This window comes from Anaerococcus lactolyticus S7-1-13, from assembly GCF_000758765.1.
Lineage (GTDB): Bacteria > Bacillota > Clostridia > Tissierellales > Peptoniphilaceae > Anaerococcus > Anaerococcus lactolyticus.
The window spans coordinates 1-53685 of the sequence record NZ_JRMW01000029.1 but is presented as its reverse complement, the minus strand read 5'-3'; the positions used below and the strand labels follow the sequence as shown (position 1 = coordinate 53685).

The 53685-nt window shown below is 37.0% G+C and carries 52 protein-coding genes; 4 read left to right on the top strand and 48 right to left on the bottom strand.

All coding sequences use genetic code 11. The features are described 5' to 3' along the window. The 3 genes from HMPREF1630_RS03780 to HMPREF1630_RS03770 form a co-directional block, all read right to left on the bottom strand. A partial coding sequence (locus HMPREF1630_RS03780) for an InlB B-repeat-containing protein (RefSeq protein ID WP_052039357.1) occupies nt 1–5422 on the bottom strand: 5422 nt, incomplete at its 3' end. Between the two features lie 365 nt (nt 5423–5787). Continuing rightward, nucleotides 5788–11799: an InlB B-repeat-containing protein gene (locus HMPREF1630_RS03775; protein ID WP_037327181.1), complete on the bottom strand. Its 6012-nt coding sequence runs from the start codon at nt 11797–11799 to the stop codon at nt 5788–5790. A gap of 53 nt (nt 11800–11852) precedes the next feature. Next, a complete protein-coding gene (locus HMPREF1630_RS03770; protein WP_037327178.1) occupies nt 11853–17381 on the bottom strand; it encodes a hypothetical protein in 5529 nt (1842 codons plus the stop codon). Between the two features lie 304 nt (nt 17382–17685). Between HMPREF1630_RS03770 and HMPREF1630_RS03765 the strand changes: the two genes are divergently transcribed. Further along, nucleotides 17686–18168 carry a hypothetical protein gene (locus HMPREF1630_RS03765; RefSeq protein ID WP_004826855.1) on the top strand — a complete coding sequence of 161 codons (483 nt, stop codon included), beginning with the start codon at nt 17686–17688 and terminating at the stop codon, nt 18166–18168. A gap of 35 nt (nt 18169–18203) precedes the next feature. Here HMPREF1630_RS03765 and thrB read toward each other — a convergent pair whose 3' ends face one another. The 8 genes from thrB to HMPREF1630_RS03725 all read right to left on the bottom strand — a co-directional run bounded on the left by thrB (nt 18204) and on the right by HMPREF1630_RS03725 (nt 27299). Beyond that, complete coding sequence (thrB, locus tag HMPREF1630_RS03760) at nt 18204–20498, bottom strand: homoserine kinase (RefSeq protein ID WP_037327175.1); 2295 nt, start codon at nt 20496–20498, stop codon at nt 18204–18206. Next, entirely contained in the window at nt 20495–21676 is a 1182-nt protein-coding gene (locus HMPREF1630_RS03755; protein WP_037327172.1) for a homoserine dehydrogenase, read from the bottom strand. The genes thrB and HMPREF1630_RS03755 overlap by 4 nt, the downstream gene beginning before the upstream one ends. Before the next feature lies 1 nt (nt 21677). After that, a complete protein-coding gene (locus tag HMPREF1630_RS03750; protein ID WP_037327170.1) occupies nt 21678–22655 on the bottom strand; it encodes an aspartate-semialdehyde dehydrogenase in 978 nt (325 codons plus the stop codon). A gap of 1 nt (nt 22656) precedes the next feature. Continuing rightward, nucleotides 22657–23964, bottom strand: a complete 1308-nt coding sequence (locus HMPREF1630_RS03745; protein ID WP_037327167.1) for an aspartate kinase — start codon at nt 23962–23964, stop codon at nt 22657–22659. Nucleotides 23965–24301: 337 nt separating this feature from the next. Further along, nucleotides 24302–25501, bottom strand: coding sequence for an ABC transporter permease (locus HMPREF1630_RS03740; RefSeq protein WP_037327164.1), 1200 nt, complete (start codon nt 25499–25501; stop codon nt 24302–24304). Continuing rightward, nucleotides 25494–26378 (bottom strand): ABC transporter ATP-binding protein, encoded by an 885-nt coding sequence (locus HMPREF1630_RS03735; RefSeq protein ID WP_037327163.1) that lies wholly within the window; start codon nt 26376–26378, stop codon nt 25494–25496. The genes HMPREF1630_RS03740 and HMPREF1630_RS03735 overlap by 8 nt, the downstream gene beginning before the upstream one ends. Continuing rightward, the gene (locus tag HMPREF1630_RS03730; protein WP_037327160.1) at nt 26375–27097 is read right to left on the bottom strand and encodes a DUF3169 family protein; all 723 of its coding nucleotides are present in this window, start codon (nt 27095–27097) and stop codon (nt 26375–26377) included. Before HMPREF1630_RS03730 ends, HMPREF1630_RS03735 begins: the two co-directional genes overlap by 4 nt. Further along, a complete protein-coding gene (locus HMPREF1630_RS03725; RefSeq protein WP_037327157.1) occupies nt 27087–27299 on the bottom strand; it encodes a helix-turn-helix transcriptional regulator in 213 nt (70 codons plus the stop codon). The genes HMPREF1630_RS03730 and HMPREF1630_RS03725 overlap by 11 nt, the downstream gene beginning before the upstream one ends. A gap of 272 nt (nt 27300–27571) precedes the next feature. Between HMPREF1630_RS03725 and HMPREF1630_RS03720 the strand changes: the two genes are divergently transcribed. Then, nucleotides 27572–28255 (top strand): DUF554 domain-containing protein, encoded by a 684-nt coding sequence (locus tag HMPREF1630_RS03720; RefSeq protein WP_037327155.1) that lies wholly within the window; start codon nt 27572–27574, stop codon nt 28253–28255. 141 nt (nt 28256–28396) lie between these two features. Here HMPREF1630_RS03720 and HMPREF1630_RS03715 read toward each other — a convergent pair whose 3' ends face one another. From HMPREF1630_RS03715 to rpsJ, 37 genes are all read right to left on the bottom strand, one after another. Continuing rightward, nucleotides 28397–29254, bottom strand: a complete 858-nt coding sequence (locus HMPREF1630_RS03715) for a hypothetical protein (RefSeq protein ID WP_037327152.1) — start codon at nt 29252–29254, stop codon at nt 28397–28399. Beyond that, nucleotides 29254–30522, bottom strand: coding sequence for a Glu/Leu/Phe/Val family dehydrogenase (locus HMPREF1630_RS03710; RefSeq protein ID WP_037327149.1), 1269 nt, complete (start codon nt 30520–30522; stop codon nt 29254–29256). Before HMPREF1630_RS03710 ends, HMPREF1630_RS03715 begins: the two co-directional genes overlap by 1 nt. Before the next feature lie 203 nt (nt 30523–30725). Continuing rightward, entirely contained in the window at nt 30726–31310 is a 585-nt protein-coding gene (locus tag HMPREF1630_RS03705) for a ribonuclease H1 domain-containing protein (protein WP_037327147.1), read from the bottom strand. Then, entirely contained in the window at nt 31307–32764 is a 1458-nt protein-coding gene (locus HMPREF1630_RS03700; protein ID WP_037327145.1) for an alpha-amylase, read from the bottom strand. The genes HMPREF1630_RS03705 and HMPREF1630_RS03700 overlap by 4 nt, the downstream gene beginning before the upstream one ends. A 2-nt stretch (nt 32765–32766) precedes the next feature. Further along, a complete protein-coding gene (gene deoC / locus HMPREF1630_RS03695; protein WP_037327143.1) occupies nt 32767–33402 on the bottom strand; it encodes a deoxyribose-phosphate aldolase in 636 nt (211 codons plus the stop codon). After that, nucleotides 33392–34504 (bottom strand): PP2C family protein-serine/threonine phosphatase, encoded by a 1113-nt coding sequence (locus HMPREF1630_RS03690; protein ID WP_004826870.1) that lies wholly within the window; start codon nt 34502–34504, stop codon nt 33392–33394. The genes deoC and HMPREF1630_RS03690 overlap by 11 nt, the downstream gene beginning before the upstream one ends. A gap of 118 nt (nt 34505–34622) precedes the next feature. Then, a complete protein-coding gene (locus HMPREF1630_RS03685; protein ID WP_037327141.1) occupies nt 34623–36704 on the bottom strand; it encodes a hypothetical protein in 2082 nt (693 codons plus the stop codon). 264 nt (nt 36705–36968) lie between these two features. Further along, nucleotides 36969–37310 carry a 50S ribosomal protein L17 gene (gene rplQ / locus HMPREF1630_RS03680; protein ID WP_004826873.1) on the bottom strand — a complete coding sequence of 114 codons (342 nt, stop codon included), beginning with the start codon at nt 37308–37310 and terminating at the stop codon, nt 36969–36971. Between the two features lie 8 nt (nt 37311–37318). Then, entirely contained in the window at nt 37319–38269 is a 951-nt protein-coding gene (locus HMPREF1630_RS03675) for a DNA-directed RNA polymerase subunit alpha (protein ID WP_037327138.1), read from the bottom strand. 32 nt (nt 38270–38301) lie between these two features. Continuing rightward, nucleotides 38302–38895 carry a 30S ribosomal protein S4 gene (rpsD, locus tag HMPREF1630_RS03670; protein WP_037327134.1) on the bottom strand — a complete coding sequence of 198 codons (594 nt, stop codon included), beginning with the start codon at nt 38893–38895 and terminating at the stop codon, nt 38302–38304. Between the two features lie 12 nt (nt 38896–38907). Continuing rightward, complete coding sequence (rpsK, locus tag HMPREF1630_RS03665; protein ID WP_004826876.1) at nt 38908–39306, bottom strand: 30S ribosomal protein S11; 399 nt, start codon at nt 39304–39306, stop codon at nt 38908–38910. Nucleotides 39307–39309: 3 nt separating this feature from the next. Continuing rightward, on the bottom strand, nt 39310–39654 hold the full coding sequence (gene rpsM / locus HMPREF1630_RS03660) for a 30S ribosomal protein S13 (RefSeq protein ID WP_004826877.1): 345 nt from the start codon (nt 39652–39654) through the stop codon (nt 39310–39312). Between the two features lie 9 nt (nt 39655–39663). Continuing rightward, nucleotides 39664–39777: a 50S ribosomal protein L36 gene (rpmJ, locus tag HMPREF1630_RS03655; RefSeq protein WP_004818043.1), complete on the bottom strand. Its 114-nt coding sequence runs from the start codon at nt 39775–39777 to the stop codon at nt 39664–39666. A 78-nt stretch (nt 39778–39855) separates the two neighbouring features. Further along, on the bottom strand, nt 39856–40074 hold the full coding sequence (gene infA, locus HMPREF1630_RS03650; protein WP_004826878.1) for a translation initiation factor IF-1: 219 nt from the start codon (nt 40072–40074) through the stop codon (nt 39856–39858). A gap of 124 nt (nt 40075–40198) precedes the next feature. Then, nucleotides 40199–40849: an adenylate kinase gene (locus tag HMPREF1630_RS03645; RefSeq protein ID WP_004826879.1), complete on the bottom strand. Its 651-nt coding sequence runs from the start codon at nt 40847–40849 to the stop codon at nt 40199–40201. Nucleotides 40850–40852: 3 nt separating this feature from the next. After that, nucleotides 40853–42127, bottom strand: coding sequence for a preprotein translocase subunit SecY (gene secY, locus HMPREF1630_RS03640; RefSeq protein WP_004826880.1), 1275 nt, complete (start codon nt 42125–42127; stop codon nt 40853–40855). A 15-nt stretch (nt 42128–42142) separates the two neighbouring features. After that, a complete protein-coding gene (gene rplO / locus HMPREF1630_RS03635) occupies nt 42143–42622 on the bottom strand; it encodes a 50S ribosomal protein L15 (protein ID WP_004826881.1) in 480 nt (159 codons plus the stop codon). An 8-nt stretch (nt 42623–42630) separates the two neighbouring features. After that, a complete protein-coding gene (rpmD, locus tag HMPREF1630_RS03630) occupies nt 42631–42813 on the bottom strand; it encodes a 50S ribosomal protein L30 (RefSeq protein WP_037327128.1) in 183 nt (60 codons plus the stop codon). A gap of 10 nt (nt 42814–42823) precedes the next feature. Then, nucleotides 42824–43333 carry a 30S ribosomal protein S5 gene (rpsE, locus tag HMPREF1630_RS03625; protein ID WP_004826883.1) on the bottom strand — a complete coding sequence of 170 codons (510 nt, stop codon included), beginning with the start codon at nt 43331–43333 and terminating at the stop codon, nt 42824–42826. A gap of 12 nt (nt 43334–43345) precedes the next feature. Next, nucleotides 43346–43705 carry a 50S ribosomal protein L18 gene (rplR, locus tag HMPREF1630_RS03620; RefSeq protein ID WP_004826884.1) on the bottom strand — a complete coding sequence of 120 codons (360 nt, stop codon included), beginning with the start codon at nt 43703–43705 and terminating at the stop codon, nt 43346–43348. Nucleotides 43706–43714: 9 nt separating this feature from the next. Next, a complete protein-coding gene (gene rplF / locus HMPREF1630_RS03615) occupies nt 43715–44254 on the bottom strand; it encodes a 50S ribosomal protein L6 (RefSeq protein ID WP_037327126.1) in 540 nt (179 codons plus the stop codon). 10 nt (nt 44255–44264) lie between these two features. Next, nucleotides 44265–44660, bottom strand: a complete 396-nt coding sequence (gene rpsH, locus HMPREF1630_RS03610) for a 30S ribosomal protein S8 (protein WP_004826886.1) — start codon at nt 44658–44660, stop codon at nt 44265–44267. A gap of 19 nt (nt 44661–44679) precedes the next feature. After that, nucleotides 44680–44865 (bottom strand): type Z 30S ribosomal protein S14, encoded by a 186-nt coding sequence (locus HMPREF1630_RS03605; RefSeq protein WP_004826887.1) that lies wholly within the window; start codon nt 44863–44865, stop codon nt 44680–44682. A gap of 11 nt (nt 44866–44876) precedes the next feature. After that, nucleotides 44877–45419, bottom strand: a complete 543-nt coding sequence (gene rplE / locus HMPREF1630_RS03600; RefSeq protein ID WP_037327124.1) for a 50S ribosomal protein L5 — start codon at nt 45417–45419, stop codon at nt 44877–44879. Nucleotides 45420–45434: 15 nt separating this feature from the next. After that, on the bottom strand, nt 45435–45743 hold the full coding sequence (gene rplX, locus HMPREF1630_RS03595) for a 50S ribosomal protein L24 (RefSeq protein ID WP_004826889.1): 309 nt from the start codon (nt 45741–45743) through the stop codon (nt 45435–45437). A gap of 9 nt (nt 45744–45752) precedes the next feature. Next, nucleotides 45753–46121 (bottom strand): 50S ribosomal protein L14, encoded by a 369-nt coding sequence (gene rplN / locus HMPREF1630_RS03590; protein WP_004826890.1) that lies wholly within the window; start codon nt 46119–46121, stop codon nt 45753–45755. Nucleotides 46122–46138: 17 nt separating this feature from the next. Beyond that, nucleotides 46139–46399: a 30S ribosomal protein S17 gene (rpsQ, locus tag HMPREF1630_RS03585; protein WP_004826891.1), complete on the bottom strand. Its 261-nt coding sequence runs from the start codon at nt 46397–46399 to the stop codon at nt 46139–46141. 5 nt (nt 46400–46404) lie between these two features. Beyond that, entirely contained in the window at nt 46405–46611 is a 207-nt protein-coding gene (rpmC, locus tag HMPREF1630_RS03580; RefSeq protein WP_004826892.1) for a 50S ribosomal protein L29, read from the bottom strand. A gap of 2 nt (nt 46612–46613) precedes the next feature. Further along, nucleotides 46614–47042 (bottom strand): 50S ribosomal protein L16, encoded by a 429-nt coding sequence (rplP, locus tag HMPREF1630_RS03575; RefSeq protein WP_004826893.1) that lies wholly within the window; start codon nt 47040–47042, stop codon nt 46614–46616. Between the two features lie 27 nt (nt 47043–47069). Further along, a complete protein-coding gene (rpsC, locus tag HMPREF1630_RS03570) occupies nt 47070–47804 on the bottom strand; it encodes a 30S ribosomal protein S3 (protein ID WP_004826894.1) in 735 nt (244 codons plus the stop codon). 7 nt (nt 47805–47811) lie between these two features. Next, nucleotides 47812–48153 (bottom strand): 50S ribosomal protein L22, encoded by a 342-nt coding sequence (gene rplV / locus HMPREF1630_RS03565; protein ID WP_004826895.1) that lies wholly within the window; start codon nt 48151–48153, stop codon nt 47812–47814. Between the two features lie 9 nt (nt 48154–48162). Beyond that, a complete protein-coding gene (rpsS, locus tag HMPREF1630_RS03560; protein WP_004826896.1) occupies nt 48163–48450 on the bottom strand; it encodes a 30S ribosomal protein S19 in 288 nt (95 codons plus the stop codon). 9 nt (nt 48451–48459) lie between these two features. Further along, entirely contained in the window at nt 48460–49293 is an 834-nt protein-coding gene (rplB, locus tag HMPREF1630_RS03555) for a 50S ribosomal protein L2 (protein WP_037327122.1), read from the bottom strand. A gap of 11 nt (nt 49294–49304) precedes the next feature. Beyond that, nucleotides 49305–49598 (bottom strand): 50S ribosomal protein L23, encoded by a 294-nt coding sequence (gene rplW / locus HMPREF1630_RS03550; RefSeq protein ID WP_004826898.1) that lies wholly within the window; start codon nt 49596–49598, stop codon nt 49305–49307. Continuing rightward, nucleotides 49598–50221, bottom strand: a complete 624-nt coding sequence (gene rplD, locus HMPREF1630_RS03545; protein ID WP_004826899.1) for a 50S ribosomal protein L4 — start codon at nt 50219–50221, stop codon at nt 49598–49600. Before rplD ends, rplW begins: the two co-directional genes overlap by 1 nt. A 10-nt stretch (nt 50222–50231) precedes the next feature. After that, complete coding sequence (rplC, locus tag HMPREF1630_RS03540; RefSeq protein ID WP_037327120.1) at nt 50232–50867, bottom strand: 50S ribosomal protein L3; 636 nt, start codon at nt 50865–50867, stop codon at nt 50232–50234. A gap of 79 nt (nt 50868–50946) precedes the next feature. Beyond that, nucleotides 50947–51258 (bottom strand): 30S ribosomal protein S10, encoded by a 312-nt coding sequence (gene rpsJ / locus HMPREF1630_RS03535; RefSeq protein ID WP_004826901.1) that lies wholly within the window; start codon nt 51256–51258, stop codon nt 50947–50949. Nucleotides 51259–51669: 411 nt separating this feature from the next. On the opposite strand from rpsJ, the gene HMPREF1630_RS09705 reads away from it, so the two are divergent. After that, nucleotides 51670–51795, top strand: coding sequence for a hypothetical protein (locus tag HMPREF1630_RS09705; RefSeq protein ID WP_269319692.1), 126 nt, complete (start codon nt 51670–51672; stop codon nt 51793–51795). Between the two features lie 15 nt (nt 51796–51810). Beyond that, nucleotides 51811–53592, top strand: a complete 1782-nt coding sequence (locus HMPREF1630_RS03530) for an FAD-dependent oxidoreductase (protein WP_407919089.1) — start codon at nt 51811–51813, stop codon at nt 53590–53592. The last annotated feature ends 93 nt before the right edge of the window (nt 53593–53685 follow it).

Sequence of the window (53685 nt, the reverse complement as noted above, 5' to 3'; positions counted from 1 at the left end):
CATTTTCTGCTTTGCCTTCTGTTATTGTTGGCTTTGTTTCTGCAGTTTTGTCTAATGCTGCTTCAGCATCTTTCAATGCCTTTAATGCATCATCAATATCTTTTTGTAATGCATTTGGATCTTCTAGAACCTTCTTTGCTTTATCTAAAGCTGTGTCATAGGCATCCTTCTTTGTTTGATCTGCATCCTTGTATTTGTCAGAATTTTTTATTGCATCATTATTATTTTTGTCTACTTCTGCTTTTAAGTCTGTCTTATCAACTGGTGTTGCTTCTCCTGCAGCTGAGTCGTTATTATTAGCATCCTTTGCTTTTGCTGTAACTTTTTCGCCAGCTTTGATCTTGTCTTTTGGAAGTGTTACAACGCCTGTTGCTGGATCTATCGTTATAGAAGTATCTGTTCCTGTTGGTAGTGTCCACGTACCATTGTCACCTTTTGTTGCTGTAAGTGTTTGTGAATTTCCATCTTGGTCTTTGTATTCTATAGTAACACTCTTTGTATCTGCATCTGTTGGTGGTGTTACTTTTACGCTTCCATTGTCTTCAACTTTTACAGCTGGTTTTTCAGGAGCTGTTGTATCATTTGAGTTTGCTGTAGCTTCTGGTGATACTTGTTCTCCAGCTTTTTCTTTTGCTTTTACTTCTTCATTCTTAGATAGCTTGCTAGCAGGAATTGTTACCGTACCAGTTTCTTTGTCTATCTTTATGGATGGATCTGTGTCGCCTGCTAGTGCCCAATTACCATCTGCATCTTTCTTTGCTGTAACTTTTGTTGGATTAGCAGCATCGCCAAATGATATTTCTAGTGTATCAGATTCTTTATTATTTGGTAATACTTTTACACTACCATCAGCTACTGCTTCTACTGTTGGAGCTTTAAGTTTTTCTTCAACTGTATCTTTTTGAGATAGTTGGCCTATCTTTTGGTTTGGCTCTATTCCTAGGGTAACTGTTACAGCTCCGTCATCAGCTACCTCGATTTTTGCATTTTCTGGTAAATTTTGATTTACTTTTTTGACTTCTGCAATAACTTTATCTTTTTCTTCTTTTGTTAGCTTGCTTGCATCAACAACTTCTGTTTTTGCTGGTGCTACTAATTTTATGATTTTATCATCTTTTGTTGCAGCTTCAATTGTTTGACCTGGTTGGAATGTTCCATTTTTAGAATTAGTAATTGGTACTGTTACTGTACCATCATCGTCAACTTGGATTTCTTCATCTGTAAATCCTAGGTCTGGGTTGGCTTTTTTGACTTCATCTCTTACTGCTTGTTTTTCTGCTTCTGTAAGTTTATTAGTGTCACCAACTTTTACTTTGTTTGCTGGAGGATTTAATGTTTTACCATCTCTTGTAAATGGTTTTACTGTGTCTTTACCTTCTAGTTTGCCTGTCTTAGTACCATCTTTAACTGTTACATTACCCTTATCGTCAACTGTAACTTTTGCATCAGCACTTAATTTGCCTTCATTAGCCTTTTTAACTGCTGCAGCTACCTTATCTCTTTCTGCTTGAGTTAAATTAGTTTTATCTTTTACTTCAGTTTTTTCTGGCGCAGTTAAATCAAGAATAGTATCTTTTTGTACAACTGTTTTATCAGCAGGGATAGTACCTACCTTACCACCTTGATTGATTTCAACTGTTCCATCAGGTTTAACAGTGATTTCATTATCTTTGAAGTTTCTATCTGGGTTAGCATCTTTTACTGCTTTCTTAATTGCTGCAATTTCATCAGGCTTTAACTCACCAATCTTATCAACAGGTACTGGTTTTTCAGGTGGGTTGAATTCATTTTTAACTTCTTTTTGTTTAATTGTCTTGTCTGGAGTTAATGTTCCAGTCTTGCCATCTTTTGTGACTGTTACTGTACCGTTTTCAGCTACTGTTACATCAGCTTCTGTTATACCCTTATCTTTGTTTGCTTCAGCTACCGCTTTCTTAACCTTGTCAATTTCATCTGATGTTAATGATTTAGTATCTTTTACTTCAACAGGTGTTGGATCATTTAATTGTAATGGCTCTTTGTCTTTCTTTTCCCAAACTGCATATACAGTCTTAGGTGCAGTTATATTATTTAAAATATTGGCATCTGCTTCTGTAGCATTTTTATCTGCTGCCCAACCCTTGAATATGAATCCATCTCTTGTTGGGTCAGCTGGTTTTGTTACACTTCCACCTTTAACTTTGACATTAGTTGTGTCCTTGCCGTCAGTAAACTTACCTTGGTTTGCATCAAAGGTAACTGTTACATCTTCTGAGTAGATAGCGTAAACTACTAAGTGTTTTGCTATTGGTGTTTCATTAGTAAAGATTTGTTCTTTTGGTAATTTATTAAATTCATCAGCTGTAACAACTGCCTTATTTTCTAGTGCTTGTTTACCTGCCTCAGTAACCCAACCTAAGAAGTTCTTTCCTGCTAGTTTTGGATTTTCTGGGAATTTATCCCCTGTATTGGCCTCAACATTAGCACCCTCAAAACCATTTGCCACATAGCCTTCTTCGCCGTAGAATTTTACGTTATCTGGAACAATTTTTACTGATTTTTTAGTATTATCATCCCACGCACCTTCTGTCGTATCAAACAATACCCTTGTCCTTACTCTTGTTTCGTATAGGTCAGAAGGAAGAGATGATCCGTCAGATGCAGTTGAGACGAATTTCATATCTTTTTTAAGTTCAAGAGTTTTCTCACTCTTATCAACATCTTCATGGTAAAGAAGCATTTTTCTTAAATTTACTGTATATTCATAAGCCCTATATTCTTTGTTATCTCCTTCAAAGTGAGCATCAAAGATATCAGACTTAGGAATAGTAATCATCTTACTTTTATCACCGCCGACTAAATTACCCTTGTCATCGTATTCGTTTTCAGCAGCTTCAACTTTTGCATAAAGTTTTCTATCTTTTCCTTCATAAAGTGTTCTTATCTTACCACCGTCATACTTTGTATAACCAACAAAGCTTGTTGTATCAGTGTTAAACTTAGCATTGTCGGCTGGCAATACTCTTGGATTCTTATAGAAGTCATCTGTTCCATCTGCATAATCGTTTGTAAATATCAATTGGTATGGAGTGTAAAGTGACTTGTTTATAGAAAGTATTGATGACTTATCAGAGGAGTCAGTCCAAGTAAGTTCCTTAACTGTATCTTGAGCTTTTGTTAGAGCTCTATACTTAAACCAAGATTTTCTCTCAACAATTTCTTGTCCATTTTCATCATATGCTTCTACAATAATATCTTTTCCTGGCTCTAATTTTTTTGTATTAATATAGAAATTACCAGCACTTGCTAAAATGGATCTATTTGGTATTCCTGTTAAAACTCCATCAGTATCTTTGTATTGCCAAAAAGTTCCTAGTTTAGGTGTAGTGAAAGTAAGTGACTTTTCTTCTGTTTCACCTTTTAAAGTATATTTTAGCTTAAATGAAGCTCCCCTAGGTTTATCAGTATAAAGGTGCATATTGATATTTCTATCTTTTTGTAAGGTTAGTGTTGCACCACCTTCATTAAGTTTAGTTGCATTATTAATCTCTAAGAAGTTAACTTGGCCTTTATGCTCTTTTGTATAAGGCATGAAAACTCTAAGCTTGTCTCCCGCTTTTACAGTAGCACCTTCTCTTAAATCAAACTTAAATACGCCTTTAGCATATTCTTCGATTTTTTCGATACCTTTGCTACCTGTTATATAGTATGAGTAGTAACCTTGTTGTTTACGAATAATGGCATCATCGTCTCCGAATTGAATCATTATTTGACCACCTTCAGGCATACTTGTTGTATCTATTAAATAAGATTCGCCTTCTTTAGCTACATAGCCACTGTCGTATGTTTTTTCATAGATAGTCCAGCCGTCTGTATTTGGATTAGTCCAACCGGATATCATTGAGTAATTAAGCTTTCTAGTTTTATCGATACCTTGAGTTTTACCTGCAAAGGTATTTTCAAATTCGCCCTTATCTACAACGTAGTCGATAGCTGTGATATAGAAACCTGAAAGCATAACGTGTTGGTCTAGTTTAGGTACGGTAACTACCTTTACACCATCTTTTTTGAATGCTTCTGTGCCGATAACTATATAAGCTAATTTACCATCTTTAGAATAATTTATCTTATCTTTTGGTATACCAACGTTTTTTGTAACTGGAGATAACACTCTTCCATTAGTCAAAACATTAACATAAGCAACATTGCCTTTGCCGTCAGCCTTCATATACTTAACGAGGTTTGCATCAAAAACTTGGGTGAAGGCAATTGGCTGGTCACCAACTGTTTCTCTTACTATGGTATTGGTTTGACCTGTATATTGAGTCCTAATTATACCTAGATTAGACTTATCAGAATATTGCTCTGGATTGGCAATAAATTCAGACATAACAAACTCTTGAGCAGTTGCATTATTGCTATCTGATTGGTAGCCACCTTTAATAAATAGTCTATTTACCTTGTCCTCAAGAGAAACTGATGTTGTCTTGGTATAAGTGGAATAGTCCATGGATGTCTTGCCAGGGGCATAAGCATAGATTCTTTCACCATTAGTATCAGTAAGTCTCATTTGAACGATGTAGTTCTTTTGACCTAATTTTTCAATTGTTACGCCTTCTTTCAAAACTAGGTTGATAGGAAGGTTCTTTCTTTGATTTGTTAAGTCCCCTCTCAATACGCCTAGGTCAACAATTCTCTCCTTGCCGTCATTAAATGGTTCTAGTTTGCCCGTTTTAGCTTCGCTACCTATGGTATTTACTCCAACCATGTAGGACTTGTCGTAGTCGATGTATTGGTCTAGTTCACCGAAATTAAATAGGGCTCTGTACCAAACACCAGTTGCTGCTGAACCTTTTTCCTTGTAAACCATTCTAAGTACGGTTCTACCGTTAGCATCGACAAAGTTACCATCGTAGTCGATGTCGTTCATTTGAACTGGCTCTGATGTAGTAACTCTTACAAGTTTTTGATTATCTTCAACCTTCCAACGAGACTTATCTTTTATTTTATTTTCCCAGTTGGCTTTTTTGTAATAGGTCGCACTACTAGAGGCATCTACAGCGTCTCGGTTTTCGCTACTTGGTGAACCCACCCTATCATTAACAACTGGGTCAGAAATTCCAAGACCAGCATTTTCTTTTTCTGCTATCTTATCCTTAACAAACTTATCAAGGTCGAAATCTTGGCCTAATGTTGCCTTTTCTTCCCTTGCCTTCTTATCAAGTGCAATAATTTCCTCGGCACTATAACCAGCAGACGATAATTTGATTTGTTGGTCAATAGTAAAAATCAAATCAGTGTCAGCAGCTTTCCCACTACTATCTGTTTCACTTACATATCCTGCTTGGCCAGCCTGATCTTCAACTGCGAGTACGCTCTGAGTGCTCAACACAAATGACAAAGACAAAGCTGCCACAAGTATAGTGGATTTTTTGTTATTCATATTACTCTCCTTCGTTTCTGCTCCATTAGTTTTTGATAAATATTATCAGATTTGCAATTTTTTTGCATAATTCATTAATAATACTATATGGTTTTTACAAAATCAATCAAGGTAGTCTTTATAACTAGCACTAAGCAAAAGACGATAAAAAATCCACCCCCAATCTCGGCTAAGGATGCCTTGTCTGTTTGTAATATGTTTATCACGTCAAATATTCTCATCCTTCATAAGCTCCTAGCCTATCGCAAACTCTCTGAAGGAACTCCGATGTTTTAATTAAGAAAAATCGACATTAGCCTTACAAAACCTAAGCCAAAAAACTCCCACAAAAAAAGACCCAAGTTTTCACTTGAGTCTTTAGCCTATTAGAAAAGATTTTCGTCTTTCATTTTTTTGTTAGTAACAAATAGGCCTGTAGCCGCTGTTACGAGTGTTGCAACAACACCACCGAGTGATGAAATATCAGTCTTAGGGTTTCTAGCACCCCTCTTCATCCTAAATGGTCCTGATGCATCTTCCTTGCTCACCTTCCTTGCTAGCTTGTAAATAAGCTTCTTGGCAGGGATAAAGTTTGTAGAGCCGTCAGCATAGATTAAAGTGGCATTGCCCTTATCGTCAACCTTCACATCGACAGCCTTAGGATTAACCTTCTTAATCTTTTCAATTATCTTATCCTTCTCACCATCATCCAAATGATCTGGATCCTTAACACCTGTCTTATCCTTTGGTATAACTGGTGGATTTTCATCAGCTATAGTTGGTTTGCCCTTATCATCATCCCCACTTGGTTCTGGTTGAGGAGTAGGAGTTGGCTCTGGAGTTGGTTCCGGAGTTGGCTCTGGAGTTGGTGTTGGGTCTGGAGTAGGAGTTGGGTCTGGTGTTGGAGTTGGATCTGGTGTAGGAACTGGTGGTGTTGGTGGTTGAGGTTGTTCGCCTGAACCACTATCGTTCTTTGTCCACTTAGCATATAATGTAATATTATCAGTTACTGGTGTTGAAAAATCGTATTTGTTTTCACAAGTAGGCTCTTTATACCATCCACCAAATGTATATCCTTCTGCAGTTGGAGCTGGACTTGGTTCAGTAGCTGTTTGATTTTTTTCTACAGTTTGTGCAGCTGGTGCAGTTCCATGTCCATTCGCATCGAATGTTACTGTGAGAGTTGTTTTTGGTGGTTGTTGAGGATCATTATAGGTATTAGTTACAACTAATCCATTAATACTTGGCTTGTAATTTTGTGGAACGTTTGGTTCTTTTACATAATATTCATATTCTCTACCACTAGGGTCATGTTTTGCAAGATTCTTAAATGTATGAGTTTCCTCATTTCCAGTTAAGTTTGCTGTTGTTGTAAAGGAATCTACTTTTTTATCAATTTCAGTTCCATCTACATTTTTACCCTTTTTCCAAAGTTGAATTTCAGTTGCAGGTTTGCTTCCTCCAACCCATACTTTTTTAACTGTTACTTCTATAATATTTTCATTTTGTGCACCTGGAGTGTTAGGATCAGGAATGATATTTTTATTTGTAACAGTAATAGTTTTCTCTTTACTACTTGCTCCTAATACCACTTTTTGCTCTGAGTATGTTGGAGTATAACCCTTTGCGTCAGTTTCCTCTATCTTATAAGTTCCGTAAGTTAGGCTGTCAAAAGTTTTAGTTTCTCCAGCAGAAAGTTCAAATTCTTGTGAGTAATTGTTTGGTCCTGTTAACTTGAACTTGAATTTTAAAGGTTCAGAGTTAGCGGCACGACTCATTCGTGCAGCTCTTGGAGCTGCTACAGGTTCATTATCAAGAACTTTCTTAATGATTATTTTTCCATCATTAGCTGGTGCTTCCTTCTTTGCTGCCTTGGCTGTAAACTTAGTATCAGCAGTGATTGTTACTGTCCATGGGTTGTCTGTTGCTGTTGTAGCATCATCTTTGTACCATTTTGCATCTTCATATTGGTCGGTTGCTGTATCGTCTAGCTTCTCTGGTGTTACTACAGTTACACCTGCTGCTTGTAATGTTGAGTTTTTGAATACTGCGTGAGTCTTGCCATAGCCTGCATTATCTTTTACATTATCACCCTTTGCTATCTCAACCTTAAATACTAATGGATCACCACCTTCATCTTTTGGTAGTTCAGGGTCGCCTTGATTGATTTCTTGTCCATTTTTAATAAAGTAGCCAGTATATACATCTTTATCAGTTATTGTTGCTGTATCTTCGACTTTTGTTTTCTCAGTTCCCTTGCCCCAATACCAGAATTTGTAACCTGCTTTTTCATCTACTGTAACAGCTTTTTTCACTTTACCAAATGATTTATCTGTTGCAGCTTTCCTTACCATCACAGATACTACTTCTTGATTTGTTTCAGTTCCCTTTGACAAAGTTCCCTTATCAGTTGATTCAGTCTTGAAGGCTACGATGTCATAATCTTTTTTTTCGATTGGATTTCCGTCACTATCAGTAGTTGGCACATTTTTATCACTAGGGTCGGTTGGGTTGGTCTTATCATTTGGGACGTATGGTATTACATCTTTGTCTGATTTCTTTGGATTAACAGTGATTTTCTTTGAAGTATAAGCTGTTAATTCTGTTGGTTGACCGTTATTGTCCTTACCGTTTACCTTTGCTGTGAATGGTTTTTTGTCGTGATCAGTTATTTTTAAAGTTGTATCTTCACTTGGTGTAACAGTTACGCCATAGCCCTTCAACTGATCTTTACCAATCTCAACAGTGTTTCCATTCTTATCTGTAAGCTTAACCTTGATACCGTCATGTTTAGGCTTATCCCCTTCGGTGTAGGTCATCTGTGTTGGGTCTTGGATTATTTCAATACCTGTTATATTATCTTTATCAAAGTTTGCACTTATTGCACTTGCTGTAAAATCTGTATTCTTAGTTATAGTTTGATCCCAAGGATTATTTACATTCCATTTTGGATCTTTGAAGTTATTATTTAATACAGCAGGTGTTGGGAATTTTTCTTTTGCTAATTTGCTATCTTTAAATACTGCATAAGATTTTCCGTAAAGATTATCAGCTGCTATACTATTCTCATCACGAAGGACTTTTACTTCAAAAGTTCCGTCTGGTAATTTTGTACCAGGTGTGATTTCTTGTCCATCTGTGATGAATTGAGCTGTGTAGACCTTGCCATTTTCTACTGTTGCTGTCTTAGCAGGAATTGCAGGGTCATAGCCATTTGCCTTGGTTGTAGTTGCATCATTTACATTTATTGTTGGTGCACTTACCTTTGCCCAAGTACTTCCTTTTTTAACTAGGACTGAGATGACTTGTTCTTTATCTTTATCTCCTAGTGTTAAGCTTCCCTTTGTTTTGTCATCGTCTGCAACCTTGAAGGCTATGATGTCATATTGGGTCTTGTCGATTGTATGTCCGTCACCATCTTTTTTCGGAACATTATCATCATTAGGGTCGGTTGGGTGTTCCTTATCCTTTGGAACGTATGGGATTACATCCTTGTCTGATTTTTTTGGATTAACAGTGATATTTGTTTTTGTTTTGTCTGTTAATGGATTTCCGTCTTTGTCATTTACAGATGCTTTGAATGGTTGACCGTTGTGGTCTTTTATTGTTAAAGGTGTATCTTCACTTGGTGTAACAGTTACGCCGTAAGTTCCTAAATCATCTTTACCAATCTCAACAGTGTTTCCATTCTTGTCTGTAAGCTTAACCTTGATACCGTCATGTTTAGGCTTATCACCTTCGGTGTAGGTCATTGTATCAGGGTCTTTAGTTATTTCAATCTTTGCAATATTTGTTTTATCAAATTTCGCATTTGTTGCAGTCGCAGTGTAGGTTGTTTCTGCTGTGATTTTCTTATTCTCTGGTGACCAATTTACAGGTACCTTATATCCTGTATCTGGTTCAGCTTTTGGATAATCTGTGGCAACATCTAATGTCTCATTCTTCTTAACTAGGATTGTCTTTACTGTTACAGGGTTTGCTTTATCTCCTTTTGTGGTACCGAGTTTTGTACCCTCACCAAGTTTGAAGATAACATTAAAACCTGTTGGATTTCCATCTTCATCTTTTGGAACTGGGAAATCTTTGTTGTCGTCATTGATTTCTTCCTTATTTGCTCTAACAAATAGGTTTTGGTTTTCAACTTCAATTACAGATGGATTTTCTGTTGTATTATCTGCGAATTCCACCTTTAATGTACCTGTTTGTTTGCCTAATTTTGTATTAGACCTTTCTGGTGTGGTAGCGTCTGTTACTGTCGCATTTTTCAATAAATTTTCTAATTCAATCTTTTGGTCTTGTGTGAATGTCTTTGATGTGTCATAATTAATAGCCACACCCTTAGACCATTTGATTGCATCACCACTCCAGATAGAAATGTCTACTGGCTTTAGTCCACCTGCATCTTCAATTAATTGCTTAGCGTTTTTCTTTGTAGCGCTTGCTTTGAAGGTGAAGGTTTTGCTTGTTTTATTGTAAGCTGTTGTATTAGTTGTGTCTACTTTTGCATTTTCTTTTGCTGGTGTCCAGGTTACTGTTTGATAGCCTGTTTCTGGTTTAGCTTTTGGGAATTTCTCACTATCCACTGTGTCGCCATCAGCGTACATTAGTGGTTTGAGGTTTTCGAACTCAGCTTTCTTAATAGATGTTTCATCTCTTGTGAATTCTACAAAGATTGTGCCTTCTGGGACTGGAGTTTCTCCTTCTCCGTTTCCTGGCTTATCTGGTGATTTGTCGCCCTTATCATAGACATGGAGGGTTTGTTTGATGTTTGTATCTACTGGATTCTTTGTATCATCAACAACATAGACCGAACCGTCCTTGAAGGTTACCTTTAGGGTTCCTTTTTTCTCCCCTTTTTCAGTTGTTGTTCTTACTGGGTTTGTTGTATCTTCAACTGTAGCATCTGCTAAGGCTTCATCAATTTTTGCTTTTTTATCAGTATCAGTTGTGTTTGCAGCAACGCCCTTCTTCCAGAAGTCGCCTTCTGTGCTTGTACCTTTCCAAACACCAAAGTCCACACCCTTAAGACCACCAAGTTCTTTGATCAAATCTGCTGTGGTTTTATATTTTGCGTTGTATTCTTTAGTTCCTACACCCTCTGTATCTGCAGGGATTTCTGGATTCCATTTTAAGAATGGTTTTGCATCGTTTTTATTATCTTTATCATCTAGGGAGTATGGTTTTAGTTTGTCTATTTCTGCTTTTAATTTAGCATTACCGTATTTAAGCCCTTGCTTTACGTCGATATATTTTTTCTTTGTTCCTTCGCTGTCAAAACGACCTAAGGTTTGTGTTTTGCCTTCTTCTACTTTTTCGTCTGCAATAAATGTCAAACGAACGTAGCCAGTTGGAACGTCTACAGGCTGAGTTGGATCATCGTCTTTCATTGGTGGGATTGCTACATCTGCTTGGTAGGTAAGACTTACAACAGGTTGGTAATCATGCGCTTGTCCATTTTTTTCATGTTTTACGTGGTGAATCTTATATTTATAGTTTTTAGCTGATGCTCCACCACCAAAAGTGTAATCGCCTGATATCGCATCATTTATTGTAAAGCTTAATTTTTCTACAGCATTTAGGTTATCAGTTGTTAAAGCCTCAGATAAATTATCAGCTGTATCAGAATCTATATCTTCCTCAACCTTATCTAAATCTCTTAAATTTATTACTTTATCAGCCTTTGGAAGGTCAAACTCAACTCCATCACCAAGGTTTAATTTTAGTTTTGGTGCTGTGTCAGTAGCTACTGGTAAATCTTTTGCTAATTTCTTTCCATAGATATCAAGATATTCAACCTTTAAATCTGTGTTTGGAAGTTCATAAACTGTTAGATTAAGTTCAAGTACATTATTATTTGGTTTTGTACTTGGTGATACATATGTCGCCCTAACATCGTAATTTCCATTAAAGTCTGTCTTTAATTGAAATCCTTTTGCATTTGCAGCATACAAAGGCCAATCACTATAATTTGTAATTTTAGTTTGTCCTTCGCTAAAGGTCATCTCTCCAACTTCTACAAATTTGTTACTATTATCGGTATAACCAAGAGTTACCTTAAATTCACTATTATTAAATACTTTCCAATCAAAATTTCCATTATTTAAACCTTTAGTTGTAAGATTGACGATTGTATTTGCATCCTGTGTGCTAGGCGCCCTATCTGAAAATAGCGAACGGCGTGAGCGTCTCAAAGTTTTCTTTGCTTGAGTATTAATGGCAATATTTTCAATTTTTTCTTTGTCTATAGTAAATACTTTTTGGTTTCCCCTTACTTCGCCCTTTAGGTCTTCTGATGATGCTAGGGCAGGTTTTGCTGTTGCTAGCAAAGCACCGAACACTGGGAAGAACATTAGGAAAGCAAGTAGGAATGACAAAAGCCTATTACTTTTTATTTTCATAATTTCTCCTTCATTATTTCGCCAAAGGCTCAAAGAGCCTTGGCATTAAATAATTATTCTACAAATATATCAAAGGTATTTGATGTATATTTTCCTTCAGCTGCAACTTTTTCAGAATTTACTCTGATGATGTCGCCTTTCTTTAGTCTGTAGTTTTTATTTGAATCGGCTTTCTGTTTTAATTCAAGTGGAACATATGCCCCATTTGTTTGAACTATAGCCTCACCTGTTGCTACTTCTTCCATACCCTTGTAAACTACGACTTTGACTGTCACTCCGTCCATATCAGAAGTCACTGACAATTTCCTGCTTCTTACATAGAAGTCTTTTACATAGGCATTGCATACTAGAGTTGGTTTATAGTCAACTTTGTATCTCTTTGTATTGCCAAATTCATCTTCTGCTACGATTGTAATGTCAGGTGTGTCACCCTTACGAACAATTGTGCTTAGGAAGTCTTTTAGTTTTACCTCGTCCTTTACAACATTTACTTCTGGGGTGAATGTTTCTGTTGTGCCGTCAGTGTATTTAACTTCAAGGGTGACATTTCTGCCCTTGGTTACTTCGTCAAGAGTTCCTGTGACGTCAATGTATCTTCTGAATTTTTCATCTTCAGTCTTTACTGTTGGAGCTGGTGCCCTAAGGTCGATTTTTACATAACGTCTGTTTAGGTCAATAGCTTTGTTTGAGAATGAATCGGTGAAATTGCCTGTAATTCCTCCCAAGGTATCCATAGTTTGAGTTGAAGCACTTGTGTGAAGTCCTGCTTGTCTAGAGACAATTCTCACTATGTCCCCGTCTTCAACACCGTTTGGATTAGTGTCAGATTTTGGTTCAAGGACTATGGTCTTGGCGTCTCCAAGCTTATCCTTTCCTTGCATAGTGTACTTAGATGTGTCTGCTATGTTAACCCATTTGTTATTGTTCTTATCCCACTTTTGAGCAATGTATTCTGAACCGTTCCAGTCCTCTGTGTAATCTCCATTTTGAGCATCATTTTTCTTTTCTGTGAATTTTGACTCAATATTAGTCCATTCATCATCAGTCCAGAATCTTTCAGCCCAGTCATATTGTTCTTTTTTAGTACCAACTGCTGGTTTGTTAAGAAGTGGGTTTGGTATAGCAAATTTAATAACAGGTTTAATAGTTTTGTTTTCGCCTGTGCCTTCTTCTACATTGTCAACTTGGCTAATACCATAAACTGGGGCAGCTGTACCTCTCTTGTTGATGTCGATTTCGCCTTCGTCACCGTCTTTTTCAAGAGTGGCTTTCTTTATAGTGTATTTTGCAATTATCTTCTTGCCAGCCTTATCGCTTAGGGTGTTACCATCTTTAAACTCACCTACAATTAGTCTGTCGGCATACTTTCCTTCGCCGACTTTTGCAGTTAAGCCGCCGCCAGTGTATGTTCCATCATCTTGTTTTTCAAGGACTATTTCTGAGCCACCCGCTATCTTTAGTTTTATCTTTTGGATGTTTGCGTTCTTTTCAGCTTCTGCCCATTTAAGTTTGATGGTCTTATCTGTGTTAAATACGTTATCAATAGCTGGTTTTGGTATTTCAATTGGTGTAGATGTGTTCCAAATTGTGTAGCCTACTACTTCTCTTCCAGCTGAGCCCCTTCTTTCAGTTTCTGCATTTCTTGATGTTGCAGAACTGTAGGCATCAACTCCTATATTGAAGGCCTGGCTCTTTGCTACTGGGTCGCCATAAGGGTTGCCTGCATTGCGGTGGAGGTTCTTAGGTGCCTTTTCGTCAACATATACTGAACCGTCAGTATTATTCAATCTAAGGAAGGTCTTTAGACCTAGGGTGCCCCAGTTAGGTACTGAAAAGTGTTCATATTTTTCTTTTAGTTCGTCTGTAACAACTACTGATACATAAGACTTCCTTTGACCCAATTCATCAAAGCCTGGTAGACTCCATTTCAAATCTTGGTCTTGTCCGTTCCATGCCCTTAGTCCACCCTTGAATGGGTAGTAGTTGGCGTTTTGGTGAACTGTTGGCTTGCCGAAAGGTGTAACCGCTGTTCTGGTTAATAGACCAATATTAGCTGGCTTTATCCTTGCTGCTGCTACATCAACCTTGTAATCACCTTCATTTTTATTAGTAACACTATCATCATCAGCTTGTCCAAACTTTGTAAGGTCGATATTTTTGTATGAAGCCTTAACAGTTATATCATAGTATGGTCTGTAGTTTGCGTATAAGTGGACATCTTTACCTTTTTCAAATGCTTCTTGAATTAAAGTTTTTGTATTATCCACATCGTTACCATCTAGGATATCTTCAGGAGCGATTGCAAGGTTATAGCCATTTGGTACATAGTATGATGTTGGTTTAGTCTGAAGATCTTTAATCCACTCTGTTTTTAGTGGAATTCTTTTTGTGCCATTAGCTACTAAGCCGTTTTCTAGCTCGCCTACTCTTTCGTTTGCAGATCCTGCAATAAAGTTATTAGTATCAGGTCTAGTTAAAGATCCATTTTGATATGATCCAAGAGTCCAGCCGATAAAGGTGTATTCCTTATTTGAATCTTGGTCAGTGCCTTTCTTAAAGAATTTCTTTAGCTTGCTATCAGTAATTTTATTTACATCTTCAGCTTCGCTTGTGTAAGGCACTTTTGGTAATTGTTTTATAACTAATTTACCTTTTTTCGCTTTATAGGTTGCTGCTGTTGTTGCATCTAAGATGCTATCTGTCCTATCAAGGTCATCTACTGTTACAGGAACCTTGTATATAACTTCATCCTTAGGGTCAGCTGTGTTGTTTGAGTGAAGGATGATATTAATTCCGTCGCCATAAACTGCATATACAGTTCTATTTTTATCGATTGGTGATTTTTCATCAAAGATATAGGCTTCTTTTTCAGCTTTTTCCCAATCTTTCACATCACGAACAATCTTATCTGCCTTGTCATTTTGGTCTTTAGAATCTAGCAACTTATAATATTGATCCGCTGCTGATACTTTTTCGCCATTTTCTTCTTTGTCTTCAAGCTTAACTGTAGTCCAGCCTAATAACCTCTTTCCTTGTGGTACGTCTATATCATATTTATCAGGCATTTGTCTTAGTTTGAGGGCTGCTAATTCTTTTTTAGCATCAGGATTAGTATCTTCTATATCATAAGTTTTACCATCGTGGTTAAGGACGTTAACAAACTCTCTGTCTACATTTTTGCCGTCAATATTTTCGGTCACCTTAACTATTGGGGTATTTTGATCTTTTTTAACATTGTCATCGTTAAAACCACTTGGTTTGTAGTTTTTATTTTCTGCCCCACTAGCTTGTTCTACAGTCTTTTTGTCAGCCGCTAGCTTGTCAATAACATAATTTGTATATTCTTTACTTAGTGGAGCGATTTTTTCGATTACATCTTTATTTTCTTTTGATTTTACTCCATTAAGGTCAAAGTTTACCTTGGCTTGTACTTGTTCAACTACAGCCGGTCTTGAACTTTCTGCCAATACTTCCACGTTTGTATTTGTAAATAGGATTGGCATGTCCCTCTTTAATTCTGGCATAGTAAATGTTCTTGCTGTTTTGCCATCTTTTTCAAGTCCTGGGAGCTTTGTATCAAATTCATAACCCTTTGTCTTTACCTTATTAACTACAACATCAATTCTTGTATCGCCATTACTGTTGTTTTTTCCTGGTTTGGCTATGATTGTTTGAACAGAATCGCCAGCTTTTATAGCAATTTCTGCATTCTTATAAGCAGTTCTACCACTAATGTTTTTATCCTCCAAGAAGATCTCATCAACATCTGGTTTGTGGAAGGTGGTTGCTACAGCACCTGCAGAAAATGTTGCTTGCCAGTCAAAGGTGATTGGGCTCTTATCTAATGTATAAGAAGCCTTGTATGAGTTAGCTTTATTCTTGTTAAAGTAAATTGTTGCGTCGCCACCATCTGGATAGTTTGTGTAGAGGGTTAGTTTTGTGCCTGCCTTTAGCTTCATATCCATACCATTTTGGACGGTGTATTCATAAAACTTTCCGCTACCATTATGTCTAAAGTTAGAAGCGAGGAATAAATCTGTATCATCACCTTTAACTGTGATACGCATTTCTCTATTTCTTGGTCTGGCTCCGTCTTGTAAGATACCCCCACCATATGGAGTTTTAAAATCTATATAAATTTTATCTCCACTATTCAATGTGACATCGCTATCTAAGGTGTATTCATATTTGTATTGACCTGCCTCATTATCTGAAATTATAGCTGAATAGAATGGGAAGTACTGTAGTCCATCGTCTTCTTTAAATAACTTATCTACTTTTTTAGGGTCTACATAGTAACGAACTGTAGTACCTTGACCGTTATTTAAAAGAGATTCTACACCATCCATCCATGAATCAAGAGGTTGTAATGTTGTTTTATTTGTTTTTATACCTTGTTGATCTTGGAAGGATGTATCAAAACCTGGACCTGCGATTTGTATAAATTTAAGGTTAGTACCAGGAATCTCGTTAACATTCTTTTCAAATACAGGAACAGCACCTGTGATTGTTGGATTGCCATTTGCATCTAATCTTCCCGCAGTTGGTAGTCCATTATTAGATGTTGAAAATACGTGGGCTATGACATCTTCACCATTTATTTTCCTTGGCTTTAATATGTCAAAAAATCTTCCATCAACTGTCTGCCTATAACCTAGGTGTCTACCATATAGGTCGTTAGTTGTGATAGCTACCTTGTTATATCTGTGTCTAACTTCTATGTAGCCCTTTTCTTTATTAAATTCTACTGTTGAACCTGAAGCTCTGAAGGCCCTATCGGTAGTAGCAGAATTACGGATTTCTTTTAATAAATGTTGCTCATAGTCATGTTTGATAGGAATAACATTTGAGAAGGTGTATGAAGAATAGTTTCCCTTTCCTGTTCCAGCGTCTGTATAACAAGCAACTTGGGTCTCGCTCCTATCTAACATCCTTATTTGAACAAGGGGTTCATCACCTATTGATTTAATAGTCTCGTCTTGTTTTAAAACCAAGTTGATTGGTACTTCGTTGGTTGCGGCAGTTGCTCCTGTATTGCCATTATCAGCAATATTTACCATCTTAACGTTGGTTGTACCTACATCAGTAATGCTCTTATCTTGAAATTTTGTTATTGTCTTGTAGTTAAGGTCGTCATTGTACCAACCTGTTGAAGATCCGGCTGATACTCCCTTATAAATACCTGTAGAAGGATCAGACCAATCAACCTTGTTGTTGAAACTATCTTCTAGTTTCATATGCATGACATGCCATACACCAGTACCGACTTTATCAAACTTTCTCATAGCAAGTCTGATTACAGTTCTTCCGTCTGGTCTTACAAAATAACCACCGTAGGATATCATTGGGTTTTTCATTGGCTCGGCTAAAGTAGATACTTCTGTTAACCATTGGGCTCTAGCTAAAGGCCAAAAGTTCTTGTCTTTAAAATTTGGCTCTTTTAATTGCCAATCTGTTGTAAGAATTTCATCTTTACCTGGAGCCTTATAGGTTTCAGCAAGTACATTCCCCGTACTTGGTGCTAGCATGGCGACTGCTAGTAGGGATCCTAGTAGGCGCCTTTTCATTTTTTTATTTTTCATAATCACTCCTGTATTATTTATACATTTATCAATGCACATTATTCCTCCATAATTATATCACAATGCCTTTAGATTCTCAAATTTTCAGGCTTATTTTTTCAATTAAAGCGGTAAATATTCAAGTTAATTTTACAGCTCGGGTTTTTTTGTTAATTTTTCTAAAAACTTGGTGAATTATTGTCCGTTTTTTTGTCCTAGAAATTTTTTTGAGGCTTACAAACTTTGTAATGGTATTAATTTTTTTTGCTTGCTATAATTAGTTTGTAATTAAGTTAACTTAAAAAAAATACACAAAGGAGATAATATGAAAAATTTTAATATTTTTGCTAAGGCTGCCCTTATTTTTGGTCTTGCCTTGGCTATGAGTGCATGTGGCAAGTCTAAGGCTGATGTCGAGGTTGGATCTGATAATTTGGTTAGTTTTGAGGAGACCGAGAAAGACTTTGTTGGTTCTTGCAAAAAATTAGCTTGGCCAGAGGGCTATGAGGTGCCTGAGCATTTGGATGATGTTAAGGATGCGAATTTTGAGGCTGGTTATGGTAATACTAGGGCTAGCCAATATTGGGAAGCTGCTTGGCAAGAGGAGTGGCTAAATAATTATAAGACAAATCCAGAGAAGGCTAAGAAGGCTCTAAAGGAACTTGAAAAAGCTACCAGCATGCCTTACCTTGGCCCTGACAAGTGCGATGATAATACCAGAAAGGCTTTTAAGGATAGTCTAGAAAAGGCCAAGGCCGGTGACCCTTCTGGTTTTGAAGAAAATTTAAAATTAAACGACCCTAGATAAGGGCATAAAAATAGACGAGGTCATCCTCGTCTATTTTAGATTATAAAAGCTCCTTTTTTGTCGATAGCTAAGGCTTTTAGCTGGTAGGAGTTGGATAAGATTTCTAATTTTTCTCTTATTGCTTTTTCTGAAATATCATCGTCTGCTTTTAAGACTAGCATTATTGTAGACCCTGCCCCACTTAGGTAGGAAGCAAGTACATCCGATTCTTTTATTATTTGCTCGATTTTTTCTATTTCTGGGATTAGCTTATACCTATATGGTTGGTGGATTTTATCTTGAAGGGCAATTTTTAAATTGTTTTCATCTCCCGATTGCAAAGCTAAAACCAACATAGCTACTCTCGAAATATTGAAAACTGCATCAGCCTTTGGGTAAGATTCTGGCAAAACTTCTCTTGCTTCTCTGGTTGATAATTTAAAATCTGGTATTAGGGCCAAAAACTTAAATTTATCTGAAATTCCTATTTTTTCAAGAAAGACTTCCTCATCTTCTAAAATAGAAACTACCGTCCCACCAAAGATGGCTGGGGCCACATTGTCTGGATGACCTTCGATGGCTGTGGCGATTTTTAGGATTTCTTTTTTGTCAATATCCATTCCCATGACGTAAAAGGCTGCCATGATGCCCATGACTATGCAGGCTGCAGATGAACCGAGTCCTCTTGATATAGGGATATCTGCGTCTAGGTCAAAGGCTATTGGCTTTGGGTTTTCCTTATAAGTGTCAAAGGTCTTTTTGTAGGCCTGGTAGATGAGGTTTTCTTTTAAATTTTGTCGAAAGCCTTCATCGTCATTTGTAAGTTTAAATTCGCAAGTATTATATAGACCTACTGCCACTCCTAGAGCATCAAAGCCAGGTCCTAGATTAGCTGATGTGGCTGGGACTGATATCCTCTTGCCACGACCTGCAAATTTTAAAACTTCGTCTGCGATTTCATCTTTTTTGATTTTTGTCTTGTGGATGATTTTTTTGCCCTTTAATTTTCCAATTTCTCTTGGAATTTTTACACGAGTTTTCTCATAAAGGGTCTTTATATTTTCAAATTCATCAGCTACTGGATTTTCGCCAAGGGCTTTTAGGACAGAGGAGGCAAACTTGTAGGGACTTGCTGTTGAGAGGATCACAGTTTTAGATAATCCGAGCTTGTCCACAACAGCCTTTGCCACACTTGTGTGAGGATCAATCAGGTAGCCCTCGTCTTGGTAGACTTTTTTTATGGTTTGTTCGGTGTCTTCCTTGGTGGCGTAGCCTGATAAAAATTCGGAAAAATCACCAGAAAAGGTGAAGCTTCCCTTTTCTTTTAAATCTCTCATCTTTTCCCTTACGACTTCAGCTGAAGACTTATGGAAAATCAACCTTTCAAGGTTTGACGAAACTAGGATGTCCATGGATGGAGAGATAGTTTTTATTAATTCTCTGTTTGCATCATAGGTTCCTGTTGTAAAGAAGTCTGTCAAGACATTGTTGTCATTTGAGGCAATTATTAGCTTGTCAACAGGTAGGCCCATTTGTTTGGCATAAAAGCCTGCCAAGATGTCGCCAAAATTACCTGTTGGTACGCAAAATGAAAGTTTATCTCCCACTGATATTTTCTTATTATTTACCAAATTCGCATAGGAGTAAAAATAATAAACTATCTGTGGCAAGAGCCTGCCGATATTTATAGAGTTGGCTGATGAAAGGTAGGTGTTTTTCTTTTTTAACTCTTTTTTTATAGCCTCGTCATTAAAGATTTTTTTGACTGCTGTTTGGGCGTCATCAAAGTTTCCATCAATAGCTATGACTTTTGAATTTAGGGAAGCAGTCGAGTCCATCTGGGTCTTTTGAATGTCGCTAACGCCTTCTGTTGGGTAGAGGACTAGGATATCGATGGCTTCTGTGTTGTAAAAACCTTCTAGGGCTGCCTTGCCGGTATCACCAGATGTGGCAGTTAAGATTAGGGTCTTATCCTTGATGCCAAGGGATTTTTTGGCATAGGCCAAAAGGTTTGGCAATAGGCAGAGGGCAAAGTCCTTAAAGGCTGAAGTCCTGCCATGGTAGAGCTCTAGGTAGTAGTCTTTTTGATATGCCACTTTTACAATCTCATCTTCAAAGGTCTGGTAGGATTTTTCTATCAAATCTAAAAGCTCGTCACTATCAAAATCTGTTAGGTAAAGAGAGAGGACCTTGTGGGCCATCTCTGTGTAAGAAAGGTTTAAATTTTCGCTGATGTCAAAGGTTGGGAAATATTCTGGTACAAAAAGTCCTCCATCGTCGGAAATGCCCTTTACGATAGCTTCTCTGGCTGAAATTCTCAAGAGAGAATCTCTTGTCGATAAAAATTTCATAGCTCCTCCTCAATTTCTGCAACAAACACATCACTTAAAGCCGAAAGGATTGGTCTTAGGGTCTCAAGGTCGGTTTTTTTGGTGATTATTTGATGGTCATCTCCTATTACTTTTTCGTCCTCAATCAAGTCTTTTAAGGCTTTTGGGACTTCACTTGTCCTTAGGTAGAATTTATTTGACCTTTTGGCTTCTAGCTTATAGGAATTTGCCCCGTCATAAAAGGCAGGGATTTCTCTTTTTGATAAAATCCTCAAAAGGTCACGAATTACTGCATCGGCGGTTTCAAGTTTGCCTGCTCCTGGCCCCTTAAATTCATAGGCAGAAAAATTTTCGCCCCAAACCTTTATTGCATTAGTTGCTTCATAGGTCTTGGCAAAAAAATTATCCTTTAAAAAGCTAGGGATGACCGAGATATTTATCTTGCCATCTCTAAGCTCAGATTTCGCCAAGAGCCTTATTGTGTAGCCCATGGTCTTGGCAAAGTCTAGGTCGGTTTTTTTGATATTTCCTATCCCGAAGGTAGGGATGGCATCTTCATTGATTTTTGAGTTGTAGATGAGGGATGATAGGATCCTTAGCTTTCTCATAGCGTCAAAACCACCCACATCTGCTGTTGGATCTGCCTCAGCAAATCCTAGGTCTTGGGCCTTTTTCAAAACTTTTTCGTAGGATGCGCCTTCTTCTTCCATTTTTGAGAGGATATAATTAGAAGTCCCATTCAAAATCCCATAGACCTTGGTCATTTCATTAAAAAGTGCCTCTTCCATCAGAGGGTGGATTAGGGGAATAGCTCCGGCTACTGCCGCCTCATAGGCGAAGTAGACACCATTTTCCCTAGCAAGGTCATTTAAACTTTCAAAATATTTTGAGACTACAGCTTTGTTGGCAGTTACAATATTTTTCCCTGCTTTCATTAACTTGACTATTCGCTCATAAGTTTCTTCAAGGCTTGATGTCACGTCAATTACTGTGTCCACGTCTGATGATAAGATTTTTTCAAAATCATCTGTAAATACAAGGTCTTTTTTGAAAGGCGACCTTTTTTTGTCCTTGTTTTTTATAAGGGCGTAGGCAAGGTCTAGGTCAAAATTATTATTCCTAAGACTCGCTCTTTTTTTGTATAAAATCTCTTCGACACCTGTACCAACTGTGCCAAAGCCCATTAAGGCAATTTTCAAATCAATCCTCCAGCAATTTTTTTGCAATTTGTACTGCGTTGGTTGCGGCTCCCTTTCTGATATTGTCAGCGCAAGACCATAGATTTAAGCCATTTGCCACAGTGAAATCACGCCTAATCCTGCCAACAAAGACTTCATTTTTGCCAGCTGCCATCAGTGGCATTGGATATATTGCGTTTGCCAAATCATCTTGTAGGACCATGCCAGGGTAGGATCCTATGATTTTCTTCACATCTTCAACTTCAAAAGGCTTTTCGACTTCAACATTGATGGAAATGGAATGAGAAAATTTCACTGGCACACGAACTGTGGTGGCTGTCACAAGGATGGAATCATCGTGAAGAATTTTTTTGGTTTCGTTAATCATCTTCGTTTCTTCCTTGGTGTAGCCATTTTCCAAAAATGAATCAATTTGAGGGATGCAATTGTTTTGGATTTGATATTTGTAGGCGAGCCTTGTGTCATTTTCCAAATCTGAAATCCCCTTTAGACCAGAGCCTGAAACAGATTGGTAGGTAGAATAGATTACCCTTTTGATCTTGTATTTATCTTGAATTGGCTTTAGGGGAAGGACTGATTGGATGGTAGAACAATTTGGGTTTGCGATGATGCCCTTGTTGGTTTTGATGTCTTCGGGATTTATTTCCGGCACAACTAGGGGAACTTCTTGGTCCATCCTGAAGGCAGAAGAATTGTCAACAACTGTAACACCAGCCTTAGCTGCAAGGGGTGCAAATTTTTCGCTTACAGACGCTCCTGCCGAGAAAAGTGCGATTTTAATATCCCTTCCCTCAAAGGAGTCTTCTTTTAATTCTTCGACTGTGTACTCTTTGCCAGCGTACTCAATTTTTTTGCCGGCAGATTTCTTTGAACTGAATAAGTAAAGCTTATCAATTGGGAAATTTTCTTCACTTAAGACCTTTAACATCATTGACCCTACGAGTCCTGTTGCTCCTACTACTGCTAGGTTTACCTTCATCCTAGACCTCCTTATAAAATTCATCATAAATAGATTGGATTGCTTTTTCAAAATCCTTAGTTTCAACACCGATTATAATATTTATTTCGCTAGAGCCCTGGCTTATCATCTTGATATTGACTCCTTCTCTCGCAAGGGCCGTAAAGGTCCTAGAAGATACGCCTTTTTCCTTGATCATGCCCCTACCCACAACAGCGATGAGGGAGATGTCTCTTTCCCAAGAGATGCTATCAACATTTAAGTAAATTTTAAGTTCCTCGAGGACCTTGTTTAGCTTTGGTGTGATGTAGGAATCTGCCACGAGAACAGAAACCGAGTCAATGCTTGAAGGCATGTGCTCAATAGAAATATCATTTGACTCAAAAACTGTGGTTAGCTTTCTAAAAAAGTCCTTTTCACTGTTCATATTCACTTTTTCAAGGTTGATAACTGTGAAATTTTTTTTGCCAGTTATACCTGTTAGGATATTTTTGTTTTTGATGTCACACTTGGATAAGATAAGGGTGCCTGACTTATCTGGTTTGTTGGTATTTTTAATATTTATCGGGATATTTTTATCCCTAAGTGGGAAGATTGCCTCTTCGTGGAGGACGTTGGCTCCCATGTAGGAGAGCTCTCTGAGTTCCTTGTAGGTAATAGTGCCGATTGGGGCAGGATTTTTTACAATCCTAGGATCGGCAACCAAAAATCCTGATACATCTGTGAAATTTTCGTACATATCAGCGCCAAGAGCTGCTGCAATAACAGAGCCTGTCACATCAGAGCCACCTCGTGAGAAGGTCTTGACCTTGCCTTCTTCCACACCATAAAATCCCGGAATAACTGCCTTTTCATGGTTGCCTAAGACTTTTTCAATCGCATCTTGCGACCTTTTTAGGTCCAAAACCCCGTCAGTAAAGACAATCAAATCCTTGGCATCAACAAAGTCATAACCAATAAAAGAAGCAAGGACTTGGGCACTCATATATTCCCCACGACTTATGACAAAATCGTAGCTAGCCCCCTTACTTATCTCTTCCTTGACTTCAGCAAGGATTTTGTCAATGTCTATAAGCAAAGAAAGATCATCAACAATATTTTTATAAACATCCTCGATGATCTTGTAAACTTCATTAAAATTTAGGTCATGGTCACTTAGCTGGTGGCACATGGCAAGCAGGTCTGTGACCTTGTGGTTATTATTAACACCCTTTCCAGGCGCAGAAACAACGATATACTTACGGGCATCGTCTGCAAAAATAATATCCCTAACTTTTTTTAGTTGGACAGCATCAGCTAGTGAACTTCCTCCAAATTTAGCAACTTTCATCTTCTTCCCCTTTTGAATTAATATTAAATCGCCTGTGGCGAATATTTTTTAAAGATTGCCATATGCTGGCAGAAATCTTATGAGCAATTTTAAAAACTATACGTTAATTTAGCACTGTTGTCAATTAAATGAAAACTACATTAAATAGATGAGAACGTATGGGTGTTGGAAAATAAATAAAAATTTCGAAAAAAATTCTGTTATCTCAATTAAAATTATAAAAAAAATTTCTGTGGTCTCAATTATAATTATAAGCGAAAAATGATTGAACATAAAAAGGCCTTTAACCCAGCCCCCATCCATTCTGGATGTATGCGCCGAGTCAAAGGTCCTTTCTTTATTTTTTCTTTCTTTTCCTTGTAAAAAAGGATGCAGCCGAATAATTTAAAATGTGTTTTTTGTAGACCTTGGATGCTAGGATGTAGGAAATATAAAGACTTGCCGCTAAAATTATTATAGAAATCCCACCTTCTATTATGCCACAATTTCCCTTTATCAACCTCAAAGGCATGAAAAATACAGAAATGTATGGCACATAGGAAGCGATTTTTACAAAAATATTTACAGGTCTATTCATAAAAATCATGGCAACCATGAAGGCAGCAACAATTGTGATCATTAAAGGACTGGCGACCTTAGAGGCATCTTCTTGTTTGCTGGCAAGAGAGCCTAGCATGGCGGCTATTATCATGTAGGCCAAGAGGCTTAGAATTATAAAAATAAAAATTTCTGCGATTAGCATTAGACTTCTTTGGTCAAGGCTTATGTTGATTTTTATCATATCCAATAAGCCCTTGGATTTGGCAATAAAATAGGAAATTATTCCCAAAATTATATAGATAAGCGAATGGACGATGATGGCGAAGAAATTGCCCAAGATTTTGCCTGCGAAGTAGTCCTTGGCTGATACTGACGAAAAGATAAATTCAATCATCTTTGATCCTTTTTCTGTGGCTATATCCACAACTAGGACGTTTGAATACATGATTAGCATAAAGTACATGAACATCAAAAGGATGAAGTAGGAAGCATAGACCAAGATGCTCTTGCCCTTATCAAGCTGGTTTATTTTCACATCTGCCTTTGTCGAAAAAATCCCTACTTGCTTGTCATTTAGACCTGCATTTTTGATGTTGATGGCATTTTGGATTTCATTGGCAAGAAGGGGCAATTTTGAAAGGGCATTTCCGTCCATGGTTTTAGTCTCGATAGTAAGTTTTACCTGACCTTTTGATTCTATAATTTCTCCGTAAGACTCGATTTTTTCTGCTTTTAAGGCCTTTTCTGCCACTTCTTTTGAAACTATTTTATATTCATTTTCCATTCCCTTAAAGAAGGGGCTAATATTTTCATCTGCTACTATTTGGTATTTATGACCGTCACTACCAAGCTTGGCATCATCTGACTTTGCTAGAAAATATGATATGCCAGCAGGAATTAGCATTACAAGGATTGGGATAAAAATCATGGCCCAAAAGGCAGGTGATTTTATTTGTTTTTTGAAGGAGTCTAGGGCGACTATTAATTTTCTATTCATTTTCTTCCACCTTTCTAGCAAAGATTTCATTTAGGCTTGGGGGTTCTTGGCTAAACATCTCAAGGTAGCCAAGTTTTTCTACAAGTTTCTCAAAAATTTTCCTTCCATCTTCTTCCTTTGCTAACCTTATTGTCCAAAGATTACTTTCTCTTTTTAGATCATAATCTGGGAAAATCTCTGATAAATTCTCTTCTGTCCTTACTTTGACTAGGTCCTTTTCATAGGAATTTCTAATCTCATCTGGTGATCCATTTAGGACAATTTTCCCATTTTTTAGCATGATGAGCCTGTCGCAAAGGTATTCGACATTTTCCATGTTGTGGGAAGAGAAAATTATAGTTGTGCCTTGTGCGTTGATTTCTTTGATTATTCCCATCAAGAGATTGGCATTGTAAGGATCAAGACCTGAAAAAGGCTCGTCTAGGATAAGAAATTCTGGCTTATAGATAAGGCTTGCCAAAAGCTGGACTTTTTGCTGGTTGCCCTTAGATAGGGATTTTATTTTATCATCCAGACTTCCTTTTATTTCAAAACGGTCAAAGTAGGATTGTAGAGTCTTCTCATCGAGATTTTTCATTTGGTTGAGCCTTGCGAAAAATTTTACCTCTTCCCTGATGGTTTTCTTTGGTGAAAGCGAGCGTTCTTCTGGGAGAAAGCCAATTTTTTCTAGGGGAACTTTACTCATTTTCTCCCCTTCATAGAGGATTTCTCCGTCAAAGTGGTCGTAGAAGTTCATCATAGAACGGAAAAGTGTAGACTTGCCCGCCCCATTTTGACCGATAACTCCAAAAAGTTCGCCTTTTTGGACTTCAAAAGTCACGTCATCAAGAGCCTTGAGCTCTCCAAAGTTTTTAGATAAGTTTTTTATTTCAATCATGATTTCTCTCCTGCAAAACCGTTTGTTAAAATCCCAATCAATGTTGGTATTAGGACAATTAGGGCTATTATAGGACTTATTTCTTCATACAAAGCTGAGCAAAATAGGATTATAATAATCACTAATTGGCAAATTATAATTCTCTTAAAAGCAAGGTAGCCTTTTTTGTAGTATTTAAGCTTATCTCTCTCGTCAGATTCGGCCATGAATTTTTTATCAAAGAAAATATCAAAGGCTTCAGTTTTTCTTTCTGGCTCGATTTTTTTTGTAAGTTTGTAGGTTAAATAAAACAAAAATACATTTATAAAAGTGAAGATAAGCAAAACACTGGTTAAGATTATGCTGTCTTTAAGAGGATTATGACTAAATTTGACTTTGTTATATAGAATAATTATAAAAGATAAGAGAGTAAAAAGTCCCGCATCCCTCATAGAGTGTGTGTAGTCTATATATTTTGTCTCTATAAAATCATCTTTTGCGAGTCCCAGCTCTACTTCTTTTTTTGCCCTCATATAAAAATATATGGCAAGAATTGCCCATAGGGTGTTGATGACTATTGATAAAAGTAGGGCATTTTCACTTAGAAATGTATTTATTATTTCTGTAAGACCTCCTATATTTAGTTTGTTAAAAATAAAACCTATGCCAAAACCCGCTACTAATCCCAAAAAAGCCAATATAAACAGTTTGCTTATGCCGATTTTCCTATTATTTTTCATCTGTCTCCTCCAAGCTAAAAATCTCATTGATATCCACACCAAGGACCTTGGCTATTGTTAGAGCCACAGTCACAGATGGGTTGTAATCTCCTCTTTCTATTAGGCTTATGGTTTGGCGGCTGACTCCGACGAGCCCTCCAAGCTCCGCTTGGTTATATCCCGCTTTTTTTCTAAAGTCCGCCAAGTTATTTCTTAGTTCCATCCGCCCTCCTTTCAAAATAATTGACAACTATTCTTGTCATCATTATAACTCTGACAACTTTCCTTGTCAAATCTTTTTTCTTTTAATAAGTTTTTAAAAAATTTAATGAAAATTCAAAAGCATATTTCTTCGTCAAGATTTTAGCTTATTATAAAAGCAATTTTAAATATTTCTCGCATAAAGTATGAATATATCAAAAATTTCCCTGGTTTTCTATGCATTTTTTCATTTTTGTCGTATAATACCTAAAATACATAAAAAAGGAGAAAGTCATGTTAGGTGCTTCTGTTAACGCTCTTGCTGTTTTTATCTCAGGTCTTTTCGGCCTTAAACTTGCAAATTATATAAAACCTTCCTATAAGGATGCAATCATGAAATTTTTGGCCCTCACCATTGTTGCCATAGGCATAGAGTCTTCCCTCAAAGGTGATATGCTCATTATCCTTATTTCAATAATCTTGGGCGTTATTATCGGAGAATTTTTTGACCTCGAAGGAAAATTAACCCGTTTTGCCAACATGCTTAAGGATAAGTTTATAAAAAACGAAGAAAATGATTTTGCAACAGGTTTTGTTTCTGGCACCCTTATTTTTTGTGTGGGTTCTCTTGGAATTTTGGGAGCTATCGAGGCAGGAGTTAATGGAGATAATTCGATTTTATTTACCAAGGCTATTATCGACAGCCTTTCGTCAATCTTTTTATCAACTACACTTGGAATCGGCGTTGCCTGTTCGGCTGGGATGATTTTCGTCTACGAAGGCTTAATAGCCTTGCTTTCAGGGTTTTTAGCGCCCATCCTTAGTACTGAAATTTTGGCAAATATTTCTGGAGTTGGTGGGATCACAATTATAGCAGTGGGCCTTTCTATGCTTGACCTTGTAAAATTCAAATTGGTAAACTCCCTACCTGCCATTGCCATACCGATAATTATTGGTCTGATCATGAATTTAATATAAAAAAATCCTCAACCTTAGAGGAGAGGATTTAGATAGTAAAATTATTATTAATAATGTCACTGTTGCCTTATTAATGCGATTCTTCCTAACTTCATTCGTCAGAATGACGTAGAAAGAATCATCCTCCAACCAGTTGGGGATTTATATTTTATATAAGATATAAGTGTCGAGGTTTTCAAAACCATTTGCTAGAGCTATTTTTAGCTCTATTTTTTTGTCTACTTCTACAAAATATTTTATGGTAGAAATTTTGCCAAATTCATCAATTAGAGAATTTGTCATAGCCTTTAAAAGTTCGTCACAAATCTTAGACTTATCTTGGTTTTCACCTACAAAAATCCCAAAGATTTCGCTCTTGCAAGGATTTTCTCCGTAGATTTTTACCAAAAGACTTCCTACAAGCTCACCTTTATCTTCTTTCACAAAGACCCTAAACCTGTCGAAGTCTCTTAAAAGATTTTTGCTGTTGTAATACATATCTTTTGCAAATTTGTCGTGAAACGCTTGATATTTTTGGAAATCTTCTTTGCTTAAGACTCCTATCCTTTTGATTTCCTCAGTTTTTTGGCTAATATTTTTTGCTTCTAAGACATGGGAATAGTCGATGATTTGAGCCTTATCTTTGAAATATTCTTCATCGTTTAACCAGCAAGTGTGAGATAGGCCTAGGTCTAGACGATAATCCTTACGATCATTTTTTATATGGGAAATAAGCTTTTCAAATACTTCTATGTCCTTATTTTTAATAACAAGGAGGGTTGTTTGGATATATTTTTCGTCATCATCCCAAAAATAGGTCGCAAGAGCTTCTAATTTGCCATTTTCTTCTGCTACAAGCGTTTGTGTCGCCATAAATTCAATTGAATATTCTAGCTCCCTAAAAATATCATTGATTTTATAAAAACGAGGATAAGAAAAATGAGTCTTATCCCCTACAGCTAGGTCTAGCAAAGGCCTAACTTGTGCCAAGTCAGGTCTTTGTAGAGGACGTATTTGCATTAAATTCTACCCCTTAATTTGAGGGCTTTTTCTATCCTTGAAAGACTTAAAATGAAGGATGCTTCTCTAAAGTTAACCTTGTATTTTTCGGCAGTTGCGAAGACTTCTCCGATTGCCTTTGACATATCTTTTTCTTGTTTTGTCATAACTTCGTCTTCGTCCCAATAAGAACCTGTCATGTTTTGAATCCATTCATAGTGGCTTACCAAAACTCCACCAGAATTTGCGAGAATGTCTGGGATTATAGGTATGTTTTTCTCGTTTAAAATCGCCTCTCCTGCTTTTGTCACAGGGCCATTTGCTGCTTCTACCACTAAGCTAGCCTTGATATTTCCTGCATTGGTTTCATCTATTACATTTTCCATAGCAGCTGGAATTAGGATGTCACAAGGAATGGCAAAAAATTCTTCGTTTAAAATCTTTTTAGCCTCTATATTTAGGGCAGAACCAGTTTCTTCCCTTGCCTTTTCTAATTTTTCAACATCTAGACCATTTGGGTCATAGATAGCAGATGAACCTGATTTTTGGCTCTTATCTTTAGAATTTAGGGCAATAAGCTTAGCCCCATCTTGGGTTAGGAATCTTGCAGCAAAAGAACCAACATTACCAAAACCTTGGAGGGCAAAAGTAGCCCCATCAAGGCTCTTGCCGATTTTTTCGTAGTATTTTTTGATGGTTAGATAGACACCAAAACCTGTTGCTTCTGTCCTTCCTAGGCTACCACCCATGTCAGTGGACTTGCCTGTGAAGGTTGCGATATCGTGACGATTTCCATTTAGGGCGATGTATTCGTCAGTGAAATATCCCATAATCTTGCCATTGGTATTTACATCTGGAGCAGGAACGTCTATCCTTGGGCCGATGTAGTTATTGATTGCCCTTACAAAGCCACGAGAAAGAGCTTCGAGTTCTCTTTCAGAAAGTTTTTTAGGGTCAACTACGATTCCACCCTTGCCACCACCAAGAGGAAGACCAAGAAGGGCCACCTTTAGGCTCATAAGGGTTGAAAGAACTTTGACTTCTTCGTAGGTTACTGACTCATCGTAACGCACCCCACCCTTAGATGGGCCTAGGGCTGATGAATGAGCAGACCTGAAGGCTCTGAAAGTCCTTGTAGTACCATCGTCCATCTTGACTGGAATATTGACTTCGATAATCCTTTCAGGTTCTCTGATAATATTGTAAAAAGATTCAGAAAAACCTGCTAGGTCTGAAACTTCTTTTAACTTCTTTTGTAGGTTTATAAATTGTTCGTAGGCTGTTGTCATAATGCCCTCCTGCATTAATTAAAATTCATTTTCATAACTTATTATACAAGCAAAAATTCGACTTGAAAGCCAGATTTTTAAAAAAATTTGCAATTTTTTATAATACAAATCGCACTTCTTTTTGGCATCCGTAAATTTCCCACGTAAAAAGCCCTTCTTGTTGGAATGACAAGAAAGGCTAAGATTAATATAAGCTTTGTAAGCTACTTTATCCCACAAGCATCCTTGGCGAGCCTGTCGGCTAGGTCGTTGTATTTGTCATTTGAGTGGCCCTTGACTTTGACAAAGGCAATCTCAATGTGTTTTTTTCTGTCATTTATAAAGGCTTTGTAGGACTGGGTTAAGTCGTTGTTGGCCTTCCAGTCGCCTTCTGCCCAGGCTTGGATGCCTTGGTAATCGTGGTGGATGATTATTTTTTTATAGGATTTTTCTATGGCGATGTCTATGGCAAGTTCGCTCGCCTTGACTTCTCCAGCCACATTCCTGTGGGTGTAGTAGGAGTCGGTGTAGGATTTTTTGAAATGTTCCTCGCCACCATCCTTGATTAGGACTACACCTGCCCCGTAGGTTTTTTCTGGCAAGTTATAAGACCCATCCACATAGGCGACAACAGTATCTGCATCAATTTCGATTTTCTTTTCGGCACCTTCCATAAAATCGATAGCCTCATCCTTACTTTTAAAAGACTTATAGATAGCGCCCGAAAATCCCTTCACTTCCTTAAGACAAGAATCCCAGGATGTGTAAATCCCAGGATTTCTGCCCTTTCTTACTGCGTAATATTTCATTTATTTAAACTTTCTTTATTGGCCCAGTAGGTAACTTGACCAGGTCCTACTGTAAAGACGCCGTTGCCGTTTTCGTCGATAGTGATTTCTTCATTTTTTCCAGAAAGGTCAACATAGGTCGCCCCTGCCTCAGCTTCGCCAACAAACATTTGTTTTTCTGCCATATCCTTGATAGAAATTAAAACTGCAAGTGGCTTGTGGTCATCATCGCCTCGTCTGACCCAACCAATCACAGACGGATGGTCGAAGTAGTCATCCTCTTCCCCGTAGTTGTAGGCCTTTCTAACAGCCATCATCCTATCGATCATATCTTTTTGTGCTTCTTTTTTTACAGGGCCAATTAGGCCGTAATAATCGCCCGCAAAGATACATGGATAGCCGTCTTTTCTTAACAAGATCAAAGCATAGGCTATTTCTTTAAACCAGTCTTCTACCCAAGATTCCAGAGCCTGGCCCGGTTGGGAGTCGTGGTTGTCGACAAAGGTTACTGCTTGGGCTGGAAATTCCTTGACAACTGTACCGTCAAAAATTTTTCTCATATCATATTCGCCCATAGACTTGCTTGCCTCTGCCATATGAAAATGCAAAGGTACGTCAAATAAATCAATGTTATAATCTGAGTTTTGGAGGTAGGATTCAATGGCACCTGTGTTGTATTGCCAAAATTCTCCAAACAAGTAAAACTTGTCTTTGCCCATCATATCATAAATATGTTTGGAAAGGTCGTAGATAAAGTCACCTGAGATGTGTTTTAGGGCATCATACCTAAAGCCGTCAACCTTGGTTTCCTTGATAAACCAATCAACCCATTTGAAAATCTCGTCACGAACTTCTGGGTGGTTGTGGTCAATATCACAGTTCATGAGGTAGTCAAAGTTGCCTTTTTCATTTGACACATCTTTGTCCCAATACTTTCCATCGCCCAAAATCCTGTAAATCGCAGAAGTTTCACTCTTAGCATCGTAGTCTATGCCGGTAAAATGGTAGTAGTGCCATTTCATGTCAGAATACTTATTATTTCTGCCTTCAAAATCAAAACCTGTCCAACCTTCGATTTCTAATTCTCCTGAGACATCTTTTTCTCGGTCGTTTTGATCGACCATCACAGCCTTGAATTTCTCTTTGTAATCAGCACTACCCTTGTGGTTTAAAACCACATCTGCATAGGACTTTATCCCTGCTTGGTGGAGGTCGGCTATGGCTTTTATTAGTTCATCCTTGGTGCCGTACTTGGTTCTTATTGTGCCTTTTTGGTCAAATTCTCCCAAGTCCCAAAGGTCATAGATACCATAACCTACGTCATTATCTCCCCCACCCTTACAGGCTGGTGGAAGCCAGAGGGCATCTATCCCTGCTTTTTTTAAATCCTTAGCATCTCTTGAAAGATTTTTATAAAAATTTCCAGACCCGTCTGTGTCCCATTCAAAAGCTTGCATCATTACTTCATTTGCCATGGCTACTCCTTACAAATTTCTATAGACTTAGATGCACCAATCCTTGATGCTCCAGCTTCAATCATGGCTAGGGCCTCATCTCTTGTGTGGATGCCACCACTTGCCTTGACCTTTGCCCTATCACCAACAGTTTCTGCCATTAATTTCACATCGGCCAAAGTCGCCCCACCGGTAGAAAAACCTGTAGAAGTCTTTACAAAATCAGCTCCTGCATTTACAGACAATTCGCAGGCCTTGATTTTTTCTTCATCTGTTAAAAGACAAGTTTCTATAATTACCTTTAGGACCTTGTTGCCAATAGCTTTTTTTATCTCTCGGATTTCATCTTCTACATAGGCATAGTCCTTGTCCTTAAGCCTAGCAACATTAATTACCATGTCAATTTCGCTAGCTCCATCTTCGATGGCTTTCTTCGCTTCAAAAACCTTGGCTTCCTTGGCCATAGCTCCTAGGGGAAAACCGACAACTGCAGCAATTTTTACGTCTTTATTATAGGCTTTGATTATCGCTACATTGGCTGAATTTACACAAACTGAATAAAAATCATTTGCGACAGCCTCATCTACAAGAGCTCTTATATCATCTTTCTTGGCATCAGCCTTTAGGTTGGTGTGGTCTATATATTGGTTAAGCTTCATTTTCTTCCTTCTTTTCGTATTCTATTAGGGCAAGTGTCAAGTCATCATCCATAGCCTGCCAGTTGTAGGATGTGACCTTCTCATGTACATATGCTAAATTGCAAGATTCTGAGAAAGTATCCTTGAGCCTCTCAAGGCCAAACTCATTGCCCTCTTCATTTTTCGCCTCAATCGCCCCATCTGTATAAAATAAAATCTTATCTCCTGGGTGCAAGTTTAGTTTTTTTTCTATATATTCATCAGGTTCGATTATATTTGAAATCATCCTCCCAGTCACTAGAAGGTATTCAGCTTCGTTTTTTTCCTTAGAAAAAATTAGGGGCGGACAATTGTGGCCTGCATTTGAAAAGGCAAGACTATTATCCCTAAAGTCAAAAATCCCCAACCAAGCTGTAAAATATTGACTCGAATCTATGTGGAGTCTGGTAAATTTTTTTCTTAAGTTTAGGAAGACCTGACTTGGGGTAAAGTCTGGGTGCTTATCGAAAATCGCACTCATGGTCACTTTCAAAAACATAGTCATAATCGAAGCCTTGACACCATGGCCCATCACATCTGCTATATAAAAAGCTGTCCTATTTTCATCAATCCTTATCAAATCATAAATGTCACCAGACACATCATCGGCAGGGTTATATATACCGGAAAGATTTATTTTGCCATAGGTTCCATTTTTGGGAAGGATTGAAGATTGGATACGCCTTACAAAGCGTATATCATCAAGCATGGCCTTGTTGGCGTTATAAAGGTCGATTTTAAGGATAGATTCGCTTGTAATATCCCTATAAACCTCGATAGTGCCTGTGAAGGTGTCACCCAAATATATTGGGCTTGACTTAATCGAATAATATTTGCCATCAATGAGTTTTTCCTCAATCATGGTAGTGTCTGTGGCGATAGAATTAGAATTGGAAATTATAAGGTCGATATTTTCATCAAGATAGACTTTAAGTTTAGGGCTTTTCTTAAGGGCGTCTTTAAGGGCATCATTAATAAAGGCAACTTCGCCCCTTTCATCAATAATCCTTACCCAATCGTCCATGGAATTTAGGATGAAAAAATTGATATTTCGATTTTCATTTTCTAGTAAATTTTTATCCATGGCTGCCCCTTTCCTGTACTATTATAACTATATTCTATTAGATATATTCTGCAATTAAGTTAATTCTAGAGAAAAAGACTAGCAACCGGTGTAATCCACCAGCAACTAGTCCTCATTCTTATAGGTTTGATCCCAATTCATTCAAATTTTTTTCTATAAGACTTATATTTGTTTTTAATTCTTTTATTAATTTTACAAGTTCAATTTTTTCTTTTTCGCCCATATTATGATTTTTTTGCAAAAATTCTGCTAAGGCTATGATTTTTTTAATTCTATTTATCTCAAATCTCAATTTTTGGTAAGAATTTGCACCTATTTTTTCTAATTTAAGACTTGAAAGTTTTTCAAGATAGACCCTGGCTATAGACAAGGTTTTATTGGACCTGATTAGGGCTGTTTTAAATTCTTCATAAGAATTTTTTTGGTTGATATTATCATATATCCTATCAAACTCAGTCCTTAATAGATCAATCACGCTCTCTTCTGACCTGTCTGTATCTTCTCCATGAGTGTAATTATTTGTTTGCTTGCTCACCTTTGGATTTTCTAAGTCTTGGATTTTGCCTTTAATTTCTTTTATCCTTTGTTCAAGCTTCCTTATTTCATCTTCGATTTTTTTGACCTTTGACAACTCAGCAGATTCATCCAATTCTTTTATTTGCTCATTTATCTTCTCAATTTCTTGCTTATCTTTTTCAATCTGAGCTTTTGCTTTTTCTAAATCAGCTAGGTCTATGTCCCCAAGCTTATCTTTCTTTGCCTTCAGTTCCTTGTCTTTTTCAGCCAAGTCTTCAATGATAGCTAGCTTTTTATCTAAGAATGCTCTAGCTTCATTCATTTTGTTTTCTAACTCTTTTGTAAGCTGGTCTTCCTGGTTAGAGCTTTTTTTATTTTCTATAAATTGTTTCAATTCCCTAGCAATTTCCAAAGAATTTTGTTTCTTGTCATAATCTTCTTGTTCATTAGACTGTTCTTTATAAAGCTTATCAAGCTCGGCAGCCTTCTTGCCTAGGTCATCTTGCACTAATTTTAGTAAATTTTCAGCTTCTTTTGCTATATCATCGTATGTTTCTTTTTCTTTTGCAATAAAATCTTCATTAGCCCTTACAAAGGCATCAGTTTTTTCGGTCAATTTTTCTTCTAAGAATTTTGCGGCAGCCTTTGCCTTAGCTATAACTCTTTTCTTTTCTGTTTCTTGAAGAAGTAGGTGCTGGTAGTCTGCAAGACCTTCTTCTGTTTTTTTCTTAGCCTCGCCAAGCTTTTTTGCTGCTTCTTCGATTTCTGCTCTTTTTTGTTCAGCAAAATCATCCAAATTACCTATATTTTTTTCTTCATAATCTTTTTGGATATTAAGGGCTTGCTTGTGTTTTTCATAGGCTTTAAACTTTTCATCCCTAACTTTTTGTTCATTTTTAATATTATCACCAATACTTTTTAGGGAATTATTATAGCCATTAACCTCTCCTTTAAGGTTTTTAAGCTCGTCATCAATTTTTTCGTAAGTTTTTTCCTGATTTTTCTTAAAATCTTGGTAGTCCTGACTTTTTATCTTTTCTGCATTGCTCTTATCTTTTTCATAGCTATCGAAAAAGTCTTTAATACCATCTTTTTTGTTTGTAAGCTCATTTTGCTTTTCTATCTTCTCTTTCAAACCATTTTGGAGTTGAGCTTCTGTCTTTTTATTTTGAGTAAGGAGGTCATCAGCTACCTCATATTGTTTTCTAAGTTTCTCACCCTCATCTTCTTTCACAAATTTTTTATCTTCTGACTTGTTTTGTGCATTCTCGAAAGCTTTTTTTGCTTGATCATATTTTTCTTTGGCAAGGTCTGCCTCATTTTCCGCAGCCTTCATTTTTTGACCCAAGCTCTCAATTTCTTTATCTACCTTTTTAAGCTCACCTTCCTTATCAAGGATTTTTTGGTTTTCCTTAATATTCTCTTCTGCTTTTTTAAGCTTGTTATTTAAGGCTTCCTTCTCTTCCGCTTTTTCTTCGCCATCTTTTTTCGCTTGACCTAAATCCTCTTCTAGCTTTGCCTTTTCATCTTGGGCAGTTTTTAAACTTTCCTTAGCTTGGTCTAAGTCTGACTTTGCTTTTTCGTCAAGATTTTTAACCTCATCTGCCCTTACTGTTTCGATCCCACCTAAAAACGGCAGGACTGATGCCATTACTAAACTTGTAAATATTATTCTTTTCTTCATTTTTATCTCCTAAAATTTTATATTCCTATAATAAAATATTGCTTGTTAAATATATGTTAAGGAGATAATATTTTTTATTTATTTCTATAGCCATTGATACAAAGACATTTCCAACAAATAAATCGCAACCCTTATGGTTGTGGTAAAATAAAATAAAGCTAAAAATTTCCAAAGAAAAAACACCCCATAAGGGGTGTCCTTTATTTAAATTATAATCTAAATAAATCTATAAGCCCACAGCCGCGAATTTTGGGCTTTTATTTATTATACTAGTTCGATGATTGCGCGTTCTGATCCGTCGCCTCTTCTTGGTCCTAGTTTTAATACTCTTGTGTATCCACCATTTCTGTCTTCGTATTCTGGTGCGATTTCAGAAAATAGCTTTTGTACAAGTTTTGGCTCATATAGATAGCTTGCTGCTTGTCTTCTTGTGTGAAGTGTGTTTCTCTTTCCTAGAGTGATCATTTTATCTGCCATTTTTTGTGTTTCTTTAGCTCTTGTTAGGGTAGTTTCAATTCTACCATGTTCAAGTAGTGAACCCACTAGGTTTCTAAGCATAGCATTTCTATGGTCTGTTCTTCTACCAAGTTTTCTTTTGCCTGCCATATTTCCTCCTATTCATCTTTTAGAGTAAATCCAAGGTCATGGATTTTGTCTATTACTTCTGTTAGTGATTTTTTACCAAAGTTTTTGATTATCTTTAGTTCTGCTTCTGGAACTTTTATAATGTCTGCCACTGTGTTGAAGCCAGCTCTTTTTAGACAGTTAAATGATCTTAATGATAGGTCTAGCTCTTCGATTGTTCTTTCTAGATCTTCATTCACATCATCAGCTGCTAATTCTTCTGTAGTTTCGATTTCTTCTGGTGGGAATTTCTTATCTGGAAGTTCCTTGAAGAAAGCAAATTTGTTCATTAGGATTGATGATCCTTCTGCTAGGGCTTCTTGTGGAGTTACTGTTCCATTTGTCCATACTTCTATAATTAGCTTATCAAAGTCTGTTGATTCTCCTACCCTAGTATTTTCTACTGTGTAGTTTACTTTTTCTACTGGGGTGAAGGATGAATCTATAGCGATAGTTCCTATAGGATCTTTGTCATCTTTATTGTCATCAGATATCCTATAACCATTTCCATTTGTAACGTCCATTGCAATTAGTAATTTGCTTTTGTCATTTACTGTTGCTATATAATGGTCTGGATTGGCTATTTCAACTAAGGCATCTTCTTTTATGTCTTTTGCTGTTACTATCTTTGGTCCTTCTATTTCTAGAAATAAGGTTACATCTTCGTCTGAATGTTTTTTTACATTTAGACCTTTGATATTTAAGATTATTTCTGGAACGTCTTCAACTACTCCATCAATTATTGAAAATTCATGAAGTACTCCATCGATTAGTATTTTTGAGACGCTAGAACCAGGTAAGGATGATAAGAGCACCCTTCTCATGCTGTTTCCAATGGTTGTACCATATCCTCGCTCAAGTGGATATAGGGCGAATTTGCCGTAATGGTCTTCTTCGTTTATATCCAAGATTTCTATATTAGTTTCTATTTTATCGATCATGGTAGCTCCTTAGTTCTAACTATTTTTTAATCCTACTTAGAGTAGAACTCTACTATCATACGTTCTTCAACTGGAATGTCGATTTCTTCTCTTGTTGGGAACTTTTCTACTTTTACTTTTAGGTTTTCTATATCACTATTTAACCATTCAACTACACCAAATGCAGCATTTACTTCTTTGATTGTTTTAAATAGTGTGCTTGTTTTAGATTTTTCTCTAACTTCGATTACATCGCCTTCTTCTATTAGGTATGATGGGATGTCTACTTGCTTACCATTTACTAATAAGTGACCGTGAGTTACGATTTGTCTTGCTTCTCTTCTTGTTCTTGCAAGGCCTGATCTAAAAGCTACGTTATCTAGTCTTCTTTCACAAAGGATGATAAGTTGTTCACCTGTTTGACCCTTCATTCTGCTGGCTTTGTCGTAGTAACCTCTAAATTGTTTTTCACTTACTCCGTAGATGAATTTTGCTTTTTGTTTTTCTCTTTGTTGCATACCATATTCAGATAGTTTGCTTCTTCTTTTTGGAAGAGCTCTATTTGAAGAACCTGCATATCCTAGGTAGGCTGGAGAAATTCCTAAAGCTCTCGCTCTTTTGTATACTGGATCTTTGCTTACTGCCATAATATCTCCTTATTAAACTCTTCTTCTCTTTGGTGGTCTACAACCGTTGTGTGGGATTGGTGTTACGTCTTTAATCATTGTAACTTCAAGTCCAGCTGCTTGTAGACTTCTGATTGCTGCTTCTCTTCCTGAACCAGGTCCTTTTACATAAACTTCTACAGTTTTTAGGCCTTGGTCTATAGCAATTTTAGCTGCTGTTTCTGCTGCTTCACCTGCTGCGAATGGAGTAGATTTCCTACTTCCTCTAAAGCCTAGTTGTCCTGCGCTTGCCCAAGAGAGTGCGTTACCTTGCATATCAGTAAGTGTTACCATTGTATTATTGAATGTTGATGAAATGTGAGCTTGGCCACGTTCAACATTCTTTTTAACTCTTCTTCTACCTTTAGTAGATTTTTTTCCTTTTGGAGCCATCTATTAACCCTTTCTGCTTTTTCTTGTTCTTGCGTTGTTCTTTGTGTTTTGACCTCTTACAGGTAGACCATTTTTGTGTCTTAGTCCTCTATAAGAACCATTTTCCCTAAGTGCCTTGATGTTAAGACTTGTTTCTCTTCTTAGGTCACCTTCGATTGTGTAGTGATCTAATTGTTCACGAATCTTACCAAGTTCATCTTCTGTAAGGTCTTTCATCTTTGTGTCAGGATTGATTCCTGTATTTTTCAAAATTTCGTTAGCAGTTGCTCTTCCTACGCCATAAATATATGTTAGTCCAATTTCTGCTCTTTTTTCTCTAGGTAAATCTATACCAGCTATTCTTGGCATTAAAACCTCCTAACCTTGTCTTTGTTTGTGTTTTGGATTTTCGCAGATTACCATAACTTTACCGTTTCTTTTGATAATCTTGCACTTATCACACATTTTTTTAACTGATGCTCTAACTTTCATGTTTGCTCCTAACTTAATTTATATCTTATCTTTAGATTTAACTTTTTTTATTAAAGTTAATGTCCTGTGCCTTAGGTATTACTTCTTTCTCCAAGTAATTCTACCTTGGCTAAGATCGTAAGGAGATAACTCTACAGTTACTGTATCTCCTTCTAATATTCTAATGCTGTTCATACGAAGCTTGCCTGATATGTGAGCTTGTACTTCATGTCCGTTGTCTAGCCTTACCATAAATATTGCATTTGGCATAGCTTCTACAACTTCTCCTGTAACTTCTATAGCATCTTTCTTTGACATTGATAGAACCTCCTTTATAAATTTTCTAAAATGTCTATTGAACGCTTTTACTTAATCAACGACTTTGATCTAGAAATCTTTGTAAGATTCTATCACATCTAATTTTTTCTTAGCATAAATTAGTTTACTTTCCTAATTTATCGTTAAATTCGTTAAAAACTTCTTCTGGAGTTTTAGCGCCATCTATTTTAATTAACTTGCCTGCCTTTTTATAGTAGTCTATAAGTGGGCTTGTGAAGTCATTATATACTGAAATACGATTTTTAACTGTCTCTTCGTTGTCGTCATTTCTTTGGATAAGTTCTCCCCCACACTTGTCACAAACACCTTCTTTGGAAGGTTTGCTGTTTGTTATGTGGTAGGTTGCTCCACAGTCTGGACAAACTCTTCTGCCAGTTATTCTTTCAATAAGGATGTTATCTGCTACATCAAAATAAACTACCTTACCTACTTCAGTGTTTCTTTCAGCCATTCCCTTATCTAGAGCCTTGGCTTGGTCGAGGTTTCTTGGGAATCCATCGAATAATACTATTCTTTCTTCCCTATCTTCGACCTTATCAAAGGCATCCCATACTAAATCAATTGTTAATTCATCTGGTACAAGATCTCCTCTGTCCATATAAGATTTTGCTTTCATTCCCAGTTCAGTTTTATTTGAGATATTGTATCTGAATATGTCACCTGTTGCTATCTGAACTGCGCCTAATCTGTCTATTATTTTACTTGATAGCGTACCCTTACCAGCTCCTGGAGGGCCTAACAAAATTATATTCATCTCTTACCTGTTTAAAAATCCTTTATATTGCTTCATAGTCATCATTGCTTCGATTTGTTTTACAGTTTCTATAATTACACCTACAACGATGATCACTGATGATCCACCGAATGATATTTCAAGTCCTAAAAGCCTGCTTGCTATAGCTGGTACTATTGTTAGTAGGGCTAAGCAAATTGAGCCTATAAAGGTAATTCTTGTTGATACGGTTGCTAGGAAATCACTGGTTGGTTTGCCTGGTCTGATGCCTGGTACAAAACCACCATTTTGTTGTAATTGTTTTGCATATTCAACAGTGTTAAATTGAATTTGATTGTAGAAGTATGCAAATATTAATATTAGCGCACTTTGTATAGTTAAGTATACTGCAAATCCAAATGCTGTTTTGTTGAAAAATGCTGTCAATCCACTTTGACCACCACCACCGAAGAATAGTGATACGGTAGATGGGATGGCAAGTACTGCAGAAGCGAAGATGATTGGCATTACGTTACCCATGTTTACCTTTACAGGTATGTGAGTTGATTGACCACCGTACATCTTGCGTCCTACTACTCTCTTCGCATATTGGATTGGTATTCTTCTTTCACCTTCAGATATCAATACTACTGCTATGACTATAAAGACAATTAATATTACCATGATAGCTATAGCAAGAACGCTTGTAGTATTATAGTGAAGGCCTTCTTTCCATCTAGATATAGTTCTTGGGAAGGATGCGATAATACCCATGAAGATTAGTAAGCTTGTACCGTTGCCAAGCCCCTTTTCTGTCATAGTTTCGCCCATCCATGTTACAAACATTGTGCCACCGATTAGGACAACATTCATTACTATCTTTTGGAATCCTGTTGCACTTGATAGGGCAGCTCCATATAAACCATTTGTGATTGCTATAGCTTGGAATATCGCAAGTGCTATAGTTACATATCTGGTATATTTTTGGATGGTTTTTCTTCCCTGCTCACCCTCACGGGTTAATTCTTCAAGCCTTGGTATTACAACGGTTAAAAGCTGCATTACAATTGACGCTGTAATGTAAGGTTGAACACCTAGGGCAAATATTGAAAGAGTTGATAGTCCACCACCTGTTAACATGTTTAGATAGTCAACTAGGGTTCCTTCAATATTAGAATAAGCATTTGCTAAGGCCTTTGTATCGATAAAAGGTATTGGAATATTATTTCCAAGCCTATATATTACAAGCATCATAAGGGTGAAATAGAATTTTTTTCTGATTTCTTCTTCCTTCGCTGCTCTTTTTATTATATCTAACATAGCTACTTCTTTCTATTAAGCTTTTTTAGATGGTTTTACCCACTTTTTAACTTCGATAGTTTCTACACTTCCACCTGCTTTTTCAATTTTTTCTACAGCAGATTTTGTGAATTTATGAGCTTTTATTGTTAGTTTCTTTTCTAGTTCGCCGTCGCCTAGGATCTTAACTCCAGCTTTAGCTTTGTTTTTATTTAGAAGTTTTGTTTCAAATAATAATTCTGGTGTAACTTCTGTACCATCTTCAAAGACGTTTAGGCTTTCAACATTGATTGTTTCGTAAATCTTTCTGTTGATGTTTTTGAAACCTCTTTTTGGTAGAAGTCTGAATAAAGGCATTTGACCACCTTCGAAACCTGGTCTTACTCCACCACCACTTCTTGAGTTTTGTCCGTCTTGTCCACGACCAGATCTTTTACCTAGTCCTGAACCAGCTCCTCTTCCTTTACGTTTCTTATCTTTTAATTTAACGTTTGGTTGTAAATCATGTAATTTCATTTTACACCTCAGTCTATTTTCTTAACTTCAACCATGTGTCTGATTTTGTGAACCATACCCTTGGTTGCGTCATTATTTTCTTTAACAACTGATTGACCGATTTTTCTAAGGCCAAGCGCTTTTGCTGTTGCGATCTGTCCATCTTTTTTACCGATAAAAGATCTTTTAAGTGTGATTTGAATTTTTTCCATCATGCTCTCCTTAATAGTCGAATTCTTCTACCGATATACCACGAAGTCTTGCAACTTCTTCTACAGTCTTCATGTTGTAAAATGCATTGATACATGCGTTTATGATATTTCTTGGGTTTGATGTGCCAAGGTTCTTTGCTTTGATATCTTTGTATCCAGCAAGTTCGCAAATAGCACGTACTGGACCACCTGCGATGATTCCTGTACCTTCTACTGCTGGCATTAATAATACCCTACCTGCACCTTCAGCTCCTTGAATTCTGTGTGGAATTGTTGTTCCTACTAATGGAACTTGTATCATATGCTTTTTAGCATTTTCTGTAGCTTTTCTGATTGCTTCTGGTACTTCTGTAGCCTTACCTGTTCCAACACCTACAACACCATTTGAGTTTCCAACAACTACTAGGGCTGTAAATCTAATGTTACGTCCACCTTTAACAGTTTTAGCAACTCTGTTGATACTTACTACTCTATCTTCGAGGTTTAGTTTTTCTACTTCACTTTTTAATAAATATTTCATTTTACCAACCTCCTAAAACTTAAGACCAGCTTCTCTTGCTGCTTCTGCTAGTGCTTTGACTTTTCCGTGATATAAATAACCATTTCTATCAAATACAACTTCTTTTATGCCAGCTTCTAGAGCGCGCTTTCCGATTGCAGCACCAACTTTTTTAGCTGTTTCAACGTTAGCGTGTTCACTTTCTGCTACATCTTTTTGTAAGCTGTTAGCACTTGCTAGTGTTACGCCGTTTACATCATCAATTAGTTGTGCATAGATGTTTGTGTTTGATTTATATACTGAAAGTCTTGGTCTTTGAGGAGTTCCTGATATCTTCGCTCTAACTCTTTTTTTACGAGTTATAAGTCTATCGTTTTTATTCTTTTTAGCCATTTATATCTCCTACTTACCTGTCTTACCAACTTTACGTCTTACATGCTCATCAGCGTATCTAACACCCTTGCCCTTGTATGGTTCAGGTTTTCTCTTAGCCCTAATGTTTGCTGCATGTTGACCTACTAGTTGTTTATTGAATCCCTTAACAATAATAGTTCTATCATTTGGTACTTCAGTTTCGATTCCTTCAGGATCTGGCATTGTAATTTGGTGAGAATATCCTAAATTTAATACTAGGTTGTTACCTTGTTTAGCTGCTCTGTATCCTGTTCCTTCGATTTGAAGTGTCTTTGCGTATCCTTCTGATACACCAACTACCATGTTGTGTAGTAAAGATCTATATAGACCATGGTCGATATTTTCTTGTTTTGTATAGTTTTCAGGAATTGTTAAATGAAGTTCGTTTTCTATTTGCTCTAGTTTAACTCTATCGCTAATTGTTAAGCTATCTTCACCTAACTTTCCTTTTACTGTTACATTTAGACCATTTATAGTAACTTCTACTCCAGAAGGTATTACGATTGGTTGTTTACCTATTCTTGACATATATTACTCCTTACCATACGTAACAAATAACTTCGCCGCCTACGTTTTCTTTTCTAGCAGCACGGTCAGTCATAAGTCCTTTTGATGTCGAAATAATTGCTGTTCCAAGACCATCTAGTACCTTTGGAACCTCATTTGCTTTTACATAAACTCTAAGACCTGGTTTAGAAATTCTTCTTAGGCCTGAGATTACTCTTTCGCCATTTTCTGTATATTTTAAATCTATTGTAAGAATACCTTGTTTGTTGTCTTCTTCTACGTTAAACCCTGTTATAAAGCCTTCATCAAGCAGTATTTGGGCAATAGCTTTTTTCTCATTAGAAGATGGTAATGTAATCTTTTTATGATTAGCTTTGTTACCATTTCTGATTCTTGTTAGCATATCCGCTATTGGATCTGTCATCATAATTATCTTTCCCCCTTAATTACCAGCTTGCTTTTCTTACTCCTGGTATTTGTCCATTATTTGCAAGTTCTCTAAAGCAAATACGGCAAATTCCATATTTTCTTAAGTAGCCGTGTGGTCTTCCACAAAGTTTACATCTTGTATATTCTCTTGTAGAGAATCTTTGTTTTCTTTGTTGTTTAGCTATAAGTGACTTTTTAGCCATTTTTGCTCCTTCTATTTCTTAAATGGCATTCCCATTAAATCTAAGAATGCTTTTGCTTCTTCATCAGTTTTAGCAGTAGTTACGATTGTAATATCCATTCCGTGAATGAAATCTACATCATCATACTTTATTTCAGGGAAGATCAATTGTTCTTTGATACCTAGTGAATAGTTTCCACGGCCATCAAAAGAATTTGAGTTGATACCTCTAAAGTCTCTAACTCTTGGAAGGGAGATTGAGATTAACTTATCTAGGAAGTCATACATCTTATCTCTTCTAAGTGTTACTTTTGTACCAACTGCTTGACCAGCTCTTAATTTAAAGTTTGCTACTGATTTTTTAGCTTTGATTTCGATTGGTTGTTGACCTGTTATTAGGCTAAGTTCTCTCTTAGCTGTGTTTAGTAGGTTTTGGTTGTCTTTTGCTTCTCCAAGTCCGATGTTTATTACTATTTTGTCAAGTCTTGGAACTTGCATAACATTTTTATAACCGAACTGTTCGATAAGTTTGCCAACAACTTCGTTTTGATATTTTTCTTTAAGTCTCTGTGTCATAGTATCTCCTATCAACTAGTCGAATTTTTCGTCAGTCTTTTTTGATTTACGAACTTTTTTACCATTTTCGTAAACAATACCTGTACGAACACCTTTTTTAAGTTCTTCTGAATATAGAAGTACATTTGAGGCATCAATTGGACCATTTTGTTCAAGTCTTCCACTCTCGCCGCCCATTGTTGTTGCCTTTTGGTGTTTTATTTGCACGTTGGCACCTTCAACTATTACTCTATTTGTCTTTGGGAAAGCTTTTAATACTTCTCCTACATGTCCTTTATATTCACCTGATATTATTTGGACTTTATCGCCTTTTTTTATATGCATTTTATCCCCCTATAATACTTCCGGTGCTAGTGAGATAATTCTCATGAAACCTTCAGATCTAAGCTCTCTTGTTACTGGGCCAAAGATTCTTGTTCCTACTGGTGTTTGGTCGTCTTTGATGATTACTGCTGCGTTATCGTCAAATCTAATAACTGAACCATCAAGTCTCTTTAGGCCTCTTTTTGTTCTAACAATAACAGCCTTTACTACTTGACCTTTTTTTACCGCTCCGCCGGGTGTTGCACTTTTTACTGAACAAACAACTACATCACCAATATTGGCATATCTTCTTCTAGTTCCTCCAAGAACTTTGATTACTAAAAGTTCTCTTGCGCCGGAGTTATCTGCTACTCTCATACGAGTTTCTTGTTGTATCATAATAATCTCCTTATTAATTAAACAATTTCTGCCGCTTGGCTAATGCGTACTAGTCTCCATCTTTTTGTCTTAGATAGGGCTCTTGTTTCCATTATTACTACTTTATCGCCAACTTTAGCTTCATTTTTCTCATCATGAGCTTTGTATTTTTTACTTCTTACTATTTTCTTTTTGTACACTGGGTGGCTTATAATGTCTTCGCAAAGAACTGTTATAGTCTTATCCATTGCGTCAGATACTACCACTCCTTGGCGCACGTTTCTTCTATTTCTTTCCATTGAGATTAAGCCTCCTTGCCCGCTTCAATCTTTCTTTCTGTTTGGATAGTCTTAACTCTAGCTATATCTTTCTTAACAGTTCCTATAGCTGCTGGGTTTTCTAACTGACCTGTGGCAAGCCTAAAACGAAGATTGAAAAGCTCATTTTGTAAATCAAATAGTTGTTTATCTAGATCTTTGTCTGATAAATTTCTAATTTCTGCTATTTTCATCCTTATTCCTCCGAACCTGTTACTTCAAGTCTTTGGATGAATTTTGTCTTGATTGGAAGTTTTTGTGCAGCAAGTCTCATTGCTTCTTTTGCTACCTCTTCACTAACACCACTCATCTCAAATAGTACTCTACCTGGTTTGATTACGGCTACCCAGTATTCTGGTGCACCTTTACCAGAACCCATTCTTACCTCTGCAGGCTTCTTAGATACTGGTTTGTCTGGAAATACTTTTATCCAAATATTTCCGCCTCTTTTTATATATCTTGTCATCGCACGACGGGCAGCCTCGATTTGGTTTGCTGTCATCCAGCAAGCTTCTAGAGCTTGTAAACCAAACTCACCGTATGCAAGTTGGTTACCTCTATTAGCATTACCCTTCATTCTGCCTCTATGTTGTCTACGATATTTTACTCTTTTAGGCATTAACATAAATAATACTCTCCTGATTCTTTAAGACTAATTTTGTCCCTTATTATTTCTGTTTGGACGTCTATTATTTCTCTTTTTTCTTCTGTTGTTTTGAACAGGTGCAAGTTTTGGTTCTCTTTCAGCTTTTTCTCCTGGAAGAACTTCGCCTTTGTAGATCCAAACTTTACAACCGATTTTACCATATTCTGTGTCTGCTTCAGCAAAACCGTAGTCAATATTTGCTCTTAGTGTTTGAAGTGGAATTGTACCTTCTGAGTAACCTTCACTTCTTGCCATGTCTGCTCCACCAAGTCTGCCTGAAACCATAGTTTTAATACCTTTAGCTCCAGCTCTCATTGTTCTTTGGATTGATTGTTTCATGGCACGTCTAAATGCGATTCTGTTTTCTAGTTGGTTAGCTATATTTTCAGCTACTAATTGAGCAGATAGGTCTTGGTATTTGATTTCTTCAACATTGATGATAACTCTTTTGCCTGGAGCAAGTCTCTCGATTTTTGCTTTAAGTTCTTCAACTCCAGCGCCACCTCTACCAATTACCATTCCTGGTTTGCCAGTAAAGACTGTTACCTTAAGGTTGTTTACTGCTCTTTCAATTTCTATATCTGCTATTCCTGCTTCAAAAGCATATTTTTTGATAAATTCTCTTATCTTTACGTCTTCTACAAGAAGGTCAGAAAAGTCTTTTTTATCAGCGAACCATTTGGAATCCCAATCTTTGATTACGCCTACTCTATATCCTTTAGGGTTTACTTTTTGTCCCATATTAATCCTACCTTTCCTCTATATCCGCTAACTCTACGCCGATATGACTTGATCTTTTTAATATAGGGTATGCAGCACCCTTAGCTTTAGGTCTGTATCTTTTCATAGTTGGTGCATCATTTGCATATGCTTTTTCTACGTATAGATTTTCTCTATCAAGTCCGTTGTTGTTTTCAGCGTTGGCAATGGCACTTTTTAGTACTTCTTCAAGAAGTCTTGCACCTTTTTTGTTAGTAAATTTCAAAATGTTTAGTGCTTCATCTACTTGTTTGCCACGAATTTCTCTTGCTATATAGTTAACTTTTAGAGGAGATATTCTTTGATATTTAGCTATTGCTTGTACTTTCATTTATCTCTCCTAACGCATTTTGCTTTTCATTTCAGTTGCCTTTTTAGCGTGGCCTCTGAATGTTCTTGTTGGCACAAATTCGCCAAGTTTATGACCTACCATATCTTCTGTGATATAGATTGGAACGTGTTTTCTTCCGTCATGAACTGCAATTGTGTGTTCTACAAATTCAGGGAATATTGTAGAACGTCTTGACCATGTTCTAATTACTTTCTTTTCATTTTTTTCATTTAATTCGTCTATTTTTTTCATTAAATGATCATCGACAAATGGTCCCTTTTTAAGTGATCTAGCCATTATATCCCCCTATTTTTCGTTTCTTCTTCTTACGATGTATGCAGAAGATTGTTTCTTCTTATTTCTTGTCTTAACACCGATAGCTTTTTTGCCCCATGGTGTCATTGGTGCTGGTCTACCGATTGGTGTTCTACCTTCACCACCACCATGTGGATGGTCTACTGGGTTCATTACAGATCCTCTTACGTGAGGTCTTCTGCCTTTATATCTTGACTTACCTGCTTTACCTACTCTTAGTAGTTCGTGTTCAGAGTTTCCTACAATACCTACTGTAGCTTTGCAGTTTAAGTGTACCATTCTCATTTCGCCACTTGGTAGTCTTAGTGTTGCAAATCCGCCTTCTTTAGCCATAAGTTGTGCGCCAACGCCTGCACTTCTTACAAGGATTGCTCCTCTTTTTGCCTTAAGTTCGATTGCGTGTACTGTTGTACCTACTGGGATGTCTTTTAGTTCAAGTGCGTTACCTGGTTTGATATCAGCGTGTTCACCTGATTCGATTACGTCTCCTACTTTTAGTCCTTTTGGAGCTAGGATATATCTTTTTTCACCGTCAGCATATGCTACTAGTGCGATATATGCGCTTCTGTTTGGATCGTATTCGATTGTTTGTACTCTTGCTGGGATATTGTCCTTATCTCTTTTAAAGTCGATAATTCTGTATCTTCTCTTAACTCCGCCGCCACGGAATCTTACTGTTGTTCTACCTGTATTGTTTCTACCAGCCTTGCTTTTAAGGTCTGTAGTTAGTGCCTTGTATGGCTTTGCTGTAGTAACTTCTTCAAAGGTACTTACTGACATATTTCTATGTCCGTTTGATGTTGGTTTTAATTTTCTAATAGCCATCTAAGTCCTCCTTATAGTCCGTCGAAGTATTCAATAGCTTGGCTATCTTCTGTTAGTTCAACGATAGCTTTTTTCCAGTCAGCTCTTTTACCATAACCATATCTAGTTCTTACTTTTTTACCTTTATAGTTCATGGTTCTTACTGATTTAACTTTTACGCCTTCAAAAATTGCTTCTACAGCTTTTTTGATTTCTGGCTTGTTTGCGTTTTTGTCTACTTCAAAAGTATATTTGTGTTCATCAAGCATTTCCATGCTTTTTTCTGTTATTATTGGTCTTTTGATTATTTGATAAGGTGCTTTCATTAGATAAATACCTCCTGAAGTTTAGCAATAGCATCTTTTGTTATTACTAACTTGTCATGTCTTACTAAGTCATAAACATTGATTAATCTAGCTTCAGCTACTTCAACACCTTCGATGTTTCTAAATGATCTATATACTAATTCGTCTTTTTCAGCTGTTACTACATATGCTTTTCTGTCAGCATTTAGTGCAACTAGAGCAGCCTTTGCTTCCTTTGTCTTAGCATTTTCTAGAGCTAGGCTATCTACTACTATTAATTCATTGTCATTAAGTTTAGATGTAAGTACTGAATAAAGTGCTTTTCTTCTTAATTTCTTAGCTAGTCTGTAGCTGTAGTCTCTTGGCTTTGGTGCAAATACAACGCCACCGCCTGTGTAGTGTGGAGCTCTTATAGAACCTTGACGAGCACGTCCTGTTCCTTTTTGTCTGAATGGCTTTCTTCCACCACCACGTACTTCAGCACGAGTTTTAGCTGATTGTGTACCTTGTCTTTTATTTGCTAGTTGGTTTTTGATAACTTCGTAAACTGCGTGTTCGCTTACTTTTGTAGCGAAGATTGTTTCGTTTAGTTCAAGTTCGCCAACATTTTCTCCCTTAATATTTAAAATATTTACTTTAGGCATTTTATCCTCCTTAAGCTAGGCTTTTAACAGCTTGTTTAACTTCAACAAGTCCACCCTTAGGTCCTGGTACTCCGCCTTTTACTAAGATGTAGCTATCTTCTGCGTTAACTTTAACAACCTTAACGTTTTGGATAGTTACACGTTCGTGTCCCATTTTTCCTGAACCTTTTCTACCCTTGAATACTCTAGATGGGTCAGAACCTGCTGCTCTAGCACCTGCTACTCTGTGAGATTTAGAACCGTGGCTTGCTGGACCTCTTCCGTAGTTCCATCTTTTGATAGCACCTTGAGTTCCCTTACCCTTTGAAATAGCAACTACATCTACTAGTTCGCCTTCTTCAAAGATGTCAACTGTGATCTTATCTCCAGCTTTTAATTCTGTTACTTCTTCACCAAGATTGATTTCTTTTAGGTATCTCTTGTATGAAGCGCCCGCCTTGTCATAATGACCTCTGATTGGCTTTTTAACGTTCTTTTCCTTCTTGTCAACTGTTCCTACTTGGATAGCATTGTATCCATCAACGTCTGTAGTTTTAACTTGTACTACCACGTTCTCGTCAGCTTTTAGAACAGTAACAGGAGTAATAACTCCGTCTTCGTCGATGACTTGAGTCATGCCTACTTTTGTTGTAAATATACTCTTCATGAGTCCTCCTTAATTACAGCGGATTGATCAATCTAATTAATTCTTATTAACCTTTAATAGTCAATCATCCTAATTACAGTTATAGTTTAATCTCTATATCAACACCAGCTGGAAGATTTAACTTCTTAAGTGCGTCTAATGTCTTAGCATTAGGACCGATGATGTCGATAAGTCTTTTGTGAGTTCTTTGTTCAAACTGTTCTCTGGAATCTTTGTACTTGTGAACCGCTCTAAGAATAGTAATTCTTTCGATTTCTGTTGGTAATGGAATTGGTCCACTTACTTCTGCTCCGCTTCTTTTTACCGCTTCTACGATTTTCTCTGCTGAGCTATCGATAACTTCGTGATCGTAAGCTCTAAGTCTGATTCTTATCTTTTGTTGATTAGCCATTTTCCTCTCTCTTTCTTTTACGCCCGTCCGGGCGTTTGATTATTTTTGGAAACCGCTTAGGATCATTCCTAAGCTCGCTCTGTCAGAGTTTCCTTATGCATTGGCCTATACATAAGCAACATCTAACTTCAAAGCACTTATATATAATACGACAATTAAGCGTATTTCGCAAGTTTTTTTCTAGATTTTACTCTTCTTTTTATTTCTTAATAAAAATTTATAAGCCTAGTAAAAAACTCTGCTAGTAAATATACCAGCTAGGTTTTACTTTTCAAGTTTATATAAAAATATTTTAATTTTTTATTCCCTTCTTTATATATTGGCTTAATACGCTTGTATTGTAAATGTCTTAATATTGCCAATACATTTTTTCTATGTTAAGATTTAATTAACTTACATAAGGAGGTAATCATGCAAAACAAATTATTGCTACTACTTTTGAGCGCTTCTATTTTAACCGCTTGTCAAAATGACATTGCCCGTAAAAAAGAAGAAGTTAAAAGCGAAGAAAAGTCAAAAGATACTTCCGAACAATAAGAGAAGACAACTGACATCGCCTATAAAGAAGGCCAATATAAAGCTGTTGCCCAAGGTGTTGACGGTGATGTTGAAGTCATAGTTAAGCTTGGCAAGGACAAGATAGAATCCGTTGAAATTGGCGAAGAAAATGAAACAAGTGGTATTTGCGAAGCTGTTTATAATACCATCCCTCAAGCTATAGTTGATAACCAATCTTTAGCAATCGATAATGTTTCTGGTGCGACAATCACATCTGCTGCTGTAAAAGCTGCCGCAGCCAAGGCCATCGAAGAAGGATCGTCAAAGGAAGTTGTTGAAGCCCTTAAAAAAGCCCTAGTTCCTGTCAATGTAAAAGATGAAGAATTTGACTACGATATTGTTGTAGCAGGTGGCGGTTTTAGTGGAATTGTATCTGCTTACAGGGCTGCTAGTAATGGTGCAAAAGTTGCCCTTATTGAAAAGAACGGCCTCCTAGGAGGTACATCTATCACAGCAAGTGGTAACATGCTTGCCGCTCCAACAGAAGATGACAAGAAAAAAATGAAAACAGGCTGGCTGAACAGGTCTTGGTCCCAAGACCTAAACCCTATCGATATGGAAATGCTAGATGCCCTTATCGATGTTTCACCAAAATTAATGCAAGTTTATGATGAAATCGGCGTTGATTACAGAACTGAACCAAGCGAAAAAGATGGGTCTATCACTGTAAAAATTAACCCAAATGTAAAATCTAAGAAAAACGCTGAAGCAATCACCATCCCATCTAAAAAAGCAAATGCCAAGGGTGGGCCAAGCCTAATCGCAACCTTTGTTAAAAAATTAGAGGATTTGGGAGTTGATATTTACCTAAATACTCCAGCAACAGAATTGATAAATGATGACGAAATAATAATAGGAGTAATTTCAGATTCTAAGACTGGCAAGAAAACCTTCCACGCTGGTGCAGTAGTCCTTGCTACAGGAGACTATGCTAGAAATCGTGATATGGATAAGGAATACAACAAGAGGGGTGCTGGAGAATATTCTGCATCTGCTATAGGCAACACTGGAGATGGCCACAAGCTCGCCCTAAAAGCTGGTGGTGTGATGAATCCATTCCAAGAATCTATGTCAGGTGTATTTAATGCCAACCCACACGACTACCCAATGGTAGGTGACCCTACAAATGGTTATCCATTTGAAGCTATCCTCCTAAATATGGAAGGAAAAAGGGTATTTAAAGAAGACGGTGGATCCCACCCACAAAAATTTAAATTCGTAAGAGAAGACGGGCTAAATACTGCTTGGGCAATCATGGATAGCGAAATTGCTCCAAAGCTTCCTCACTTAGAAGAATACCTAGAAAAAACTGCCAACAAGGATAAGATTATTAGAGTTTATAAGGCAGATACTATAGAAGAATTAGCTAAGTTTATGGAACTTGAGCCTGAAGTAGTCAAGAAAGAAGTAGATAGGTACAACGAGCTGGCTAGGGCTGGTGAAGATACAGACTTCGGCAAAGACCCTAAATTCCTCAAAGAATTTAAGGCAGAAGGTCCTTACTACGCAGCCTTGATGTATGATGCAACCCGTGGTGTTTTCGGCGGAATTAAAACCTCTCCAAGGGCAGAAGTTGTTGACAAAGATGGCCATGCAATCCCTGGCCTTTATGCATCAGGAGTAATCTCATCAGGTCAATTCTTTGGAGACTTCTACCCAGGCAGACAAGCTATAGGTGTAGCTGGCTACATGGGTTATATAGCAGGTGAAAACGCAAGCGCCTTTGCAGATGAAAGTGTAGCAAATGACTATGCAGATAAAAACGATAAAAAATAAATAAAACTCTAAAATAAAATGTAAATGGGGCTGTTGCATAAGTCCCAACATAGAAAAAAGACGAGGAAACTAAACATCCTCGTCTTTTTCTGA

Coding starts and splice junctions, on each gene's coding strand:
- rplR (WP_004826884.1), bottom strand. CDS start 43,705: ATGGCTAAAAAGAATAAAAACGATAGACTTATAACTCGTAAAAAAAGA.
- rpsM (WP_004826877.1), bottom strand. CDS start 39,654: ATGCCAAGAATAGCTGGTATAGATTTACCTAGAGAAAAAAGAGCAGAA.
- rpmD (WP_037327128.1), bottom strand. CDS start 42,813: ATGGAAAAAATTCAAATCACACTTAAAAGATCTTTTATCGGTAAAAAA.
- thrB (WP_037327175.1), bottom strand. CDS start 20,498: ATGAAATTTTTATCGACAAGAGATTCTCTCTTGAGAATTTCAGCCAGA.
- HMPREF1630_RS03745 (WP_037327167.1), bottom strand. CDS start 23,964: ATGAAAGTTGCTAAATTTGGAGGAAGTTCACTAGCTGATGCTGTCCAA.
- HMPREF1630_RS03700 (WP_037327145.1), bottom strand. CDS start 32,764: ATGGCAAATGAAGTAATGATGCAAGCTTTTGAATGGGACACAGACGGG.
- rpsQ (WP_004826891.1), bottom strand. CDS start 46,399: ATGGAAAGAAATAGAAGAAACGTGCGCCAAGGAGTGGTAGTATCTGAC.
- rplP (WP_004826893.1), bottom strand. CDS start 47,042: ATGTTAATGCCTAAAAGAGTAAAATATCGTAGACAACATAGAGGCAGA.
- HMPREF1630_RS03645 (WP_004826879.1), bottom strand. CDS start 40,849: ATGAATATAATTTTGTTAGGCCCTCCAGGAGCTGGTAAGGGTACGCTA.
- HMPREF1630_RS03770 (WP_037327178.1), bottom strand. CDS start 17,381: ATGAAAAATAAAAAAATGAAAAGGCGCCTACTAGGATCCCTACTAGCA.
- infA (WP_004826878.1), bottom strand. CDS start 40,074: ATGTCAAAGAAAGATGCTATAGAAGTTACAGGAGAAGTTGTAGAAGCT.
- rpsD (WP_037327134.1), bottom strand. CDS start 38,895: ATGGCAGTAAGCAAAGATCCAGTATACAAAAGAGCGAGAGCTTTAGGA.
- rpsS (WP_004826896.1), bottom strand. CDS start 48,450: ATGGCTAGATCACTTAAAAAGGGACCATTTGTCGATGATCATTTAATG.
- rplO (WP_004826881.1), bottom strand. CDS start 42,622: ATGAAATTACATGATTTACAACCAAACGTTAAATTAAAAGATAAGAAA.
- rpsH (WP_004826886.1), bottom strand. CDS start 44,660: ATGATGACAGATCCAATAGCGGATATGCTAACAAGAATCAGAAATGGT.
- rpsC (WP_004826894.1), bottom strand. CDS start 47,804: ATGGGACAAAAAGTAAACCCTAAAGGATATAGAGTAGGCGTAATCAAA.
- rplD (WP_004826899.1), bottom strand. CDS start 50,221: ATGCCTAAAGTAAATATTTTAAATATTAAGGGAGAAAATGTTGGCGAA.
- HMPREF1630_RS03765 (WP_004826855.1), top strand. CDS start 17,686: ATGAAAAATTTTAATATTTTTGCTAAGGCTGCCCTTATTTTTGGTCTT.
- rplX (WP_004826889.1), bottom strand. CDS start 45,743: ATGCATATAAAAAAAGGCGATAAAGTCCAAATAATATCAGGTGAATAT.
- HMPREF1630_RS03710 (WP_037327149.1), bottom strand. CDS start 30,522: ATGACAACAGCCTACGAACAATTTATAAACCTACAAAAGAAGTTAAAA.
- rplB (WP_037327122.1), bottom strand. CDS start 49,293: ATGGCTATTAGAAAATTAAAACCAACATCAAACGGACATAGAAATATG.
- HMPREF1630_RS03675 (WP_037327138.1), bottom strand. CDS start 38,269: ATGATCGATAAAATAGAAACTAATATAGAAATCTTGGATATAAACGAA.
- rpsK (WP_004826876.1), bottom strand. CDS start 39,306: ATGGCTCCAAAAGGAAAAAAATCTACTAAAGGTAGAAGAAGAGTTAAA.
- HMPREF1630_RS03715 (WP_037327152.1), bottom strand. CDS start 29,254: ATGCAAATACGTCCTCTACAAAGACCTGACTTGGCACAAGTTAGGCCT.
- rpsJ (WP_004826901.1), bottom strand. CDS start 51,258: ATGGCTAATCAACAAAAGATAAGAATCAGACTTAGAGCTTACGATCAC.
- HMPREF1630_RS09705 (WP_269319692.1), top strand. CDS start 51,670: ATGCAAAACAAATTATTGCTACTACTTTTGAGCGCTTCTATTTTAACC.
- HMPREF1630_RS03690 (WP_004826870.1), bottom strand. CDS start 34,504: ATGGATAAAAATTTACTAGAAAATGAAAATCGAAATATCAATTTTTTC.
- rplQ (WP_004826873.1), bottom strand. CDS start 37,310: ATGGCAGGCAAAAGAAAACTTGGTAGAAGAACAGACCATAGAAATGCT.
- HMPREF1630_RS03750 (WP_037327170.1), bottom strand. CDS start 22,655: ATGAAGGTAAACCTAGCAGTAGTAGGAGCAACAGGACTCGTAGGGTCA.
- rplC (WP_037327120.1), bottom strand. CDS start 50,867: ATGAAGAGTATATTTACAACAAAAGTAGGCATGACTCAAGTCATCGAC.
- HMPREF1630_RS03720 (WP_037327155.1), top strand. CDS start 27,572: ATGTTAGGTGCTTCTGTTAACGCTCTTGCTGTTTTTATCTCAGGTCTT.
- rpmJ (WP_004818043.1), bottom strand. CDS start 39,777: ATGAAAGTTAGAGCATCAGTTAAAAAAATGTGTGATAAGTGCAAGATT.
- rpmC (WP_004826892.1), bottom strand. CDS start 46,611: ATGAAAATAGCAGAAATTAGAAATTTATCAGACAAAGATCTAGATAAA.
- deoC (WP_037327143.1), bottom strand. CDS start 33,402: ATGAAGCTTAACCAATATATAGACCACACCAACCTAAAGGCTGATGCC.
- rplF (WP_037327126.1), bottom strand. CDS start 44,254: ATGTCAAGAATAGGTAAACAACCAATCGTAATACCTTCTGGAGTAGAA.
- HMPREF1630_RS03685 (WP_037327141.1), bottom strand. CDS start 36,704: ATGAAGAAAAGAATAATATTTACAAGTTTAGTAATGGCATCAGTCCTG.
- rplW (WP_004826898.1), bottom strand. CDS start 49,598: ATGAAAGCACCTTATCAAATAATCAAAAGACCAATAATAACAGAAAAA.
- rplE (WP_037327124.1), bottom strand. CDS start 45,419: ATGACACAGAGACTTAAAGAAAAATATCAAAACGAAGTTGTTGGCAAA.
- HMPREF1630_RS03705 (WP_037327147.1), bottom strand. CDS start 31,310: ATGAAATATTACGCAGTAAGAAAGGGCAGAAATCCTGGGATTTACACA.
- rplN (WP_004826890.1), bottom strand. CDS start 46,121: ATGATACAACAAGAAACTCGTATGAGAGTAGCAGATAACTCCGGCGCA.
- secY (WP_004826880.1), bottom strand. CDS start 42,127: ATGTTAGATATAATAAAAAGAGCAGCGAAGGAAGAAGAAATCAGAAAA.
- rpsE (WP_004826883.1), bottom strand. CDS start 43,333: ATGAAATATTTATTAAAAAGTGAAGTAGAAAAACTAAACCTCGAAGAT.
- rplV (WP_004826895.1), bottom strand. CDS start 48,153: ATGAAAGTACAAGCAATAGCTAAATATCAAAGAATATCTCCTCTAAAA.
- HMPREF1630_RS03605 (WP_004826887.1), bottom strand. CDS start 44,865: ATGGCTAAAAAGTCACTTATAGCTAAACAACAAAGAAAACAAAGATTC.
- HMPREF1630_RS03740 (WP_037327164.1), bottom strand. CDS start 25,501: ATGAATAGAAAATTAATAGTCGCCCTAGACTCCTTCAAAAAACAAATA.
- HMPREF1630_RS03735 (WP_037327163.1), bottom strand. CDS start 26,378: ATGATTGAAATAAAAAACTTATCTAAAAACTTTGGAGAGCTCAAGGCT.
- HMPREF1630_RS03775 (WP_037327181.1), bottom strand. CDS start 11,799: ATGAAAATAAAAAGTAATAGGCTTTTGTCATTCCTACTTGCTTTCCTA.
- HMPREF1630_RS03725 (WP_037327157.1), bottom strand. CDS start 27,299: ATGGAACTAAGAAATAACTTGGCGGACTTTAGAAAAAAAGCGGGATAT.
- HMPREF1630_RS03730 (WP_037327160.1), bottom strand. CDS start 27,097: ATGAAAAATAATAGGAAAATCGGCATAAGCAAACTGTTTATATTGGCT.